47 protein-coding genes (2 of these 47 running past the window's edge) are annotated in these 57,671 nt (G+C 43.4%); 30 read left to right on the forward strand and 17 right to left on the reverse strand.

What is annotated here, in order from left to right:
* The 6 genes from sucC to U1P77_RS12095 form a co-directional block, all read left to right on the forward strand.
* Positions 1-432: the final stretch of an ADP-forming succinate--CoA ligase subunit beta gene (gene sucC / locus U1P77_RS12070; protein ID WP_321155217.1), read on the forward strand. It extends 735 nt beyond the left edge of the window; 432 of the gene's 1,167 nt are visible here — the last part of the coding sequence; the start codon falls outside the window, past its left edge; it ends in the stop codon at positions 430-432.
* 136 nt (positions 433-568) lie between these two features.
* Entirely contained in the window at positions 569-1,444 is an 876-nt protein-coding gene (sucD, locus tag U1P77_RS12075; RefSeq protein ID WP_201554227.1) for a succinate--CoA ligase subunit alpha, read from the forward strand.
* A gap of 110 nt (positions 1,445-1,554) precedes the next feature.
* Positions 1,555-2,583 (forward strand): UDP-glucose 4-epimerase GalE, encoded by a 1,029-nt coding sequence (gene galE / locus U1P77_RS12080; RefSeq protein WP_321155218.1) that lies wholly within the window; start codon positions 1,555-1,557, stop codon positions 2,581-2,583.
* 108 nt (positions 2,584-2,691) lie between these two features.
* Entirely contained in the window at positions 2,692-3,573 is an 882-nt protein-coding gene (locus tag U1P77_RS12085) for a UTP--glucose-1-phosphate uridylyltransferase (RefSeq protein WP_321155219.1), read from the forward strand.
* Positions 3,566-5,248 (forward strand): glucose-6-phosphate isomerase, encoded by a 1,683-nt coding sequence (gene pgi / locus U1P77_RS12090; RefSeq protein ID WP_321155220.1) that lies wholly within the window; start codon positions 3,566-3,568, stop codon positions 5,246-5,248. Before U1P77_RS12085 ends, pgi begins: the two co-directional genes overlap by 8 nt.
* Before the next feature lie 39 nt (positions 5,249-5,287).
* Positions 5,288-6,643, forward strand: coding sequence for a UDP-glucose/GDP-mannose dehydrogenase family protein (locus U1P77_RS12095; protein WP_321155221.1), 1,356 nt, complete (start codon positions 5,288-5,290; stop codon positions 6,641-6,643).
* Between the two features lie 182 nt (positions 6,644-6,825).
* Here the strand turns inward: U1P77_RS12095 and U1P77_RS12100 are convergent, their stop codons facing one another.
* Positions 6,826-8,337 carry a phosphohexomutase domain-containing protein gene (locus U1P77_RS12100; protein ID WP_321155222.1) on the reverse strand — a complete coding sequence of 504 codons (1,512 nt, stop codon included), beginning with the start codon at positions 8,335-8,337 and terminating at the stop codon, positions 6,826-6,828.
* Between the two features lie 246 nt (positions 8,338-8,583).
* On the opposite strand from U1P77_RS12100, the gene mazG reads away from it, so the two are divergent.
* From mazG to yjgA, 8 genes are all read left to right on the forward strand, one after another.
* Positions 8,584-9,474 carry a nucleoside triphosphate pyrophosphohydrolase gene (gene mazG, locus U1P77_RS12105; RefSeq protein WP_321155223.1) on the forward strand — a complete coding sequence of 297 codons (891 nt, stop codon included), beginning with the start codon at positions 8,584-8,586 and terminating at the stop codon, positions 9,472-9,474.
* Between the two features lie 112 nt (positions 9,475-9,586).
* Positions 9,587-9,886: a ComEA family DNA-binding protein gene (locus U1P77_RS12110; protein ID WP_414479093.1), complete on the forward strand. Its 300-nt coding sequence runs from the start codon at positions 9,587-9,589 to the stop codon at positions 9,884-9,886.
* A 514-nt stretch (positions 9,887-10,400) separates the two neighbouring features.
* Positions 10,401-12,737 (forward strand): polynucleotide adenylyltransferase PcnB, encoded by a 2,337-nt coding sequence (gene pcnB / locus U1P77_RS12115; RefSeq protein WP_321155225.1) that lies wholly within the window; start codon positions 10,401-10,403, stop codon positions 12,735-12,737.
* A gap of 103 nt (positions 12,738-12,840) precedes the next feature.
* Positions 12,841-13,404, forward strand: coding sequence for a 2-amino-4-hydroxy-6-hydroxymethyldihydropteridine diphosphokinase (gene folK, locus U1P77_RS12120; protein WP_321156694.1), 564 nt, complete (start codon positions 12,841-12,843; stop codon positions 13,402-13,404).
* 142 nt (positions 13,405-13,546) lie between these two features.
* Positions 13,547-14,347, forward strand: coding sequence for a 3-methyl-2-oxobutanoate hydroxymethyltransferase (gene panB / locus U1P77_RS12125; protein ID WP_321155226.1), 801 nt, complete (start codon positions 13,547-13,549; stop codon positions 14,345-14,347).
* Between the two features lie 89 nt (positions 14,348-14,436).
* Complete coding sequence (panC, locus tag U1P77_RS12130; RefSeq protein ID WP_321155227.1) at positions 14,437-15,315, forward strand: pantoate--beta-alanine ligase; 879 nt, start codon at positions 14,437-14,439, stop codon at positions 15,313-15,315.
* Between the two features lie 96 nt (positions 15,316-15,411).
* A complete protein-coding gene (gene rapZ, locus U1P77_RS12135) occupies positions 15,412-16,347 on the forward strand; it encodes an RNase adapter RapZ (RefSeq protein WP_414479094.1) in 936 nt (311 codons plus the stop codon).
* 49 nt (positions 16,348-16,396) lie between these two features.
* Complete coding sequence (gene yjgA / locus U1P77_RS12140) at positions 16,397-16,906, forward strand: ribosome biogenesis factor YjgA (protein WP_321155229.1); 510 nt, start codon at positions 16,397-16,399, stop codon at positions 16,904-16,906.
* 107 nt (positions 16,907-17,013) lie between these two features.
* Here the strand turns inward: yjgA and U1P77_RS12145 are convergent, their stop codons facing one another.
* Complete coding sequence (locus tag U1P77_RS12145; RefSeq protein ID WP_321155230.1) at positions 17,014-17,634, reverse strand: thiol:disulfide interchange protein DsbA/DsbL; 621 nt, start codon at positions 17,632-17,634, stop codon at positions 17,014-17,016.
* Between the two features lie 409 nt (positions 17,635-18,043).
* On the opposite strand from U1P77_RS12145, the gene ubiG reads away from it, so the two are divergent.
* From ubiG to U1P77_RS12165, 4 genes are all read left to right on the forward strand, one after another.
* Positions 18,044-18,871 (forward strand): bifunctional 2-polyprenyl-6-hydroxyphenol methylase/3-demethylubiquinol 3-O-methyltransferase UbiG, encoded by an 828-nt coding sequence (gene ubiG, locus U1P77_RS12150; protein WP_414479015.1) that lies wholly within the window; start codon positions 18,044-18,046, stop codon positions 18,869-18,871.
* 69 nt (positions 18,872-18,940) lie between these two features.
* Positions 18,941-19,651, forward strand: coding sequence for an HAD family hydrolase (locus U1P77_RS12155; RefSeq protein WP_321155231.1), 711 nt, complete (start codon positions 18,941-18,943; stop codon positions 19,649-19,651).
* A 43-nt stretch (positions 19,652-19,694) separates the two neighbouring features.
* Positions 19,695-20,546 carry a YciK family oxidoreductase gene (locus tag U1P77_RS12160; protein ID WP_321155232.1) on the forward strand — a complete coding sequence of 284 codons (852 nt, stop codon included), beginning with the start codon at positions 19,695-19,697 and terminating at the stop codon, positions 20,544-20,546.
* A 152-nt stretch (positions 20,547-20,698) separates the two neighbouring features.
* A complete protein-coding gene (locus U1P77_RS12165; protein ID WP_201554259.1) occupies positions 20,699-20,965 on the forward strand; it encodes a DksA/TraR family C4-type zinc finger protein in 267 nt (88 codons plus the stop codon).
* 82 nt (positions 20,966-21,047) lie between these two features.
* On the opposite strand, the gene U1P77_RS12170 is transcribed toward U1P77_RS12165, so the two are convergent.
* Both U1P77_RS12170 and ompR read right to left on the reverse strand, forming a co-directional pair.
* Positions 21,048-22,316, reverse strand: coding sequence for a CobW family GTP-binding protein (locus U1P77_RS12170; protein ID WP_321155233.1), 1,269 nt, complete (start codon positions 22,314-22,316; stop codon positions 21,048-21,050).
* Between the two features lie 69 nt (positions 22,317-22,385).
* Positions 22,386-23,150, reverse strand: a complete 765-nt coding sequence (ompR, locus tag U1P77_RS12175; protein ID WP_321155234.1) for an osmolarity response regulator transcription factor OmpR — start codon at positions 23,148-23,150, stop codon at positions 22,386-22,388.
* 492 nt (positions 23,151-23,642) lie between these two features.
* Here ompR and U1P77_RS12180 point away from each other — a divergent pair, with 492 nt between their 5' ends.
* The gene (locus U1P77_RS12180; RefSeq protein ID WP_321155235.1) at positions 23,643-26,171 is read left to right on the forward strand and encodes a helix-hairpin-helix domain-containing protein; all 2,529 of its coding nucleotides are present in this window, start codon (positions 23,643-23,645) and stop codon (positions 26,169-26,171) included.
* Between the two features lie 299 nt (positions 26,172-26,470).
* On the opposite strand, the gene U1P77_RS12185 is transcribed toward U1P77_RS12180, so the two are convergent.
* The 3 genes from U1P77_RS12185 to U1P77_RS12195 all read right to left on the reverse strand — a co-directional run bounded on the left by U1P77_RS12185 (position 26,471) and on the right by U1P77_RS12195 (position 29,954).
* Positions 26,471-26,833 carry a hypothetical protein gene (locus U1P77_RS12185; RefSeq protein WP_321155236.1) on the reverse strand — a complete coding sequence of 121 codons (363 nt, stop codon included), beginning with the start codon at positions 26,831-26,833 and terminating at the stop codon, positions 26,471-26,473.
* A gap of 468 nt (positions 26,834-27,301) precedes the next feature.
* Positions 27,302-28,156 (reverse strand): hypothetical protein, encoded by an 855-nt coding sequence (locus U1P77_RS12190; protein ID WP_321155237.1) that lies wholly within the window; start codon positions 28,154-28,156, stop codon positions 27,302-27,304.
* A 460-nt stretch (positions 28,157-28,616) separates the two neighbouring features.
* On the reverse strand, positions 28,617-29,954 hold the full coding sequence (locus tag U1P77_RS12195) for a saccharopine dehydrogenase family protein (RefSeq protein WP_321155238.1): 1,338 nt from the start codon (positions 29,952-29,954) through the stop codon (positions 28,617-28,619).
* Between the two features lie 452 nt (positions 29,955-30,406).
* On the opposite strand from U1P77_RS12195, the gene U1P77_RS12200 reads away from it, so the two are divergent.
* Complete coding sequence (locus tag U1P77_RS12200) at positions 30,407-30,562, forward strand: DUF1328 domain-containing protein (protein ID WP_201554273.1); 156 nt, start codon at positions 30,407-30,409, stop codon at positions 30,560-30,562.
* A 98-nt stretch (positions 30,563-30,660) separates the two neighbouring features.
* Here the strand turns inward: U1P77_RS12200 and U1P77_RS12205 are convergent, their stop codons facing one another.
* The 4 genes from U1P77_RS12205 to U1P77_RS12220 all read right to left on the reverse strand — a co-directional run bounded on the left by U1P77_RS12205 (position 30,661) and on the right by U1P77_RS12220 (position 34,993).
* A complete protein-coding gene (locus tag U1P77_RS12205) occupies positions 30,661-30,954 on the reverse strand; it encodes a 4a-hydroxytetrahydrobiopterin dehydratase (protein WP_321155239.1) in 294 nt (97 codons plus the stop codon).
* A 512-nt stretch (positions 30,955-31,466) separates the two neighbouring features.
* Positions 31,467-31,760: a GNAT family N-acetyltransferase gene (locus U1P77_RS12210; RefSeq protein ID WP_321155240.1), complete on the reverse strand. Its 294-nt coding sequence runs from the start codon at positions 31,758-31,760 to the stop codon at positions 31,467-31,469.
* Positions 31,761-32,099: 339 nt separating this feature from the next.
* The gene (locus U1P77_RS12215; protein ID WP_321155241.1) at positions 32,100-33,545 is read right to left on the reverse strand and encodes a fatty acid desaturase family protein; all 1,446 of its coding nucleotides are present in this window, start codon (positions 33,543-33,545) and stop codon (positions 32,100-32,102) included.
* Positions 33,546-33,709: 164 nt separating this feature from the next.
* Positions 33,710-34,993: a flavin reductase family protein gene (locus U1P77_RS12220; RefSeq protein ID WP_321155242.1), complete on the reverse strand. Its 1,284-nt coding sequence runs from the start codon at positions 34,991-34,993 to the stop codon at positions 33,710-33,712.
* Positions 34,994-35,423: 430 nt separating this feature from the next.
* Here U1P77_RS12220 and ettA point away from each other — a divergent pair, with 430 nt between their 5' ends.
* Entirely contained in the window at positions 35,424-37,085 is a 1,662-nt protein-coding gene (gene ettA, locus U1P77_RS12225) for an energy-dependent translational throttle protein EttA (RefSeq protein ID WP_321155243.1), read from the forward strand.
* 136 nt (positions 37,086-37,221) lie between these two features.
* On the opposite strand, the gene plsB is transcribed toward ettA, so the two are convergent.
* Positions 37,222-40,041 (reverse strand): glycerol-3-phosphate 1-O-acyltransferase PlsB, encoded by a 2,820-nt coding sequence (plsB, locus tag U1P77_RS12230; protein WP_321155244.1) that lies wholly within the window; start codon positions 40,039-40,041, stop codon positions 37,222-37,224.
* 241 nt (positions 40,042-40,282) lie between these two features.
* Between plsB and ybaK the strand changes: the two genes are divergently transcribed.
* Both ybaK and U1P77_RS12240 read left to right on the forward strand, forming a co-directional pair.
* Positions 40,283-40,753: a Cys-tRNA(Pro) deacylase gene (ybaK, locus tag U1P77_RS12235; RefSeq protein ID WP_321155245.1), complete on the forward strand. Its 471-nt coding sequence runs from the start codon at positions 40,283-40,285 to the stop codon at positions 40,751-40,753.
* A 225-nt stretch (positions 40,754-40,978) separates the two neighbouring features.
* Complete coding sequence (locus U1P77_RS12240; RefSeq protein ID WP_321155246.1) at positions 40,979-41,353, forward strand: 5-carboxymethyl-2-hydroxymuconate Delta-isomerase; 375 nt, start codon at positions 40,979-40,981, stop codon at positions 41,351-41,353.
* Positions 41,354-41,517: 164 nt separating this feature from the next.
* Here U1P77_RS12240 and U1P77_RS12245 read toward each other — a convergent pair whose 3' ends face one another.
* Positions 41,518-43,338 (reverse strand): acyl-CoA dehydrogenase C-terminal domain-containing protein, encoded by a 1,821-nt coding sequence (locus tag U1P77_RS12245; RefSeq protein ID WP_321155247.1) that lies wholly within the window; start codon positions 43,336-43,338, stop codon positions 41,518-41,520.
* A gap of 425 nt (positions 43,339-43,763) precedes the next feature.
* Between U1P77_RS12245 and U1P77_RS12250 the strand changes: the two genes are divergently transcribed.
* Positions 43,764-44,891: an FUSC family protein gene (locus U1P77_RS12250; protein WP_321155248.1), complete on the forward strand. Its 1,128-nt coding sequence runs from the start codon at positions 43,764-43,766 to the stop codon at positions 44,889-44,891.
* A 70-nt stretch (positions 44,892-44,961) separates the two neighbouring features.
* On the opposite strand, the gene aroE is transcribed toward U1P77_RS12250, so the two are convergent.
* Positions 44,962-45,828 carry a shikimate dehydrogenase gene (aroE, locus tag U1P77_RS12255; protein ID WP_321156696.1) on the reverse strand — a complete coding sequence of 289 codons (867 nt, stop codon included), beginning with the start codon at positions 45,826-45,828 and terminating at the stop codon, positions 44,962-44,964.
* 412 nt (positions 45,829-46,240) lie between these two features.
* On the opposite strand from aroE, the gene U1P77_RS12260 reads away from it, so the two are divergent.
* Together U1P77_RS12260 and U1P77_RS12265 are read left to right on the forward strand one after the other, a co-directional pair.
* Complete coding sequence (locus U1P77_RS12260; RefSeq protein WP_321155249.1) at positions 46,241-46,912, forward strand: hypothetical protein; 672 nt, start codon at positions 46,241-46,243, stop codon at positions 46,910-46,912.
* A 3-nt stretch (positions 46,913-46,915) separates the two neighbouring features.
* Positions 46,916-47,944 carry an aminotransferase class IV gene (locus U1P77_RS12265; RefSeq protein WP_321155250.1) on the forward strand — a complete coding sequence of 343 codons (1,029 nt, stop codon included), beginning with the start codon at positions 46,916-46,918 and terminating at the stop codon, positions 47,942-47,944.
* A gap of 4 nt (positions 47,945-47,948) precedes the next feature.
* On the opposite strand, the gene U1P77_RS12270 is transcribed toward U1P77_RS12265, so the two are convergent.
* Together U1P77_RS12270 and U1P77_RS12275 are read right to left on the reverse strand one after the other, a co-directional pair.
* Complete coding sequence (locus U1P77_RS12270) at positions 47,949-48,143, reverse strand: DpnD/PcfM family protein (protein ID WP_321155251.1); 195 nt, start codon at positions 48,141-48,143, stop codon at positions 47,949-47,951.
* 527 nt (positions 48,144-48,670) lie between these two features.
* A complete protein-coding gene (locus U1P77_RS12275) occupies positions 48,671-49,435 on the reverse strand; it encodes a DpnI domain-containing protein (protein WP_321155252.1) in 765 nt (254 codons plus the stop codon).
* Positions 49,436-49,599: 164 nt separating this feature from the next.
* On the opposite strand from U1P77_RS12275, the gene mltG reads away from it, so the two are divergent.
* Together mltG and tmk are read left to right on the forward strand one after the other, a co-directional pair.
* Entirely contained in the window at positions 49,600-50,928 is a 1,329-nt protein-coding gene (mltG, locus tag U1P77_RS12280; protein WP_321155253.1) for an endolytic transglycosylase MltG, read from the forward strand.
* A 94-nt stretch (positions 50,929-51,022) separates the two neighbouring features.
* On the forward strand, positions 51,023-51,736 hold the full coding sequence (gene tmk / locus U1P77_RS12285) for a dTMP kinase (RefSeq protein ID WP_321155254.1): 714 nt from the start codon (positions 51,023-51,025) through the stop codon (positions 51,734-51,736).
* Between the two features lie 109 nt (positions 51,737-51,845).
* Here the strand turns inward: tmk and U1P77_RS12290 are convergent, their stop codons facing one another.
* Positions 51,846-54,134, reverse strand: a complete 2,289-nt coding sequence (locus U1P77_RS12290; protein WP_321155255.1) for a cation:proton antiporter — start codon at positions 54,132-54,134, stop codon at positions 51,846-51,848.
* 826 nt (positions 54,135-54,960) lie between these two features.
* Between U1P77_RS12290 and U1P77_RS12295 the strand changes: the two genes are divergently transcribed.
* Entirely contained in the window at positions 54,961-56,337 is a 1,377-nt protein-coding gene (locus U1P77_RS12295; RefSeq protein WP_414479095.1) for a Do family serine endopeptidase, read from the forward strand.
* A gap of 515 nt (positions 56,338-56,852) precedes the next feature.
* On the forward strand, positions 56,853-57,671 hold the 5' portion of the coding sequence (gene dapA, locus U1P77_RS12300; protein WP_321155257.1) for a 4-hydroxy-tetrahydrodipicolinate synthase. 87 nt of this gene lie beyond the right edge of the window; the window shows 819 of its 906 coding nt (coding positions 1-819); it begins with the start codon at positions 56,853-56,855; its stop codon lies beyond the right edge, outside the window.

Genomic DNA, 57,671 nt, shown 5'->3' on the forward strand with positions numbered 1-57,671 from the left:
GCTGCCGAGTTTGACCTAAACTATGTTGCCCTAGAAGGTAATATCGGTTGTATGGTTAACGGTGCCGGTCTTGCAATGGCAACGATGGACATCATCAAATTGTATGGCGGCAAGCCTGCTAACTTCTTGGACGTTGGCGGCGGGGCAACTAAAGATCGCGTTGTTGAAGCATTCAAGATTATCCTTGAAGACAGCAGCGTTGAAGGTGTTTTAATCAACATCTTCGGTGGTATCGTACGTTGTGACATGATTGCAGAAGCTATTATCGCTGCTATCAAAGAAGTTAACGTAAAAGTACCCGTTGTTGTGCGCCTAGAAGGTAACAACGCTGAAAAAGGCATTCAGATTCTACAAGATTCTGGTCTGAATCTTATTTCAGCTCAAGGCCTATCAGACGCTGCTCACAAAATTGTCGATGCTGTTAAAGCCTAATTGCTTAAGCAAACAAGCATCTTAGTCAACGCGTAATAGCGGTAGCTTAGTTGTTCAAATTTACTGGTTTATTTAATAATAAGTAGTTCAACAACTAAGCGGCTATTACAAGACAACCGAATACAAGGAAAAAATAATGAGTGTATTAATTGATAAAAACACCAAAGTATTGGTCCAGGGTTTTACTGGTAAAAATGGTACGTTCCACTCTGAACAAGCCATCGAATACGGTACTAAAGTGGTTGGCGGCGTCACCCCCGGTAAAGGCGGTCAAACGCATTTAGGTCTACCTGTATTCAACACTATGTCTGAAGCTATGGAAGCGACTCAAGCTGACGCTTCTGTTATCTACGTACCAGCTCCATTTGTACTAGATTCTATCGTTGAAGCAATCGATGCGGGTGTGAAGCTGATCGTCGTGATCACTGAAGGCGTACCGACTATTGATATGCTAAAAGCCAAACGCTATCTTGAAGAAGCGGGCGATGTGCGTCTTGTTGGTCCTAACTGCCCAGGCGTTATCACTCCAGGCGAATGCAAAATTGGTATCATGCCAGGCCACATCCATCTACCAGGTAAAGTGGGCATCATCTCACGCTCTGGTACTTTGACTTATGAAGCCGTAGCTCAAACTACTAAGCTTGGCTTTGGTCAATCAACCTGTATCGGTATCGGCGGTGATCCTATCCCTGGTATGAACCAGATTGATGCGTTGAAATTGTTCCAAGACGATCCACAAACTGAAGCTATCATCCTGATCGGTGAGATTGGTGGTACTGCTGAAGAAGAAGCAGCTGCTTACATCAAAGATCATGTCACTAAGCCAGTAGTTGGTTATATCGCTGGTGTTACTGCTCCTGAAGGCAAGCGTATGGGTCATGCCGGCGCCATTATCTCAGGCGGTCAAGGGACAGCTGAAGAGAAATTCAAAGCCTTTGAAGATGCAGGAATCGCATATACGCGTGACCCTTCTAAACTTGGTGACAAGCTTAAAGAAGTTACTGGTTGGTAATATAAACGCAAGTCTATTGCGTAACTACTAGAACTGCCTTGATATACCATAAAGACACCCCTACAATGGGGTGTCTTTTTTTTGTTTTGAAAATTGCCTTGGATGATGATATGAAAAATAAAATATTAGTAACAGGCGGTGCAGGGTATATCGGTACGCATACTTGTATCGCTTTGCATCAAGCAGGTTACGATATCGTCATCTATGACAATTTATCTAATAGTAGTCGTGAATCTGTTAACCGGGTTTCTAATATTATCGATGCCCCTATTGACTTTATTGAAGGGGATATTCGTGATGCTAAGCTACTTCGAGAAGTGTTTGAGGCTCATCAGTTCTTTGGGGTGATTCATTTTGCCGGACTCAAAGCCGTTGGTGAATCTGTTGCTAAGCCTTTAGTATATTATAATAATAACGTCAGCGGCACTATTAATTTACTTGAAGTCATGGCGGAATATAAGGTTAAAAACCTTGTTTTCTCTTCATCTGCTACTGTATATGGCGATCCTGAAGTTCTGCCTATCGATGAGAATTCTCCGCGCTCTTGTACCAATCCTTATGGCCAAAGTAAGCTGACGGTTGAGCATATTTTAGAAGACTTAGCAGTGTCGGATAATGACTGGAATCTAATTACGCTTAGATACTTTAATCCAGTTGGCGCGCATCCATCAGGACAAATCGGCGAAGACCCGAATGATATTCCCAATAACTTGATGCCTTATGTTTCACAAGTGGCCGTGGGGAAGCTTGCCAAACTTAATATTTTTGGTAATGACTATCCTACTGTCGATGGCACAGGAGTACGCGACTTTATTCACGTTACGGATTTGGCAGCAGGTCATGTCGCAGCGCTTGATTATCTACAGCAGCAAACATCTAGTATAGGTTTTTTACCTATTAATTTAGGCACTGGCAAAGGCAGCTCAGTATTAGAGTTAGTTACTGCTTTTACCAAAGTATCTGGACAAGATATTCCCTATCAGTTTGCTGCGCGCCGTGCGGGTGATATCGCCAGTTGTTATGCCAGTGCTGATAAGGCGCAATCATTATTAGGCTGGCAAGCAAAGCTGTCTATTGCTGATATGTGTGAAGATACTTGGCGTTGGCAAAGTATAAATCCGAATGGGTACAAAGTATAGAAAGTTGTTGAAGATATAAAAATTCTCGTAAAATCTATTGCGTCATATTAGTTTAATAATGGTTCACTATTCAGAATTATTTCATCCTTTTAATGTAGCCTTATAATTATGAAAAAAATCACTCATGCTGTTATTCCTGTCGCAGGCTTTGGCACGCGCATGTTGCCGTTATCGAAGTCAGTGCCGAAAGAGTTATTACCACTAGGCAATCGTCCCGCTATTCATTATGTGGTCGGAGAGGCCATCGCTGCCGGTATTAAGCACATCGTACTAGTCGGTCATGCGCAAAAAAGCGCGATTGAAAACTACTTCGATATCAATGCTGAGCTTGATAATCAGCTGCGTAATAAGGGTAAAGACGCGCTGGCTGATAGCTTAAACTGGCTACCAGAGGACGTGACCGTCTCTATGATACGTCAAGGCAAAGCGCTGGGTCTTGGACATGCGGTACTAGCAGCGCGACCCATTATCGGTGATCATGATTTTGCGGTATTACTTCCTGACGTGGTACTTGATCCGTTTGCTAATGATATGCACAAAGACAATTTAGCTTTCATGTTGATGGCCTTCGCTAATAACGACCATTCGCAGATATTGGTGGATAAAGTGGCTGATAGCGAAGTGCATAAATACGGTATTGCTAAGCTTAGTGACCATTCTAATAATGTGAGTGATATTAATAAAACTGGGGTTAATGCTAACTTCAAAGTAGCCGGTTTTGTAGAAAAGCCCAGTTTAGTAGACGCGCCTTCTCGATTGGCGGTAGTAGGTCGCTATGTATTCAGCAATAAAATATTTGATTATTTAGCGAATACTACGGCCTCTGTTGGTGGTGAAATTCAACTGACCGATGCTATTGATGCGCTAATTAGTCAGCATGGGGTTGATGTGACGACTATGGTTGGCGACAGTTATGATGCCGGTGACATGCGCTCTTATATGCAGGCGTTTATATATTTTGCCCAGCAGCAATTAGCTACCGATGAATAAAGTACCGCAGGGTAAAGCGCAAAGCAGCGCACGAGATTCTGAGTATTGGCTGCAACTAAAGCAGTTGGCTGAGCAAAAGTGGTCGTTGTCGACTTTGTTTGTGCAAGATAAAACGCGTACCCAGCGTTTTAGTGCCCAAGCCGGTGCGATTTATATGGACTATAGCAAGCAGTGTATTGATGAGACTGTGCTGACCAGTCTATTGAATTTGGCGGATAGTGGCGATTTATCCATGCGTATTGAGGCGTTATTGCAAGGCGCAATGGTCAATACTAGTGAAGAGCGCGCGGCCTTGCATACGGCACTACGTTTGCCGGCAGCTGCAACATTACAAGTCGGCACACAAGATGTAGTTGCCGATGTACATCATAGCCTGGCGCAAGTAGAGCGGTTATCACAGCGCATTCGTAGTGGCAGTTGGCGTGGGTTTTCGGGTAAAGCGATTACTGATGTAGTCAATATTGGCGTTGGCGGTTCTGATTTAGGGCCACTCATGGCGACTACCGCGCTTGATGAATGGGCAGATACAGCTATCGTGGTACATTTTGTCTCTAATATGGATGGCAGCCAGCTTGATAATTTACTTAAGCGTTTAAATGCTGAGACCACGCTGTTTATTATCTCATCTAAATCTTTTGGAACCGTCGATACCCTCTCTAATGCCAAGACCGCGCTGTCCTGGTTGCTTACTACTGCTACCTTGCGCGCGGGTACTCAAGACAGTGTATTACGTCGCCACTTTATCGGTATCTCAGCAAATAGCAAAAAAATGAGCGAATGGGGTATTCATCCCGAGCATCAGTTGCAGCTTTGGGATTGGGTTGGGGGACGTTTTTCCTTATGGTCAGCGATTGGGCTGGCTATTGCCATTCGGATTGGTATGGCGCAGTTTCGTGAGCTGCTGGCAGGCGCACACAGCATGGATGTGCATTTTGCCAATGCCGATTTTGCAGATAATTTACCGGTACTGCTAGGGTTGCTGGCGGTTTGGAACAGTACCTTTTTACATATTCACGCCCATACGGTGTTGCCTTATGATGGGCGCTTGGGCTATTTACCCAGCTATTTGACTCAACTAGAGATGGAAAGTAATGGCAAGTCTGTTACTCATGATGGCGAGCGTGTTGACTATGACACGTGCCCGATTTTATGGGGTGAAGTTGGCTCTAACGCCCAGCATGCCTTTTATCAGCTGCTGCACCAAGGCACTCAACACGTGTCTTGCGACTTTATCGCTTGCGTGCGCCATTATAGTGATGAGGCACAGAATGCCTCGCTACAACAGCAACATGAGCTGTCACTGGCGAATTGTTTGGCACAAAGTCGGGTGCTGGCTTTTGGTAATGCGGCTATTGCTGATACGGCTGCTGATATTGTTAATACAGCGGCCGCTTGTGATGCGGATAAATATAAGAACTATCGCGGCAATCAACCGTCAACCACGCTACTTATCGATGAGCTGACCCCGCATAGTTTGGGGGCGCTGATTGCACTGTATGAACACAAAGTTTACGTGATGGCCAGTGTTTGGGATATCAATCCGTTTGACCAATGGGGGGTTGAGATGGGTAAGCAGATGGCTGAGACGGTTTATCATGCCTTACAACAGGACGGCGTTAACCCCTTCGATACGTCCACCAATCAGTTGCTTACACACATCAGACGCTTGTCTTAGAGATTATATTCTTAATACAAAATAGCAAAAGGTAGTTCCATGTCTTCTCAGCCCATTACGCTCGATGAAAACCCAAAAGTATGCGTCATTATTGGTCATGATATCGAAGCCATTACTAGCGCAGTGGTGCTAGCCAGTTTAGGCCAAAATGTGCACCTGTATGCCGATATAACGCTACTCGAACAACAACTACAGCAGTATGGATTTGAGCATCATTTGCAGGCGCTGTGGCAGTTGTATGTAGAGCAGCAGAAGATTATCAGTCGGCCTCTACTAGACAGCGCGGATAAACTGATTGACACTTATGATCCCCTACAAACCTCTGAAAGCTTACAGCTCGCTGGAAGTCCGCAAGTCGCGCTGTATTGGCTGTTTCTAGACAGTATCAAGTCGATATGGGTAGAGAATGAGTGGATAACGGCATTCAACCATAGCTATCAGCAGACGTGCCCTATCATTATAAGCGGCATTGAACAACTGGGTCATATCTCAGCTTTGGCGCAGCGATTACAGCGCGCGTGGGTCTATTATGTGCCGTTTGTGTTTTTACAAGACGGGGAAGCTTATAGCTCAATGCTGAAACCATCGTTATGGTTGCTCGGTGAAAAAACCGCGGATAGCAGCCAGCACTTGAGTGCTTTGCAACCATTAATCCAGCATGCCCGCGCCTATCACCATGCTGATATTGCCACGATAGAATTCGCCCGCAGCAGTATTATGGCGATGCTGGCGACCCGAGTTAGCTTTATAAATGAGATGTCACGCCTTGCCGACAGTCATCAGGTAGATATTCAAAAAATCAGCCAAATCATGGGCTTAGATCAGCGAGTCGGTAGCAGTTATTTACAGGCAGGGTGGGGCTTCGGGGGCAACACGCTACCTGCTGAACTTGAGAAGCTTGAGCAGTCTGGGCAGGAAAATAGAGTAGATATGCCGCTGTTACAAGCTGTCATGCACATTAATAAAGATCAAAAAGAGCTGATATTTCGTAAGTTTTGGCAGTATTTTGATGGCTTTATTGACAATAAGACGGTAATGATTTGGGGTGGCAGTTATAAAGCGGGGTCCGGACGTACTGAAGGCTCAGCTATCCATCCGCTATTAGAGCTATTATGGTCTTATAATATACGCACGCTGGTTTATAGCAATAAGGCAAAAGCAGAGCTGGCTCATCGCTATGATGAGCAGCCATTGTTACAGCTGATCGATAGTCCTTATCAGCAATTAGGCGACGCACAGGCAATCTTTATTATGAGTTGGTCGCCTCAGAACAAGCTCGATATCACCCAAATTAATAACTATGCTATGCCAATATTTGATGCGCAAGCAGCACTAAGTCGTGATCAACTTGATTTATTAATTGGTGATTATGTGGGTATTGGCCGTACCAAATAAATGACGTGCTAGCTATATAGTCAGAATTAAATAAAACGGATACACACATGGTTTCGTATAACTGGCAGAAATTTTTCTAGCTTGCTGTACGACTGCGTCACTCCAGAGGCTGTGAAAATTTCTCCCAGCCATACTGTGTTCCTTTTAAAATGGCTCAACTATACTTTTAATCTCTAAAACAGCTATGCAGGTACGGCGCCTTGTTGAGCAAGCCACTGCTGTACTTCCTGTACCTTCATTGCCAGTAAGAGCTCATCACCACGACTTTCAATATTAAGCCGGATTAGTGGCTCGGTATTAGAGGCACGTAAATTAAAACGCCAGTCACCAAAATCGAGACTCAGTCCATCCAGTGTTGATTTAGTAAAATTCTGGTCGCTGAATTTTTCTTCAATATTTTTAATAATCGACGGCGCATCGTGGTCAGTTAGATGAAAGTTAAGCTCACCTGAACTTGGATAATCGCTGATATAACCGGTGACCAATTCAGAGAGTGTTTTACCGGTAATTGATAACAGCTCAAGGGTCAATAGCCACGGAATCATGCCGCTATCACAATAGAAAAAGTCGCGAAAATAATGATGGGCTGACATCTCACCGCCATATACAGCGCCCGACTCGCGCATAACCTGTTTAATAAACGAATGCCCTGATTTACTGATTACTGCCTTGCCATTATGAGCATCGACCACGGCTTCAGTGTTATATATCACCCGGGGGTCATAGACGATGGATTCGCCTGGATACTTATTTAAAAACGCTTGGGCGAGCATGCCGACCACATAGCTGCCATCAATAAAATCACCATTTTCATCGAATAAAAAACAACGATCAAAGTCGCCGTCAAACGCAATACCTAGGTCGGCTTTATGTTCCGTCACCGCTTGCTGAGTAGCCGTTCTATTGGCCAAAATCATCGGATTAGGAATACCATTCGGGAAGCTACCGTCAGGATTATGATGCAGCTTAATCACCTCAATTGGCGCGCCTGCTTGGGCCAGTTTATCGACCAATAAATCAACCACTGGCCCAGCACTACCATTGCCTGAATTAATAACTAGTTTTAACGGTTTTAATTTATCGGTATCAACAAAGCTCATCACATGGTCAACATAAGCGCTTTTATCCGTTAATAGCTGTAATTTACCTTGTTTGCTGTTTTCGCCTTTATTCTCGTTTACCGTAAATTGACCAGATTCTGCCAACTGTTGAATTTCTGCCAAACCATCATCCGCGCTGATAGGTTTTGAATGCTCTTTGACTAGTTTTAGACCGTTATAATTGATAGGATTATGACTGGCCGTCACTTCAATCCCGCCTAGCGCTTGATAATGACTGGTGGCAAAATATACCTCTTCGGTACCGGTCATTCCCAAATCAATCACATCGACACCAGCAGCCATAATACCGGCAATGGCGGCTTGCTTGAGCTTTTCACTAGAGTCGCGAATGTCACTACCAATGACAACAGCTGTTTTTAGATTTTTTATGTCGCCCTTAGCGTCAGCGGAGTTATAACACTGAGATAAAATCTGCGCAAAGGCGCGACCGATACGATAAGCGATATCTTCATCAAGGCTAACCCCAAGCTCGCCGCGAATATCATAAGCTTTAAAAGAGTTAATGCTAATGGCTGTAAAATCGTTGTGAGCAGGAGTATAACTAGAAGTAGCTGCGTTATCGGTGGTAGACATAATGATGAAATTCCTTTCGCTTGAGTATTCATATGATGATGAAGTAAACAGCACAATTATAAGCTAATAAACATTCAATGATACACTAACTAATAAATGAGTAGAGTGTAAGTATTATGATAATTAAACTCCACTCTCAACTATCATAGTTTTTGGCGTAGGTTATAGCTTTAGCCCCTCAATAAATATCTAACAGAATAAATATCGACCAAACCGAGTCTCAACCTAAATATAAGAGTAGCGATTATGACCGCGCAAAATAACAATGACCTAACAACCATTCCCAAAAAACAACATAACGTATCAGCACCCAAACCTGCGCAAGGTGCGCCTATAGCTACTGGTCAACTAGATGATTTATTGACATTGATGGCACGTTTACGTGCAGACTGCCCGTGGGATCAAAAGCAAAGCAATCATAGCTTAATTCCTTATGCTATCGAAGAGGCTTATGAGCTGGGTGAGGCTGTACAGAGCGATGATGATGATGATATCAAAGGTGAGCTTGGTGATGTGTTATTACAAGTCATTTTTCATTGTCAGCTTTATGCTGAGCAAGGACGTTTCGATATTGAAGATGTCATGACTACCTTGCAGCAAAAGCTAATTCGCCGCCATCCGCATGTGTTCGAGGCCGAAAGTCTCAAAGATGAGGCGGCTGTGAAAGCGCGTTGGGATGAGATTAAAGCTGAAGAGCAAGCGGAACGCTCCGCACGAGGTAAGCCTCGTCGTCGATTAGACGTTACCAAAGCGGGTAGTGCACTGATGCAAGCGCAAGACGTACAAAAGCAAGCGTCGAAATTAGGCTTTGATTGGGAAGGGATAAGCGGGGCGCTGGATAAACTCGATGAAGAAGTGAGTGAGCTTAAAGCTGAACTGATAGACAAGTCAAAAGATGAGATCGAAACCAATATAAGAGAAATCGAAAAAGAGCTGGGCGACTGTATGTTTGCCTTAGTTAATGTCGCACGTAAATTAAACCTTGATGCTGAGGCCGCAACTTTGACTTGTGTGCATAAATTTAAGTCTCGTTTTGCTTATATTGAGGCGCAATTAGAATCCGCTGGCAAGCGTTTAGAAGACAGTAATTTAACCGAAATGGATAAGTTGTGGGAAGCGGCAAAACAGCATGAATGAACCTATTAATAACTCTGACGTTTTTACTGCACAGCAAAATAAGTTTTCGAGCCTTAATTGGCTGGCGAGCATAAGTCTATGCTTAGCTGTTATCTTTGGTTTTGGCAACAGTATGGCTCAAGCTGCCCCCTGTTTTGATAACGCTCAAAGTGCTTATAATTACTTATTGGCGCAAGAGACTGCGCAGACCCAAGCGCGCGATCAGGCGCTGGTAAATATCAATCACGCCAGCGAAGGTGAATTGGCTTCGTTATATGGTATTGGTAGCAGTAAGGCGCAAGCGATTATTTTATATCGTGAGATGTTTGGCGATTTTAAAACCGTAGATGAGTTAGAAAAAGTGAAAGGTATTGGGCCAAAAACGTTAGAGAAAAATAGGGCGCGTTTGCGAGTGCAGAATGAGTATATTTAGAGTATAAAAGTACTAGAGCTAAGATTTACTAAAACTATAATCAGTCTGCTTTCAAAAAGATGTCGTTTATAAATAGATACCATTTTTAAACAAATACCGTTTGGCGGGTATAGTCAGTTCAAGCTAAAAGAGAGTTGTTCATACCAATGTGCTACTGGTATAAATTTTTCTTGCTTGCTGTTCGCAAGCGTATTTCGATGCTGCAAAAAATTCATACCAGCAGCCTAGTAACATTGTATCGTTTTTAAATTGGATCGACTGTAACTAACGCTCATGATTAATAAAAAGCCATCTGTTTTATCGGTTACTACTATAGACTTTTTTTGAATTAACAATATTCGTTGAATTAGCGATATTTATCTCCATAAATAACATTAATATTGACAAAATAGCATGTAAGTACATGTCATAACACACCCAGCCCGCGCAAAATTTGTTAAACTAGCGGGTACATCCGCCTGATAAACGCTGTGTTAATCAGGGGTGGTTAAGAATACCGGCGAGGAGTAGATGCATGGCCGAGCGTGCCGCCAAGCAGTTAGAACTGAATAAATCTGAATTACCCAATTCCATTACTGAAGTTATTGCCACCTTATCCCGAGCTGGGTTTGATGCCTATATCGTTGGTGGTGGCGTGCGCGATACTTTATTAGGTCTGAAGCCTAAAGATTTTGATGCCGTTACTGACGCCAAGCCGCATGAGATCAAAGACGTGTTTGGTAAGCGCTGCCGCATTATCGGTCGCCGCTTTCAGTTGGCACACGTGTACTCAGGACGCGAATTAATCGAAGTAGCGACTTTTCGTGGTCCGCCAAATAGTGATGCTAATACCACCCAAGATGGTATGATTATTCGTGATAATGTTTGGGGCGACATCAAGCAAGACTTCTCCCGTCGTGATTTTTCGATTAATGCGCTCTATTATCAGCCGCTAAAAGGTGTGGTGCACGATTTTTGTGACGCGCTTGACGATATTGATAATAAAATAATTCGTCTACTAGGTCATGCACCGGTCCGTATTGAAGAAGATCCGGTACGGTTACTGCGTGCGCTGCGTTTTAAAGCTAAATTGGGTTTTGAGTTTGATAAAGAGCTGTCTCAGCAGTTTCACAAGGATAATTGGGCTCGGTTAGAACAAATTTCGCCGCATCGTCTTTATGATGAGACCCAAAAGATGTTTTCCGGTGGCTATTTAGTGCCCTTGTTGCCGCTATTGTTTGAATCGGGTGCTATTGATAGTTTAATCATTTATCCTCCTTCTCAGCCTAGCGCTTTAGTCAAGCAAGTGGCTATTAATACCGATAAACGTATTGGTGCGGGAAAAAGTATCAATCCCGCATTTTTCTATGCTGCTTTATTGTGGGAAAATTATCTCCACCAATTAGACAAGGCTAAAAAACGTAACTTGCCATTCGCAGAAGGACAGATGCAAGCCGCCTGTAAAGTTATTGACCGCCAACGTATTAAGACCGCGATTCCCAAATTTGCGGAACAATTCATCCGTGATATTTGGATTTTGCAGCCCAAACTTGCCGCTCCGCGTAGCAAGCAAATTGAGCAACTTGTCGAGCATCCACGTTTTCGCGCGGGTTTCGACTTTTTATTATTGCGTGAGCAATGTGGCGATGCTGAGCATCCGTTATCTGAGTCTACCAATGGTATGGGAGATTGGTGGCAGACTTATCAGACTCTATCTGAAAAGCAGAAGCAGCAAGCTATCAATGACTTCGATGAGAATGTTCGCCGCGGTGCCTATAAGCGTGGTCGTGGTCGCAATCGCCAAAAGGAAAAGATGACTGATAATAACGCGCCAGTGAATCAAACAGAAAATAACGCTCAAGCGAATAAAAATGACCCACAAATCAATAATAGTGGTAGTAATGAGTCGATGATGGTTAATGATCCATCGAACATTCCATCGCGCCGCCGCCGTGCTGCGAGTAAACAAACCGCTCCGGACACCGCAGCAGTAGTGCAGTCATCTTCTCGTGCGAAAACACAACGGGGTCAAACGCAAAACGCGCAGCAGGTAAAACAGGACAGTAGTGAGCTTGCCCAGTTACAACAACTGTCACTTGCTAGTAGCGCGCCTAAGGCAAATCAACGCAACTTACCTAAAGCTGCGCCACTGTTTGTGATAGAGCACGAAAACGTTGTGCCTCCATTACAAAAGCAGCTGTCAGAGGACCAAGCGAAACCGTCTAAAGATGCTAAAGCTGTGCAATCTGAAAAGAGCAAAGCAGCTGTCGACAAGGTACCTGCTAAGAAGAAAGCATCGACACAGCGTGACAAAACAGACGCGGGTGTTGATAGCTCAAATACAGACCAGCAGGCTAATACTAAAAGTACTAAAGCAAAGCAATCTTCTGCTACTAAGGCAAACACCACTCGCACGGCAGCTACGATAGCAAGGTCGCCAGAATTGGTGAGTAGCAATAACGAGCCCTTACCGCATAAGCGTCGCCGTCGTCAGCTACATTCAGAACCGAAAGTAACTGCTGATGTTAATACAAATGCTAGTACTAGCAAGCAGTCGAAAAAACCGACTACTGCGACTAAAGCTAACAGCAGCCCTGACCCTAGCAACCTTGACACTAATAGCAAGTCAAAACCTGTTAAAGAAGTTGCCAGTAGACGGTCAGCAAAAACGACTAAAGAGGCCAAAGCTGATAAGACTGATGAAGTGACTGAGACTAAAAAAGCTCAGGCTAAAAAATCTCAAGCTAAAAAAGTTCAGGTCGACGAGAAAAAGGTCGCTAAAACTACCAAAGGTACAACCAATCAAGGCCCCGTTCCTGCAAAGCGTCGTCGTCGTCAGCCCAGTCCTGATACAGTTACTGATCAAGCATAACGTTGACCGTAAATCGTAGAGTAGATTAATAACCATGAGCCAACCTTCAAATAGCAGTGAACTTTACAGTCGCTCTGACATTCGTTCTGACAGTGACTCGAAAATGACTGGCAGCGAGTGGGTTATGTGCTACTTAGGTTTGGGTAGTAACCTGGTTAATGAGCTGGGTTCGCCGGTTGAGCATTTACAGCAAGCGATTGAGGGTTTACGTGAGCACGAGGGTATAAAAGACATTCGTGTTTCCTCATTTTATGCTTCTGCGCCAATGGGACCACAAGATCAGCCAGACTTTGTCAATGCTGTGGTTGGTTTTGAAACTAAGCTGATACCGTTTGAGCTACTGACATTGTGTCACCAGTTAGAGCAGCATGCTAAACGTGCACGACTTCGCCATTGGGGCGAGCGTAGCCTTGATGTGGATATTTTGCTTTATGGCCAGCAGAAGATTGCTGAACCGCAATTAACGATACCACATGCCGGACTGACTGAGCGCAATTTTGTATTGCTACCGCTACGTGAGTTAGCGTCCGAGATATTCATTGCAGGCAAGCCAATAAGTGCTTATCCATCAAGTGAAGATTGGACAGGGTTAAAGCTTCTTGTAGACAATAGGCCAGCTGAATGTCCTAACCATTCGTGCGTAAATACCTTCGCGCGCGAAGACTAGGGCTGATTGATATATTTTGTGCGGTATGACTGGTAACTAATGCAACAAGTAATGCCAGTTGTATCAATTATACCAGTTATCTACAAAACCGTATTTTATTACCTTTTTTAAATCATCTTATAATCGAGTTATTGAGGGTCATATGACGACTTTATCTACCTTAAATAAATTCAAAGAAGACGGTACCAAGTTTACTTGTCTGACTTGCTATGATTCCATGTTTGCGCGGATGATGGATAAGGCGCAGATTGATACTATTTTAATTGGTGATAGTTTGGGCATGGTGGTACAAGGTCATAATTCAACCTTGCCGGTGACGGTTGCCGACATGGTTTATCACACGGCTAATATTGCCCGTAGCAACGAGCACGCTTTAATTTTAGCTGACCTGCCATTTATGAGCTATGTGGCCCTGCCCGAGGCGATAGCTAATAGTCGTCAGCTGATGCAAGCCGGTGCCCAGGTGATCAAAATCGAAGGCGGCAGTGAGCTATGTGAATTGGTTACGACTTTGGCACAAGCAGGTACCCCAACCTGTATCCATCTTGGCTTAACCCCGCAGTCTGTCAACGTTTTTGGTGGTTATAAAATCCAAGGACGAGGTGATGAGGCGGCTAAAAAGCTACTTGATGATGCCAAGGCGGTAGTAAAAGCAGGTGCGGCGCTGCTAGTATTAGAGTGTGTTCCTGCTGAACTGGCGCAAGCAGTAACACAAGCGGTTACTGTGCCAGTCATTGGTATTGGTGCCGGCGCTGATACTGATGGTCAAGTACTGGTCATGCATGACATGTTGGGCATGGTTCATGGCCGCGTACCACGTTTTGTCCATGACTTTTTGACCGATGAGCGCAACATTGAGCACAGTATTGAAGGGGCGTTTGCTCTATATAAACAGTCAGTACGCGAAGGTAGTTTTCCTAGCACGCAGCACGAGTTTAGCTAGCTTTATTTTATAAATTATTATTAGTTATTCATTATTAGTTATAGTCGCTTAAAATAACGGCTTAGATAGAAAAAGAAGAAGGCTCAATAATGCCCATTATCCATCATCATATCGCAGAGTTACGAGCAGCTTTGAAGCCTTACCGTAGTCAGCAACGTATTGCTTTAGTACCAACAATGGGTAATCTTCACGACGGGCATTTAGAGTTGGTAAAACTTGCCAAAAAGCATGCTGATATTGTGATCGTCAGTATCTTTGTTAATCCTACCCAGTTTGGGATCGGCGAAGATTTTGACAGCTACCCGCGCACCCTCAACGATGATGTTACCAAGCTGGCTACGGTCAATGCCGACTATGTGTTTGCCCCTAGTGTTGATGAGATGTATCCGGTCTTACCCTTGCCTACCTCCATACATGCTGGCGCTATCACTACTCAGCTATGTGGAAAATCGCGCCCTAGTCACTTCGATGGTGTGGGTATTGTGGTATCTAAGTTATTTAATATTGTCCAACCTGATGTGGCAATATTTGGGCAAAAAGACTATCAGCAATTAGCGATTATTAAGCAGTTGGTGCGTGACCTGAGTTACCCGATTGATATTATTGCAGCGTCCATTGTCCGAGCGTCTGATGGATTAGCGCTATCGTCGCGCAACCAGTATTTGAGCGATGGAGAGCGACAAGCGGCACCAATATTGCATCAAGAATTACAGTATTTAGCACAGCAGCTCATTGATAGTAAGGATGTTGAACAAGATCTTGAGACGCTGATAGCAGAGTCTAGTAAGCGTATTACTGCCGTAGGCTTCGATATCGATTATCTTGAAGTAAAAACGGCTAAGCTAGAATCGATAGTAAATAATAGAGCCGAAAAATCGCAAGCTCAAGCCCAAAAATTGATCATTGTCGTCGCCGCATGGCTGGGTCGAGCACGCTTATTAGACAACCAACTGGTTACTGTTCATTAATAGCCATTTCTTGATAAAGCTAAATTAGCCATTTGAAATTGAGAGTAAGTTGACGTTAAAAGTAAACTGAGGTGATGGGTCATGGAAGCAGCAGGTATGGATCAAGAGCATACGCTAGTGCCACAAGTAATGGATAATAGCCTCAGTATTTTAGTGGTATCAGGTCGCTCAGGATCCGGTAAGACTTCAGTGTTGAATATCTTAGAAGATTTGGGATATTACTCTATTGACAACCTACCGTTATCGTTGGTCCCCGAAACCGCTCAAAAGCTCATAAGTGAAAGTAGCATTAGTCGTATTGCGCTTGGCGTCGATATTCGTACCCCGCGTGCCGATTTATCTAACTTTGCAGCGACCCATGATGCGCTAAAACAGACCTATGGTAAGCAGGCGGTTAAAGTGCTGTATGTGACCGCGCAAGAAGGCACCTTAATCGCGCGATTTAATGCCACCAGACGTGTGCACCCATTAATGGCCCAAGACCCTGAGGGTGTCGAGAATACCGCTTATAACTTACCTGCTGCTCTCAAAAAAGAAGTGCAACTGTTGGAGCCAATATCTAGACGGGCTGATATTGTAATAGATACTAGTATGCTCAATATCCATCAATTAAAAGAACGTCTTCGTGATTATACTGGGGTAGATAATCAGATTGTTATCAACCTATTATCTTTTGGTTTCAAATATGGCAATCCTATTGATGCCGACTTCGTATTTGATGTGAGAGTTCTACCTAACCCGCATTGGAATCCTGCCCTACGTAGCGCGACTGGTCTGGATGCTGAGGTCAGTGAGTTTTTTGCGGATTATCCAGAAGTAGCAGAGATGACGGGAGATATCGACGCGTTTTTAACACGTTGGTTACCAGAATTCTTACATAACAATCGCCATACCGTGACGGTCGCTATTGGTTGTACTGGCGGCAAACATCGCTCGGTATTCATTACTGAACAACTACAGCGTAAGCTTGCGGGCAGTCTGCCACAAGGCTTGAGCGTCGCTGCTAAGCATCGTGAAAGGCGCCGCTGGTAAGTGCTGAGAGCGATGTCTATTTTATTATTTATTATTTTGGAAAGCTTTTATGATTGATTGGTCAGAACACGACATGCGCGTCTCGCGCACCGAACTAAAAAAAGCCCACGAACGCCTGCAAACGCTGTCGATACCGCTGGCAAACTTATCTAAAAAGCAGCTAAAAAAACTCCCGGCCAGTGACTATTTTATGGCAGAGTTGATGGCCTTGGCAGATATTACCAGTGCCAATGCGCGTATCCGCCAAACCAAACGGGTAGGTAAGCTAATCAGTGAAGAAAACCGTCACGAACTGGTCAAAGCTTTGTTTGATGCTTTTTTCCCTAAGGAACAAGTTTCTAAGATTGAAAGTTGGTCTGGACGTTTAAATATCAATGATGAAGGGACGCTTAAGCAGTTTGTTAAGCAGTACAAAGCATCGGAACGCAATAGCCTCTATCAGTTACTATTATGGATTGAATACGCCAAGCATATGCAAGATGACGAGTTAATGAAAGAGTCTCAAGAAGATTTAACCAGCTATATTCGTGAAGTGGCTATTTTGACCGAGTTAAAGTAACGGTTGAAGTATGGCCATTAAATAGATAAAGCAATAAACACAAAAAAGCCAATCGCTAATGATTGGCTTTTTTAATAAATTTTTAACAGACTACTAACTATAGAGCTTTATTTTTTCTCAGCGCGGGCTTTGTCGACCAAATAATCCACTACCTTAACAACCTTAGCACCTTCGCCAGTTACCACGTATTTACCTTGCACGACAACGGCAGGTACACCTGATAGCTGATAGCGTTTAGCACCTGCTTGTGAGCGTCCAATCTTCGTACCAACGGCAAACGAGTTGTAAAGACTGTTAAATTTCTTTTGGTCAACCCCTTTTGAGGCATACCATTTGCCTAATGAGGCTTGGTCAAACAACTTTTTACCATCTTTATGAATCGCATCAAACAACGCATCATGGGTCTTATTTTCATAACCTAATAGCTGTGCGGAATAGAACCCACGGGCACTGGCTTCCCAGACAGAATTGAGCGCGGCTGGCGTTTTAAAAAAGGCCACGTCTTTGTCTTTGGTTTTTGCCCATTTTTCCATATACGGGTTGAGGTTATTACAATGTGGACAGCCATACCAAAAGAACTCACGGACAATAACAGCATCACCGCTGATTTTTTCTGGGTTATCCAGCACGCGATAGTCTTTTCCGGCGACATAATCAGCAGCTTGTGCGCCCATATTGGCTATCCCAATGGCGAACGCCAGACCAGTCAATGCGATGGCACGTTTCATAGTTTTTCCTTGAGGTATGAAGACTTAAAGGTTTTTTAAGAAGTTGCTTATGTTTTAGAGGTAATAAGCGATAAAGCGCAATCTGCCTATAATAACGTAAAATGGTAGTGCTTGTGAACCGTATTCTTAACTAACGGTTGTAAAGCTGTGAGACATTATTTAGGGTGTCTTACTTGTCCTTATGAGAGCCATTCTTTAACCATAATTTTTAATGATAAAACGACTGATAATCAAGTGATAAGAATAACAGCTAAGTATCACACAAGGCTGTTCACAATCGCTCACGATGTGCTCACGACAAAGCAGCCGCTGTCATGCTAATATTAAGCGTATAATCGTACACAGTATACGATGATAATTATAATGACAGACATAATGATAACTATAATGACACTAAAGGGAAAACGCTATGAGCTCAGCTGCATCTTCTTCACAACCTACCGACACGCAAACTAACAGCAGTATGGATAATGCAATGACGACCACAACCAATGTTGATCCTAGCGAAGTCGATAAGTTTAACAAACTGGCTAGCGAATGGTGGGATAAGACCGGCGCGTTTGCGACCTTACACGAGATTAACCCACTACGCCTCAATTGGATAGAAGAAAATGTTAAACGCGGTTATAAAAGCAATGACGCTGATAAAACAGCAGAAATGGGTCTGTCTGGCAAAAAGATACTCGATGTCGGTTGCGGTGGCGGTATATTAGCGGAGTCAATGGCCCGTCGCGGCGCTGATGTGACTGGCATTGACCTCGGTACTGAGAACCTAAAAGCAGCAAGCGTCCATGCGAGCCAAAGTGGCTTAGATAACACCTTGCGCTACCAACACAGTCCCATTGAGGCGCTAGCAGCGACCCATGCCGGCCAGTTCGATGTGGTGACTTGTATGGAGATGCTTGAGCATGTGCCTGATCCTAACGCTATTGTCCAAGCTTGTTTTGAGCTGCTCGCGCCAGGTGGTGTTTGCGTGCTGTCTACCATTAACCGCAACCCTAAGTCGTATTTATTTGCGATTGTTGGGGCAGAATATGTACTGCGCTTACTAGATCGTGGTACCCATGATTATGCTAAATTTATAACCCCAGCTGAGCTGGACAAAATGGCGGTAAGCGCAGGATTTACGCGGCAAGATATTATTGGCCTACATTATAATCCCTTAACCAAACGCTATTGGCTGGCACAAAATGTGGATGTTAATTACATGATGGCAGTACAAAAACCACTATCGTAAACCCACTACAAATCTATTAAGGCTCAGACTCGCTTAATAGAATTCGTAATAACAATAAGAGTACATACCATGGCCCAATTCGTAAAAGCTGTTTTATTTGACCTTGATGGCACTTTAATCGATACCGCTGCCGACTTTGTACGGATTATTGGTAAAATGAGTAGCGAAAACAATTGGCAAACGCCTTCTGAGGCAGATATCCGTGAGCAGGTGTCTTCTGGTGCATCAGCGATGGTACAGCTTATGTTGCGTCACAATGGAGAGCTAACGCACAGCGAGGATGAGTTGCTAAATTTTCGCCAGCAGTTTTTGGATGACTATGAGGCTGATATTTGTGTGGACAGTTGTGTATTTGCTGAGCTTGAAGAAGTGCTTACCACACTTGAGCAAAAGGGCGTGCCATGGGGTATTGTTACCAATAAGCCGCGTTATCTAGCGGAGCAACTGTTAAAAATTATGCAGCTAGATGAGCGTTGTGCGGTATTAGTTTGTCCTGAAGATGTATCCCGTACCAAGCCAGATCCAGAGCCGATGTATATGGCATTAGAAAAGCTTGGTATACCGCGTGGGGCCGCCAGTTGCGTACTTTACATAGGCGATCATGTACGTGATATTGATGCAGGTAATGCTGCTGGAATGCCAACCATTTTGGCCGCTTATGGTTATATTCCTGCTGAAGATCAGAAAAGCTTGAAGAAATGGGGTGCAAAGTATATTACCGAGACTCCTAATCAACTAAATCAGCTGTTACTATCCTCAGGTAAATTCGAATATTTATAAGTAAACCTACCCAATTATCAAACCCTAAGTAGTGAGTAATGCCATGAGTGACAGTATTAATCAAACCGATAACCAAAATGCCGGTCAGGAAGCCAATCAACAACAAGCGAATCAATATGCTGGGCAACTTCTAACCCATGACGATATTCGTAATTTTGTGCCAGCGGAGAATTGCTTAGAGGGTAAGACTATCTTGGTCACGGGGGCAGGCGATGGTATCGGACGTGTTGCTGCGTTAAATTATGCTCGTTATGGCGCAACCGTGCTGCTATTGGGGCGTACCAGCAGCAAGCTCGAATACGTTTATGATGAAATCGAAAGCTTTGGTGGCAAGCAGCCAGCGATGATGCCAATGAACCTTGAGAGTGTCACTTATGCCGAAATGCAGCAGTTAGAGGGCATGATTAATAAAGAAATAGGTCAACTTGATGGTATTTTGCATAATGCGGGAATATTAGGTGAGCTGACGCCGCTTGAGATGTATGATGTGGATATGTTCGCCAAGGTTATGAAGGTTAACTTTACCGCTACCTTTATGCTCACTCAAGCATTATTACCGCTGCTTAAAGACGCTGCCCATGGCTCTATTGTCTTTACTTCCAGCACAGTCGGCACTCATCCACGCGCGTTTTGGGGTGCTTATGCACTCTCGAAGCAGGCAACTGAAGGTATGAGCGATATCTTTACCCAAGAGACGCAAAATACCACCAACTTACGTTTTAACTGTATTAACCCCGGTGGTACACGCACTAACATGCGCGCCCATGCTTTTCCGGGTGAAAACCCAATGAGCCTTAAAACACCAGAAGATATCATGGCAGGCTATGTCTGCTTGATGAGTGATGCCAGTATTAATGTGCGCGGGCAAGTGGTGGCATTACAACCAAAAGACTAGCGGAAATATTCCAGTATAGGTAGTCTATGTCTAATGCTTTTTTTGTGCAGGTTTATATATTGAAATTAGTATTATTTATCCCCATCTATCTGTTCTTAAAGACTTTTATAGTATTAATAATAAGCCGTTGATAAATTGAAAAGGATATAGTTATGGCAGGTGGATGGTCAAGAGACGGGGCAGAACACGAGCAGATGGATGCAACAGTCAATGATGCTGTAGATCGAGTACGGAGCTCGCTATTGACAGGCGATAGTGCAGAGTTTTGTGATGAATGTGGCAATGCGATACCAGAAGCGCGGCGGGTAGCAGTGCCGGGAGTTCAGCATTGCATTGGTTGTCAGACTGAGCTTGAGCAAGAGGCAAAGGCGGCTGAGTTGTTTAATCGCCGTGGTAGTAAAGACAGTCAATTGCGTTAGTAGGTAGTTATGGATTAATAAAAAAAGGCTAGCGTTGATATTCAACACTAGCCTTTTTTTTGTGCTAATTATTCTATTAAATTTATGTCTGGTTATTTGATGGGATAACCAGTGCCATCAATTCACGGTCACATCGCTCCCATTCTATTGATGATTGGTGTTCGTTGTTAAGCTCTACTTTGGTTCTTTTTACCGTGGTAACGGCTTCGTTTTTGTTATCGAATTTGTTATCTGATTTGTTATCTGAGCCAGCAAGTAAAATAATTTCTAATCGGCTATCAATTTGTGCGCTGGTTTCATTGATAGTTAAGCTATCGGGCGTAAAGTTCAGTTGTAGCCAGCCATCAGAAGTATTCACGATACCTTTGATACGTTGCCAATTCGGCAGTTGTAATAACCACTGCTGCAGATCATTAGCGTTAAATACCCAATGCGGAGGCAACCGCCATCCCGCCAATAGCATACCTTGCTGTTCATCATGATAGCGATAGGGCAGTTCGCTAGTTGAAGAGCTGGTCTCGATATCATTATTAGTATTTATAGAGGCACTCGACATCAAGCTATTAGCTGGCGTTAAGCTAACGCGCGACTCTGTCATGTTTGCTATGCGCTGCTTAGAGATGGCATTACTGGGCTTGGTAAGCTGGGCGGTTAGCTCTGATAAGTAAGTGTTCGACAGTTGTATGAAGTCTGAGCTATCAGCCGTTATTTTAGAATCAGATGTTGTTTGAAAATCAGGAGCTGTTTGAGAATCTGCCATTGCCCATATAATTTTCGCTTGTTTATTTAGCGCCGCAATCCATTGTTGCAAATCCTGCCGGTAAGTGGCGCTCAGTTGCTCATATCGATTGATGACTAAGACGTCAGCATCGCGTACATGCGCTTGAAAGCCATCGTGGCTACGATACTTCTCTTGTTGCCATTGCACGCCGCTAAGCACGGTGATAACTGCTTGCATGCTCAAAGCCGTCTGCCAGTGCGGCTCACTGAGTTGACGTAGCAGCTCGCGCGGATGTGCCAGTCCTGTGGGTTCAATGATGAGCCGCTGTGGACGATGTTCGCTTAATAAACGGCTAATGGCGATTTGTAAGGGCAGTTGACTGGTACAACAAATACAGCCCCCGCTGACTTCGCGAATGGCGATGTTGTTGTGCGTGTCTCCTGCTGTCTGCGAACTTGCCAGCAGCGCGCCGTCAATACCGATACGACCGAATTCATTAATCAGTAATGCCCAGCGCTCATTAGTCGGCTTATTAGAGAGTAATTGATTAATAACTGTAGTTTTACCAGAGCCCAAAAACCCTGTCACAAGTGTGCAGGGTATGTTTTGGATTATTGAGGACGTGTTCATAAAAATATTTTCATAGGGACGACGTTTTCATAGGGACATAGTCACAACTTGAGAAACACTTAGCTAAAACTATTCGGTCTTCGCAGCAGCAGTTTCTGGTTCGGCTTCGTCAGGAACAAACACATAGCCAACGCCCCATACAGTCTGGATATAACGCGCTTGCGAAGGATTGTCTTCAATCAAGCGACGCAGACGTGAGACTTGCACATCGATAGAGCGTTCCATCGCGCCCCATTCACGACCACGAGCAAGGTTCATTAATTTGTCGCGGGTTAATGGCTCGCGTGGATGCTGAACTAAGGCTTTTAGTACTGAAAACTCACCCGTGGTCAAAGTCACTACATTGCCATCACGTTTTAGCGTACGGGTAGACAAATCAAGCGTCCAAGGTCCAAACTCAACCACTTCCAGCTGATAGCTTGGTGCACCCGGTAGCTCACGATTCTGTCGACGCAATACTGCTTTGATACGCGCTAACAGCTCTTTTGGGTTAAAGGGCTTGGGCAGATAATCATCCGCACCGGCTTCAAGTCCAGCAATACGATCGGCGTCACCACCTTTAGCGGTCAGCATGATAATCGGAATATCACTATTGTCTTCACGTAGACGCTTACAAATACTAATGCCGTCTTCACCCGGTAGCATCAAGTCTAATACTACTAAGGAGAACAATTCGCGCTGCATTAGTTTGTCCATCTGACTGCTATCATGAGCGGTACGGACTACGAAGCCATCATCTTCTAGGAAGCGTTGTAACAAAGAGCGCAGGCGTGCGTCATCGTCGACTACTAAAATGCGCTGATTCAAGGTATCGGGGCTTTTATTCTCAGTCATACAGTAATCCTTTAATGAACATTATTATTGTCAGAGGGTGTGGCGGTTTATAGCTATTTATAAATGATAAGTCCGTGAGTATCAGTAAGTAAAGACCAGGTTGCTTTTGTTTGAATATTTTAAATTTATTTAAAAGAAAATATACCCATAAATATTAAAATCGCCCGTGTATTAATTTTTATTACCCGTTTTTTGACGCCAGTAATTTTTAATCGCTAATTATTTTAAACATCGGTCACAACTTCCGTATAACGGGCGAATATCTATTAATATTCGTAACCTTACTACTTTAGTGTATAAGATTGTGTCCCTAATTGCATCACCCGTAGGCATGAATGCTGTATGCGTTTGTTTAACAAGGGCGCAGAACTGACGATATAGGGCGATTTGCGCCATAAAAACCGTATTAAACAACGAAAATATAAAAAGGATTTTTATTCATGCAGCTTTTGCTATAATGCAAGGCTACATTTCTCAACGATTGATACGTATATGAGTAGCACTGATACCTTAACGTCATCTCAGCCCTCGATAAATGCACAGGGACTAGATGCAACCACACACGCGAATATTCACGACAAGCTTGCTCGCGCGCTTGGCATTAAGACTGCTCAAGTCAATGCGTTTGTGAAACTTTACGATGAAGGCGCGACGGTTCCGTTTATTGCGCGTTACCGGAAAGAAAAGACCCAAGACCTTAACGATATCCAGTTGCGTGCCTTAGAGAAGTCGCTTAACTACGAACGTGATATGGCTACGCGTCGGCTCAAAATTATTGAACTGCTCAGTACGCAGGGCAATCTAAATGACGAGCTACAAGCACGTATCGATAATGCGACCTCCAAGCTTGAGCTTGAAGATATCTACTTGCCATATCGTCCGCGTCGCCGTTCACCGGCAGCCAAAGCACGCGCCGCTGGCTTAGATGCTGCCGCTCAAGTGGTCTTGACCCAAGAAATTACCCCGACAGATGCGTTGGTGGATTATCAAGTCCAGTCTAATATAACTGATGATAGCGGTAATGAAATTGAGGTCGACTTTAGCGATATTGACAAGCAACTGGCTGGCGTGCAAGCCATTATCGTCGATGAATGGACTCAGGCATTGGATCTACTCGATAACTTGCGAGCGGGATTTGCTAAGACTGCCAATATTATCTCAACGGTTGCCAGTGACGAGAAGCGCGAAGTGGGCGAGAAGTTTAAAGACTACTTTGAGCATAGCGAAGGCCTTGCGCGTTTACCAAACCATCGTTTGCTTGCCATGCTACGCGGTCGCCAAGAAAATGTCTTGGGGCTAAAAATTGAAGGCGAAGATACGCCATTCATTGATAAAGTTATTAACCATTTCGATGTCACGATCAAAGCACCTGATGCCCGTCGTGAGTTTTTAGTAGAAGCTGCTAGCAGCCTGTGGAAAGATAAGTGGCGTCCGCATATTGAGCATCGCTTATTGACTGAAAAACGTCTAACCGCAGAAGCCGATGCCATCGATGTGTTTGCTAATAATTTACAGCATTTATTGATGTCAGCGCCTGCTGGCCGTAAAGTTATCTTGGGCGTAGATCCTGGTATCCGTCATGGCGTAAAAATGGCCATAGTCGATGCGCAAGGTCATGTCATGCTTGATAGCGCTGAAAAGCCAGTAGTAGCCACGGTTTATCCATTTGCGCCTGATAATAAAATGGAAGAAGCTAAAACGGTTATTGATAAATTGCTCAGCACTTATAACGTCGATTTAGTGGCTATCGGTAATGGTACCGCCAGCCGCGAAACGGATGCGATGGTTAAAGAGATTTTGGCAGCTAATGAAGACCTAACTGCCAAAGCCGTTATCGTTAACGAATCAGGCGCATCAGTCTATTCAGCTAGTGAACTTGCTAGTGATGAGCTAGCGAATTTGGATGTCTCCGTACGTGGGGCGGTCTCTATTGCTCGCCGTCTACAAGATCCCTTATCAGAGCTGGTTAAAGTCGATCCAAAAGCCATCGGCGTTGGTCAATATCAGCATGACGTCAACCAAACTCAATTGGCTGATAGCCTTGATAAAGTCACTCAAGACAGCGTAAACGCGGTTGGCGTTGATGTGAATACTGCCAGTCCTGCAATCTTGGCACACATTGCCGGTCTGAATCGCAATGTCGCTCAGCAAATCGTTACCTATCGTAAAGAGCATGGGGCATTTGCTAGCCGTGAAGCACTTAAAGACGTGCCGCGCTTAGGGGTTAAAACCTTTGAGCAAGCCGCTGGTTTCTTACGTGTCCACGATGGCAGTAATCCACTTGATGCCACTGGCGTCCATCCAGAAAGCTATGCCTTGGTTGCTAGCTTACTAGCGCAATCTGGCAAAGGTTTAACTGAAGTACTGGGTAACGATGGCGTGCTTAATAGCATCGATACTACTACTCTAGCTATCAATGATGACAATATCAGTATCAAAGCCATCATAGAAGAGTTGGCCAAACCAGCGCGTGATCCACGTCCCGAGTTTAAAACGGCTAATTTCCGTGATGATGTGAATAGCATCAAAGACCTCTCCGAGGGCATGATGTTAGAGGGTGTGGTCACCAATGTGACGGCCTTTGGTTGTTTCGTCGATGTGGGCGTTCATCAAGATGGCTTGGTACATATCTCACAAATGGCCAATGACTTTGTCGCTGACCCCATGAACCGTGTGAAGCCAGGTGATATCATCTCCGTACGGGTGATTGCTATTGATGAGAAGCGCGGTCGTATTGGCTTTAGTATGAAACCAGAAGCCGCAAAACCAGCACGCACGCCAGCTAAAACTGCTGCAGAAAATAGCAGCAACGATGACAAATCTAACCGTCCGCGTAATAGTCGTCCCGATGCTGATAAACGCCCGCCACGTCCTAAGCGTCAAGATAGAGCCGATAAAGGCAGTTCAAGCGCTACGGATAATCGTAGTAAAGCACCGAAGCCAAAAGCAGAAGCTCCGATTAAAATGGGTACTCTTGGCGCGCTATTAAAAGAAGCGGGTGTCAGTAAAGCTAAGAAATAACTAATTAAGAAATAGTCAGCTAAGAAGTAATTGGGTGTATCAATTTCTGAAATGCTCAGTTGCAATAAACAATAACAAAAAAGGCAGCCATTGGGCTGCCTTTTTTTAGTTTAAAATATCTATTTAAAAGCTATTTTGCGAGGAAAGGTTTCGCATGGTTGCTAACTTATAGTAGTAAACAGTAATAACTTTTTATTTTTTCTTATAGCGTTAAAAGCGGGCTTTAATATGCTCGTCAGCAGATGTTAAATTATTACCATTAGCGCCACCGATAATTGCTGGGAACCGAGTTTGCTAAGTTATCTAATCAGTGGTTGCGGTTGCATAGAATCTTGTGGATCTTGCATGTTGTGTTGTGAATCTTGCATGTTTTGTTGTGAGTCTTGTACAGCTTCTACCTTAGTAGCCAATTCTTCTTTTTTATTACTAATGCGTGCAAGTGATATAGTTTTAGTTTCACTAATCTCAAACGCACTGGGTTGGGTTGATGGTAATTCACCCTCAGTACTTTCGACTTCAGTCTCAAGCGTATTGTTAGCAGTCGTAGTAGTTATATCCACTGGTGTAATATCATTAGTATCAGCAGGTGCTGCCATTGCTAAACTCGGAATAGTAAGCGCGGCGCCAATGAGTAGCGATAAAGGTAAAGTACATTTTTGCATTAATTGATTCCTTGATTTACAGATTTAAAGTGCCAGTTTAAAATACTCTTAAACTTAACGAATAATTTAACGTTATTGCTTTTAGCACGAATTTATTTATAATTTTGAATATATATATGTAGTATATTTAACGAATAACGTATAGACAAAATAAAATCATGATAACCATCATAGCGATTATCATAATCGATTCGAACAAAGAGTGTTAATAAGCCAATCTAAGTCAGTTATAACTTCTGAACGCAAGAATACCAACTAACACCTTGATAGTTCAGTAGTACATAGATTAACAATCTAACAGCTTAATGTTTTTACGTAGCATTATGCAATGTCCTCACTCTTAGCCTTCCTTCTTATAACTTGAAGTTTTAGCTTCAAGAATTCACGCATGAACCACTGCATTTTTATGCTACTTCTACCTTGAGTATTTATTATCAATACCTAACAGCAGGAGTTAATAGCACTGTCTTATTTCTCAGTTTCTTCCATCATATTTTCGTCCATGTCTGAATCAATAAATTGTTCTTGGACGTCGTTGTTAGGCACACGAATCACTGGGAAGGTTTGATCTATTTCTGTATTATCAAGAACGTCTTCATCCGCTTCTTGACCAACGATGACCGTACGATCGGCGCTAGATTCTACGGCTACAGCCGTACCAGCGGTGGTGTCAAAGCGTTTAACTTGGTCTTCAGGGGCAATAATAACCTCTTTGACGCGATATTTAGCAGGACGGATAACGCGATTGGTTTCCATCACGATAGGCTCAACACTACGATCTTCAACGATAGCTACTTGGGCATCTGGGGCTGGGACTTCTGAAGTTTGAACTTCGCTGATAATCGGAGTTGGGAATTTATCACCGAAATGGTTATCGCACTGCTGCATACTTAGACGTACAGGGTTGCCATCGCTATCCATATAAACGTTAACTGGCATGTCAGCGGCAATAGGCACGTACTTGCCAACGAGCGCACCTGATACTCCATAACGACCATTTGATTGACCCACGCCTAAATCGCAAGCACCAGCTGCATAATCAGCCGTGCTTAGATTATTGCTGTTCACCACATTCTGCGGAATCATGACCTCGGACAAGCGCATTTTTTTGACAGTGGCTTCACCAGCGCGGCGCATTGGCTTCTGGTAAGTATAAGGAGTGTAGAATTTAGCTGAGCCATCTTTGACCGCCATGACGCATTCGTCATAGCTATCGTAGCCCACGTTGCCCTGTTTATCTGTAGTCATGCCAGCATTCGCATTACTAGCAAACATAGCAATTCCAGAAGTTAATACTGCGGCTGTTAATACATTCAATTTCATCGTATTTTCCTTTTAATTAGGGAGGGAGTTTTTACTTTGAGTGATTCTTTTCTAAATTAAACCGCCATTATTTCTTTGGTGTTATTTATTCTTAATTGATTTGTTATTTAACTTTATTTCATTTCTCATGAGATTTTTTGTATCTTATGTAAATATTGCTATAAAGTAACCAGTGTTGTGATAAATAGCACCCTAATCTATCTGTAATCTTACTTTAGTGGTCTTAATATCGCTGTGACATTAGGCTGGGAATGTGTAGCTTAATGTATTGAAAAACCGAAAATCGGTAACGTTGTTCACCAAAGAAATACGTTATTAGTATTTATTAACATTGTATCTAGCTGGCCTTCTAAATTTAAATAATAAAAAACCGCATTCTAGTATTAGAATGCGGTTTTTTATTACTCACTGTTAATATTATTGCTAGTAATTATGTTAGTACTTAGCAATAACAGCGGTATTAATTTTTGTCATCAATTACTTCGAAGCTAATACCAGCATGGTCTTCTAATCGTTTTAATAGCTGGTCGCCCATAGCCACTGCTGGTGTCCAAAATCCACCTCCGACATCTTCTTTACTAATATCTTGCGCAAGACACAACGCTGACTGTGCCAACATACGCGAGGTACTGCCATAGCCGGGGTCTTTATCGCCTGTGACCTTAGTACTAATAGTGTCCTTTTTAGAAGTTTCACCGAAGAAGCGAATATCAAAAAACCCATCTTCTTGTTCAGATTTAGAAGGACCAGAGCCTGACTTGGGTAGGACGTGTTTTGAGAGAAACTCACGGCTAGGCTTAAAAATCATTGCCGTGGCAAAACCCAACAGTCCCACGCTCATGCCGTAGCTCATTAGCTGACCTTTAATGCCATCTTTCATCCACATCGCCTCATCATACTTAAAGTCGCGACTGTATTCATAATCAAGCAACTGATTACTGCGATGGACAATGCGGGTATTAATACTTGCCATCACAAAAGGTGCCAGCCATCGGTCGTGCTCGGTATCGTATTCAGGCTTGCTAACGTTATCTTGGCGTACGTTAGGCGCGTCGTTATCATCATTAAGTAGATAAGGGTTAGCCACTTGACTGCGGCGCTCTTTATCTTTGCCTACTTCCTCAAAGATAGTCGCCATTGAAGCAATTGTACCGCCGGACAATCCGCCTTTAGCTGCTTTTACGCGCATATGGATGACATCACAGGACCTATCAAACTGGGCTTTAGCTTGCTGCTGGGTAAAGTAAACGCCCAAGTCTGAGGGAATAGAGTCAAAGCCGCAAGAGTTGACGATACGCGCGCCGCTTTGCTTGGCTGTCTCTTGATATTTGTCCAGCATGTCTTTAATAAAGATGGCCTCACCAGTGAGATCAACATAGTCAGTGCCATTGGTAGCACAGGCTTTAATCAATGGTTCGCCGTATTGAAGGTACGGGCCTACGGTTGATATGATGACTTGGGTCTGTTTGGTCATCTCATTAAGACTGGCGTCATCGTTGCTGTTAGCAATGATAATATCGACTTTTCCATTATCTGGCTTACTGCTCAGCTCAGACTGTAGCTTTTTAAGCTTGTCCTCATCGCGTCCTGCTATCGCCCATGTGACAGCTGATTCCTCAGACGAGCCCTCTTTCGCCGTTGATTCAGATAAGAATTGCGATAAATAATGAGCGGTAATTTGTCCAACAAAGCTAGTAGCGCCATATAAAACGATCGCATAAGGACGCTCTTCACTGCTGGCTTGTTTGGTGTCCTCTGATTTATTAATATTTGTTGATGTACCTGTATTAGTGTCCATAATAAATTTCCTTGATGGTTGTTTTTATGAATGGGTGGTGCTTGTTAACAAGTGGGCTCTAAGTACTATTGCTGAAAAATTTAGTCTTGTGACTTCGTTTTTTATTTCAATTTTTTGATTGGGCCAAGGATGTTGTCAAAACCTAAAGAACTTAGCATAACAGATTAATATTTATAGCAGGTTTATTGATAATAGCGATTGGTATTGAGTAAAGATAAATTGTTTATAGCTATAACTCTTCAAGAACTATTTACAGGCTTTAGATAACGATAACTTGCTACAAACAAGGTAGTAACGCTACAAAGGTTACATAACATAGCGCATTTATTACCAAAGTGAACGTTATTCACGTTTAAATATTGCTAATCTATGGTTTTAGGCAATAAGCACTTAAGTAGTAAACATTAGTGTCAATAATATAATGCTTTAACGTTTATTTGAGGAGAATAATTATGTTTCGCTGGGCTATTATTTTTGCAGTCATCGCACTGTTAGCAAGTTTATTAGGGTTTGGCGGAGTCGCTGGGCTGTCGTCTAGTTTGGCATACATCTTCCTAGCCGTTGCCGTGATCCTATTTATTGTGGCTCTTGTCAGCCGCAAGATGTAATAGAAGCAACACCATGTTGATAGTCATTCAGTAATATAAAAAACGTCCTCAATTGAGGACGTTTTTTGTGTCTATAAGGTTAGTAAGCTAATAAATAACTACAAACGTTTGGGCTGGATAATGTATTCCATGCGCTTTGCTAAACGAATGTCATGGCTGGTAATGCCTCCAGTATCTTCGGTGGTCAGGCGCACGTTTACCACGTTATAAGTATTGCTCCATTCAGGATGATGCTCAAGCGCTTCGGCATAAAACGCCGCTTGATTCATAAAGCTAATAGCTTCAATAAAGTCGCTAAAATGGTATGTTTTAACGATGGCATTACCATCGCGTTGCCAGCCAGAGAGATCTTCTAGCTGCAAATCAACTTGTTTGTCAGATAAACTACTCATGGGATTATCCTTTATTATTATGTTAAGTTTATTTGTTGAAAGGTATGATGTGAAATTCGCTGATAAAGACCCCTAGCTGATGAAGACCCCTAGTGGGCACTTTACACCAAGAATAAAAGCATTTCTAGGAGATAACTATTGAAAAAAAGTAATGAAAAAAGCTCTTTTAGTTTATAACCAACACGAGATAAAACCCCCGCCTAGGCCTGATATCTTGTCATATATTCGATTATAAATATATGACAAGATATCAGGCGGCTAGAAGGGTAGTGATGCTTAAATAACTATAGTTAATATAAAGTAAAACAGATAGGCTGATATTGACATCCGGTTAGTACAAATTTGCTCGTTTGCTATGCGGTTGTGCCACTCCAGAGGCTGCAAAAATTTCTCCCAGCATCCTATCTCCGCTTTAAAAAGAACCGACTGTAAGAACTATCAAAAATAGGTCAGTGAACGAATATAGACTGTGACCAATACTCTCTCTATAAAAGACTATTTATAACGCTCGATTATATTAAATCTTGATAGTCGGGATGCTTATTAATATACGAGGATACAAAAGAGCATTGTGGAACAATTTTTTTGTTATGCTCGCGTGCATAATCTAGAGCATGCTTTACCAATGCTGAACCAACACCGCGTCCGCCTAATACTTGCGGCACGATTGTATGATCATAAACTAAAGTATCGCCGCGCTCCTGATAGCTAATATAGCCGGTTTTATCATCAATAGACGTTTCAAAGCGCTTGGCATCTTGGTTATGAGTAATATCTAAATTTTTCTCAGAATCTTGTTTGTTCATTAGGACCCTCCATTAGTGGCTATTATTATTAATGTTATGATTGTTTTTGGTTTGTATTAAGTGATACGAGGCTTAAGTAAATACGTCAACTAAACCACGACTTAAACGATAAATCATTTGCTCTATTATTAGCAGTTTTTATCTAAGTTTCCAGTCACTTACGGTAAGAGTAGATAGACCGTATGTTAATAACCTTAATGAACATTTAATAAGCAATTAATAGCTATTTAATAACTACTAGTCTGCTTTATTTGCATCACGCTTTATCTGAATACACCTTAATCTAAACGAGCTTTTATTTAAGTGAGCTTCTATTTAAAAGGGTTTTATTCAAAGACTTTACCGTGCGTAAAACAAAGCTTGGCGAACTACTTGAGGGAGAAATCTACTGAGACCGCCTCTAGCTTGAGCATCTGGTTTAACTTTTTTAGAATCCAGCATTGAGCTGCTATCGCTGTTGCTAACAGTATTCGACACGGATAGTTTATAAGCGCGCCATTCTTGGGCATTTGGCTTACTAAAGTGGTGAATACGTCCCACCATTTGTTTAAATTGGCTACTGAATCGTCCCGTGTTATAGGTTAAATTATACTTGCGACATAGGGCCTGTACCTGCGGCGCAATGCGAGCATAGTGGCTGGCGGGCATATCAGGGAAAATATGATGCTCAATCTGATGGGATAAGTTGCCCGTTAAAATGTGAAACAACGGACTGCCCTGAATGTTGCTGGAACCAAGAATCTGACGTACATACCAATCGCCTTTACTCTCATTAGCATCAAGATGAGTGTAAATATGCGCTTGCTCCGTAAAATGTCCGCAAAATATCACCGCCCACGTCCACAGATTGCGAACAATATTAGCAGTGACATTACCGCTTAACGTGGTCATGGCACTACCACGACCTAATGTTACCCCTGCTATAGTAGGTAAGAAAATGGCGTCTTTGCCCACTTGTCGTGTAATTTTGGCAAATAACGCGCGGGATTTTTGTTGCATTGTCTTATGCAGATTGGGAGTGTCCGCATATTCATCAACACTGATTTGGATATCATGGAAGGCGACTGCCCATTCAAAGCCTAATGCTAAGATTGCAGTTTTAAATAAGTTATAGCGATCGCTTGGCGTCCAAGGCTGCTCATCAGTAACCCGAATCAAGTGATAACCGACGTCATGGTCGCGGCCGATGATATTGGTAAAAGTATGGTGCAAATAATTGTGCGAATGCTGCCATAGGGGCGCAGGACAAACGATATCCCAATCAAATTTTTGGCTATTAAGATGCGGGTGCTGCATCCAATCATATTGCCCGTGCATGACGTGATGACCAAGCTCCATATTGTTTAATATTTTACTAAAGCTGAGCAGGGACGTCCCCAGTAGCCAAGCACTCATCTGACGACGACGTGATGACAGTCGTCCAGCAGTAGCCAGTAGACCACGTGCGACTAGCTCGCTATATACCACCGTCGCATAAACACGTTGAATATAACGCGCATCCTTGGCCCCTAGTGAGTCCATCACGCTTTGATAGAGCGCGTTTAGCTCATCAGCAAGTGCTTCGGTCTGGACTTTTGGTAATGGCGCACCCGTCAAAGTGGGATATCGAGTAGGCTGGGATTGCGTGTCCATAGGCTGATCATCAGCATCGGTATTGGCGGCCGTCGTATGAGCAGCTTGCACTACTGATAACAAGCGATCTTGAGCTGCCATCTGTCCATCGGTTAACGCAGTCAGAATAGATACAGCAGATTGTGCAGTGGATATAGGCGGTAATAAGCGCATTAATAATCCTTAACCGAATCGGCTCAAATAAATAACAAGCATTAAGTTCGGTTTAATAGTTCGTCTAAGTTTTAGCGAAAAGTATAAGTTAAATCTAGTTTCTTTTTTCATGTTATAAGCTGTTATAAAATTTTATAGGCAGGTGTCTTTTGTGTCAAATATTACTAAATATCCAGCACCACGTCAGTCACAGGCACATTGATGCAAGTTTGGATAGATTCGTAGCCGTCACTGCTTAGCTTACCAGTTTGAATATTTTTGACCACGCCGCTGACCTTATTGCAACGGCACAATTGGCAGATGCCTTGTCGGCAGCCATAATTTAGGCGAATGCCAGCGTCTTCCGCACTCAACAGTAATGTGGTGTCACTGGTGAACCGGCGTTGCCGCCCGCGTAAATAAACAGTCTTTTCTTCTATACTACCTGTAGTGTTCTGCTCTGTTTTATCATTATTAAAACTAGGTAAGGCATAGCCAAAGTTCTCTATAATAATATTGTCGCGCAGAGAGCTTCCCTGTGGCAAGGTTATTTCTGCTGTCGCGCGGTACAATCCTGCTAATAACTCTTGCGAACCACAAGCAAATATTTGTGTATCAGCTAAAGGTAAGCCCAAAGCCAATAAGCTCTCCGTACTCAAATGACGGCTGTCCGCCAAATAAGTGCTGCGGTCTTCAGTATTGATAAGATGATAGGTAAACATTGGATATTTAGCGGCTAAACGCTGCCAATTTCCCTGAAGAGGACTTTTTATTAATGCCGTGCGATTATAGTATAACAAAGTCACCTGATGACCATATTGCAGAGCTTGGGTAATCAGACCTAACATTGGAGTAATACCACTACCACCAGCAATAAATAATAGCGGTGATAGCTTATTAACATTTAATTCTTCTGCAGCAAATAGTTCGTTAATAGTTGACTCGTTAATAGATGACTTTTTAGTAGTAGAAGAGCTAACTTGTTTCTTCAAAACTGTCTGCTCTAAAGTAAAGTCACCAATCGGCACACTACTGTCAAATATAGCGCCAAGAGCGGCGTGCTGTGTCAAGTAATCAGAAACCAATCCTTGTGGCTTGATGGCGATAGTGACAGTATGGCGTTGCGATTTTTTATTTTTACTGGTTTTGTCGCTAGTGACATCATCGTGCCACCATAGCGGTTGCTGTGGCAAGCCGACTAACGAATAACTGCGCTGATGATAAATGCCATCAATGACAACGTTTAAATTGAGATATTGTCCACCTTGCCAGCCGCCTTTCAACCCAAACGCCTGCTTTCTAAAAGCACGATTGGTCTCAAACTGTAGCGCTATCAAATCATCACTAAGCGCGCGGCGTGCTATTAGTCGCAGCTTAGGCACAGTTAATGACCAAAAAGGATGCAGCCGCGACCCCATAAAACCAATAAAAGCATGTTGAACAATTTCAGGCTGATAGCCGCTGGGCATAATCACGTTACCTTTTAGGTGTTACTTACTCTGTAGTACTTAATAATTATTTATAAAATTTTTAAACTGAATGCTGCACTGTACAATAAGAGCAGTCATTTATTAAGATATACTAATATAATAGCGTCTATTGATTGAATTTGCGAAATATTTGATGCTATTTTTTGTGGACTTTATAAAACAGGAATGAATCAGAAGTATAAGTAAGCAAGTTGAATAATAATTTAATGAAAATTTTTGTAGAAAAGGGTCATGGCTTTGGAGTAAAAGACGCAAAACAAGCTGTAAAACAGCCTGTCAGCTTGCAGGGTATGCGCTACAATGCGATAATGACCTATAATTTGTAACCCTGATTTTGAGGTACGGCACGCTTAGCATCATCGCTGAGTCGCATTTGCTGGCCTCTTCTATGCAGTCTATCGGAGTGTTAATGGCTCAATATATTTACACGATGAACAACGTGTCAAAACTTGTTCCGCCTAAACGCGAGATCTTAAAAAATATCAATCTGTCCTTTTTCCCTGGTGCCAAAATCGGGGTATTGGGTATCAATGGTTCAGGTAAATCAACCTTGCTACGCATTATGGCCGGCGTTGATACCGAATTCAGTGGTGAGGCACGTGCCCAAACAGGCACTAAAATTGGTTATTTACCACAAGAGCCGCAGTTAGATGACAGCAAAGACGTGCGCGGTAATGTCGAAGATGGTATGCGTGAAGCCTTAGATGCGCTATCGCGTCTGGATGCTATTTACGGCGAATACGCCGACCCTGATGCAGACTTTGATAAGCTGGCTGAAGAACAAGGTAAGATGGAAGATATCATCCAAACGTGGGATGCACATACCTTAGATACCCAGTTAGAAAAAGCGGCCGACGCCTTACGTCTGCCACCATGGGATGCTGACGTGAGTAGACTATCCGGTGGTGAAAAACGCCGTGTGGCCTTATGCCGTCTGCTATTATCACGCCCTGATATGCTATTACTTGACGAACCGACCAACCATTTGGACGCTGAATCTGTCGCATGGCTAGAGCAGTTCTTGCAAAATTATAGCGGTACTATCGTGGCTATTACCCATGACCGTTATTTCTTGGATAATGTGGCGCAGTGGATTTTGGAGCTTGACCGTGGTCATGGCTATCCGTATGAAGGCAATTATACTGAATGGCTAGAGCAAAAGAATACCCGTCTAGAGCAACAAAATAAGCAAGAAGAATCGTTTGCGAAAGCCCTGAAAAAAGAGCTTGAGTGGATACGTAAAAACAAAAAAGGTCAACAGGCTAAATCTAAATCTCGTGTACAACGTTTTGAAGAGCTAAACTCGCAAGAGTTCCAAAAACGTAACGAGACCTCTGAGATTTATATTCCACCTGGTCCACGTCTAGGTAATAAAGTCATTGAAATTAATGATATTGCCAAATCATTTGGCGACCGTTTGTTGTACGAAAACCTAAGCTTTAACGTGCCAGCGGGTGCTATCGTCGGTATCATCGGTCCAAATGGCGCGGGCAAAACCACGCTATTTAATATGATTACCGAGCGTGACACTCCAGATGCTGGTTCAGTTGATTTGGGTGAGAGTGTCAGTGTCGCTTATGTTGGTCAGGTTCGTGATAACTTAAACGATGACAAAACCGTTTGGGAAGAAATTTCTGATGGCCTTGATATCATTACGGTTGGCGAATATACCACGCCGAGCCGTGCCTATATCGGCCGCTTCAATTTCAAAGGCTCAGACCAACAAAAACGTGTCGGTCAACTGTCCGGTGGTGAGCGTAACCGCTTACAACTGGCGAAGACTTTGAAGCAAGGCGCCAACGTGCTGTTACTTGATGAACCATCGAACGATTTAGACATTGAAACCTTACGTGCGCTGGAAGATGCTATTCAAGTATTCCCCGGCACGGTAATGGTAGTCTCGCATGATCGCTGGTTCCTTGACCGTATTGCGACTCATATCTTAGCATTTGAAGAAGAAGGTCCAGTCTGGTTTGACGGTAACTACTCTGAGTTTGAAACTTATCGCAAAAAACAATTGGGCGCTGATTCCGGTCCTAAACGTATGAAGTATAAGAAAATTACCAACTAAGTTTAAACTACAAATCATTTATAAATATGCGAAAAAAGACCTCTAATTAATTAGAGGTCTTTGTTATTGGGCTGCTATTTTATCAAGTTGGCGTTAATTTTTTATTGAATGGGCATTAAGCTGTTTTCAATTTACATTAACGCTTACGCCCAAATTTACGCTGTTTTTTATTGCTAATTTCAGTAATCGCATGGGCAATTTCTTCTTCATCAAGGCTCGCGACTTGCTGCAGAATTTGCATCATATCAGGGCTCAGCACATATTTGGCATGATGAGCGATATCATCTATACGTTGATCAAAAGTTAATATGCCAGTCTCTTCCTCTTTTCGTAGATAGTCGAGGCGGATAAGCGCGTTAACAAAGCTGAGGAATAACGAGCGATCAAAGAAATCCGGAATGTCATCAGCATAAAGGACGGATAAACGCTGGCCTAGTAGATGGCAGAGATCAACTACCTCGTCTGCGGTTAAGTTACCTGACCCTTGCTGAGCCAGTAGGGCAAGGGTCATAAAGTAACGTTCAAGGCTTTGCTCAACGGGGGTGCCGAGCACCTCTAACTGCTGGTAGCAGTTGCTATTGGCTTCAGGGACGCTGAGCATGCCGTCACTTAATTCGACAATAAGACCATGAGTCAACATATTATCAATCTTTTGATTGAGGGTATCGGTCAAACCATGGGCGGGATAATATAAAAATAATTCGCTTTGTAAGAAGGGATATAGTTGCTCCACAATACCATCTAAGCGACTGCGCTCGATACGACCATTACGGGCTACTAAGGCCGCTAGGAACGACTGTAGAATAAATACATGCAAGATATTATTACGGAAATAGCTGAGTAATGCCGCTTGCTTGTCCGCCACTTGAATAATATCACCTAAGATATGCGGCGTACGTTCAATAAGCTTGAGCTTAATACCATAATCAATGATTTGCTGCGGGCTCATATCAGTGATGATCGTATCATCGGAATAAGGCTGCTTGCGCGCGATACTTTGGTAAAGGGAAATTTGCTCCCGGCAAATTTCCTCATCTAATGCTGATTTTGGTGCTGATAGTAGTACTAAGGACAACAGCGATACTGGGTTAATTACCGCTGCTTTATTAATATGCTGCATAATCTTGACGCCAATATTATCGACCATGGCGCTGGTCTTGTCATCGAGTGGCGTATCTGTGCGATCAGCAGGCAAGCTGTCAGCAGGCACATCGAACTTTTCCATAAAATCGGTAAGATGTAAGGGTGTACCAAAACTTAGATGAACGTTACCAAAGATGCGCTCAATCTTACGCCCAACTTTTAGTAACCCCATTAAGGATTCTGACTCTTTTGGTTTGCCTTTTAACTCACCAACGTAAGTGCCGCCTTCCATGATGCGCTCGTAGCCGATATAAGTCGGAATGAATACTACCGGTTTATTGGTTTGGCGTAGCTGACTGTGAATCGTCATCGCTAACATGCCCATCTTCGGTGGTAGCAGTCTTCCTGTGCGCGAGCGCCCGCCTTCAATAAAGTACTCAATAGGGGTGTTTCGGGTGATGAGGGTGTGCATATATTCGCGTAATACCGCGGTATACAGCGGATTATCGCGAAAGCTGCGACGAATATAAAAGGCGACCGCACCGCGAAGCATGGGACCTAAGATTGGCACATCTAAGTTATCACCAGCGGCAACATAAGGAATACTCAATCCGCGCTTATAGATCACATAAGACAGTAGGAGATAGTCGACATGGCTACGATGACAGGGCACATAAATAATTTCATGATCAGCCGCAAGCTCACGCACACGCTCAAAATGATGCACTTCCACACCGTCATAGAGCCGCGTCCATAACCAAGTCAAAAACCGATCAAAGACCCGTATAATGGGGTGGGAATAATTGTTGACCATCTCATTGGCATACCCTTTAGCAAGACCTCGTGCCTCACGGGCGCTGATATTCGTTACTTTGGCTTCGCTTTCTATCGCATACTTGATGGCAGGTGAATAAATCAGCTTATCTACCAAGTTACGCCGATCTGATAAATCAGGACCGAGCATACTGGCGCGCTGTTTATCAAGGTAAATGTTGAGCTGCTGCTGTAACGTGCGCACCAGCTCGCGATTGGCGTTAGCAGAGGGAACTAAGGCCTTAGTAATTTTCTGTGTGACGCGGTCTTGACTTAAATTACCTTGTAAATCAACTGAAACGGCGCTGCTATCCACACTATCAAGGTTTTCAATATTATCAAGGCTACTATCTTTGCTATTAACACTATGAAGAGCTACTGGCTCATCTGTACTGTCATGCAGGCTTTGATAAATAATCTTGCGCAAATCTTGCGCGGGATGGAATTGTACAAAGGTATCGCGTCCCATCACTCCAATATTAAATAACTGCTTGGTAATGCTTGGATCTTCCCAGTTATCGGCCGCTAGTAGCTTAAATAAGGAGTCCTCTTTGTCAGGGGCGCGTCCCCAAAGGATAGAGACGGGTACCAACCTTATCTGCAAGTCTGGATACTGTAAAGTGGCAGCGACTAAACGCGAGAGACGCGGCGACAGCTGGTCATCTTTAGCCTTTGGATGATGTAAAAATATAATAGCCGCATTCTCACGAATTTGATGGGCAGTATCTTTTACCCCGACCAAAGCAGGCGGTAGCTTATGCTCTTGAGTTTGCAGATCAATCAAAATACTGTTAGAGCGCGAATAATCTTGTAGCACATAAAAGGTTAGCGTTTGGTCATCAGCATCAAACTCTGGCAGCTCGCCTAAAAGTTTGGGCTTGACGGCCATGTCGAGCGTCTGCCCCGATATCTTGCGATAAAGCTGACTAATTGGTGCATTAGAATAGGATTTTGCAACTATTGGATTGGCGTCAGCGGCTGAAGTAGTACCAGTTTCTAAGGTAGTATTATTAACTACTGGCGCCTTAAAAATCCGTTTTTTTAGGAACTTTGGTATCATAATAAAAAGTCAAATTTGTCAAATATAATGGGCGTATGATGCCATAAAAGTACACAAAGCGATATATAGTGTCTGTATTTACCATTAATAATATAAGGCCATAATAAGGTTGTTTGAATCATCATCTAAATAACTAGATACTTAGAGCATCAGCTATTTAAACTAACAGCGTATCTGCGTAAGATGAGTAACGCTATACTTAAGCTTATCTTCCATCACCACTTATTGAAGTTAAACACTTATGACTCCTGCTATCAAACTTGCCAAACAGCGTGGCCTTGATTATCAGCTACACGAATATAGGCATGATAATAGTGCAACCTCTTATGGATTAGAAGCGGCTGAAAAACTAGGTGTTACTGCCGCACAAGTCTTTAAAACGTTAGTGGTAGCAACAGAAGCTGGCGCGTTAGCAGTCGCCATAGTGCCGGTCGATACCACTTTAAATTTTAAAAAAATGGCCAAAGCGCTGAGCTGCAAAAAGGTACAAATGGCGGATCCCAAAAAAGTCGCACGTAGTACAGGTTATGTACTCGGCGGCGTCAGTCCATTAGGGCAAAAGAAGCAATTACCTTCGGTGATAGACAGCTCTGCTCAAGATCAGCCAACTATATATGTCAGCGCGGGTCGCCGTGGTTTGGAGATTGAGCTACCACCACTGCAATTGGCTGAAATTATTGATGCCCGTTTTGAGGCGATAACTGATAGCTAATAGCGATTATAAAGTCTTAAACGTATTAAGCTTTCTAGATTCCACTAATCTATTGTTTAACATCTATAGTGCGTACTAAATAAAATAGATACGGAATATAAAATCGCATAGTTGGCAAAATTATCTCGCTTGCTGTGCAGCTTTGCCACTCCAAAGGCTTCGAAAATTTCTCCAGCTAGGCTATATCTGTTTTAAACTGGACCAACTATAAACAGGATGACTCACATGCCGCATTTAACTATTCAAGCCACTCCCAATGTCATCATTCCTCATGCTGAATCTTTACTGAAAGCGCTCAATAAAGCGCTTTGGGATAGTGGACACTTTGGTAAGCCCACTGATATTAAGGCTCGCATGCTCCCGATAACGACCTTTTTAGTAGGAGTAGAAGATGATGAGCAAGAGCATGGTTTTATTTACGCGCATTTTAAATTAATGGCAGGTCGTGATATTAATGTGCGCAATCAGCTGGCAGAGTTATTGGTTGCTACCATAGAGGATAAGCTAGGCGCAGCACAATCAGGTCGTACGGCGCTACAAATATGCGTCGAAGTAGAAGAGATTAGCGCTGTTTATCAAAAGAAAATGCTTGGTCGTTGAGAGTGAGGTTTTAAGCTTTGGGCTTCTGTTTTACGAATGACGAAAGTTTTTTGTTGAAAAGTTATCGATGTCAGGAATTAATTCTGTTTCGAATGAACAATAGAAAAAGCGCCCAGTATATAGGCGCTTTTTTTAATTATTGCTGATTACCGCTTAATTGAATTCTAGTCTAAGAAAGCAAAGCTTTCGATTGGCATCGCAGTCATGCTCTCGCTTGGGGCGACCATAGCTTCGGCGTGACCTGAGGTACGTGGCAGAAGTTTGTCAAAATAGAACTCTGCGGTTTGAATTTTGGCTTCGTAAAATTCTGGTGCTTCTGTACCGCCATTTTCTAGCTTGTCATAGGCCACTGCCGCCATGCGCGCCCAGTGATAGCCCATCATTACATAGCCTGAGTACATCAAGAAGTCATCTGAAGCTGCTGAGATAATTTCACGGTCTTTACGTGCCATTAGCATCAAGCGAACCGTTAAAGTATTCCATTCGGCACATAGCTTAGTTAACGCCCAAACAAATTTGCGCATGTCTTTATCAAGTGCGTATTCACCACACCATTTCATGATGCTCGAGGTATAGTCGCGGATGATTTTACCTTTTGACTGTAAGATGACTTTACGGCCTAATAAATCTAATGCTTGAATACCGGTCGTACCTTCATACATGGTAGCAATACGGGCATCACGAGCAATTAGTTCCATACCCCATTCTTTGATATAACCGTGGCCACCGTAGATTTGCTGACCGTGCTTGGCCGCTTCAATACCCAGTTCCGTTAAGAAGCCTTTGAGAATTGGGGTATAAAAACCAAGCTTGTCATCCCATTTTTCAAACTCTTCATCATCGTCATTAACGATGCCTTGTGCCATCTTATCCGCATAGCGTGCTGAATGATAAATCATTGAGCGACCCCCTTCGGCAAAGGCTTTTTGAGTCAATAGCATGCGACGTACGTCTGCATGGTTAATGATGGCATCAGCGACTTTTTCAGGATCTTTTGTACCTGATATCGCGCGCATAGAACGGCGATCTTTAGCATACGGTAGGGCGTTTTGAAATGACAATTCAGTATGCGCCAAGCCTTCAATACCGGTACCGATACGCGCGGTATTCATAAAAGTGAACATGGCTTTGAGACCTTTGTTCGGCTCACCAATGAGGTAACCGACCGCCTCATCAAAGTTCAATACACAAGTCGCTGATGAGTTAATGCCCATCTTGTGTTCAATAGAGCCACAAGTAACGCCATTACGTTCACCAATTTCGCCTTCAGCATTTGGCAAGAATTTTGGTACGATAAATAATGAAATACCGCGCGTGCCTTCTGGAGCACCCGGTAGGCGTGCTAGGACAATATGAACGATGTTTTCGGTTAAATCATGCTCACCGCTGGAGATAAAGATTTTGGTGCCGCCAAGTTTATAGCTGCCGTCTTCTTGTGGAATCGCTTTTGACTTGACCTGACCCAAATCCGTACCACATTGCGGCTCAGTCAAACACATGGTACCTGCCCAAGAGCCCTCTACTAGTTTATGCAGGTACGTCTCTTTTTGCTCATCCGTACCGTATTGCATTATAGTATTGATGCAGCCTGTTGATAGACCAGGGTACATTGCCCATGGCCAGTTGGCCGTACCGATCATCTCAGCTTTGATAAGGTTTAATGAGGTCGGTAAGTTCATGCCGCCGTATTCTTCAGGGTAGGAAATCCCTTGCCAACCGCCTTCTACAAACTGGTTATAAGCTTCTTTAAAGCCTTTAGGAGTGGTCACTACGCCATTATCAAAATGACAGCCTTCTGCATCTGCTGGCTGATAAAGTGGGGCAAGGACGTTTTCGGCAAAGTCAGCCATTCCTTGCAAAATCATATCAACCGTTTCAGGATCGGCATTGTGGCCATTGTCTAAATCTTTATAATGAGTTTGAAAGTCAAATACATCATTAATCAAAAACTTAATATCACGTAAGGGGGCTTTGTAAGTTAACATAGTCAGTCTCTTTGTCTCGTTCGTTGACGTTGATTTACTAATGGGCTTTTATTCAGAGTATCTATTCAAAATGTCTATTCAAAGTATCAGGTATTAAGCGTCAGTTTTATTAAGTATGGCTTACTAATTATTTTTTATTTTAAGAATTTCTTAACGAATCAGCTTGCCGCAGGAATATCCTCAGTATAAGTCTTCTATAGCGACAAATATATAATATATAACTAATATTCATAGTTAAATTAAAAAATCATAAAAATAATTTATTAATAAAAGTTGATATGTCACAAACAATCAACCGTAAGTCATCAATTAAATGCTGGTGATAAGACGTTTATCAGAATGTCTCAAAAAGCCAAGCTATACTTACTAAACTAACGATAAACGAAATAGAGTCAAGTTAATTTATTTAATGAGGACCGCATTTTATGGCTGTATCAAGGCATATGGTACCGCTCACCCTTTGGATCAAAAATGTGCTTATTAGCATCAAGAGCTTAATCCGTGGTGAGCTGGCGCATCTGCTAACGGTCAATCGAAGCCAGCGGCCGTGGCACATGCCAATCATTGCGGCTATTGCCATCAGCTTTCCCGTATTTGTAGGGGCGTATTTCGGTGCATTACCTTCAGGGATTAAAGCCTCCTTAGGGGCCTTGGTGATCTTAAACTTGCCATTAGTAGGCAAGCTGCCTTATCGCTTGGTGACGGTGATGGCATGGGGCTTTGCGATGTCGCTATGCTTCGCACTGGGACTTATAGCGCAGCAAGTACCTATTATTAGACTGCCCGTATTTACGCTGATAGCCTTCGGTATTGTTATTTTTGGACGTTATTATCGTCAGCCACCGCCAGCAGGGTTGTTTGTGATGATGGCGAGTGCTATCGCGCTCTTTATTCCTCTGCCACTGGTGCAAGTGTTACCGGCGACGGGACTGGTGATGCTCGGTAGTGGCTTTGCCCTAACCATGGCGCTGCTGTATTCGCTATTTTTATTAGCGACGCGTGAGGTTATACCTGCGCCAACCCATACCTATCAGCCGGATACCATCATTGAAAGCATTATGGTTGCGGGTTTTATCAGTTTGACCCTACTAATAGCGGTCATGCTGGAGATGTCTAATCCGTATTGGGCCGCGGTCAGCTGCTTCATTATTATTCAGGGCATTCATTTGCGTACCATGTGGATTAAGCAGTTTCACCGCTTGCTAGGGACGTTAATAGGGGTAGGGCTGGCGAGCTGGATGTTATCTTGGGGGCTAGAAATATGGGGTGTGGCGGTTGCGATACTGATTATGATGCTCTGTATTGAGACCCTAGTCGATCGGCATTATGGGCTAGCAGTGATATTTATTACCCCGCTGACGATATTTATCGCTGAATATGGTAGTGGTTTACCGTTCTCGCCCCAAGCTTATCAAAACGTTATTCACGCGCGCCTGCTTGATACCGCGCTTGGCTGTCTGGTCGGTCTTAGTGGTGGAATGGTCATGCAGTTAACAAATTTTCGCGTACCGCTTCGCCGTATGGAAACTTGGCTGCTGACGCACTTTAGTTAGAATAAAAAAAAGTGGTTGGTAGGTTATAATGTTGTGGGCTTACGGTATCGCTGCACCCACGCTACCTTTATTATGCTGATTGGTTTTTTAATGTCGCAGCCGCCTGCGCCACATCAATCACCTGTCCTGTCCAGCGCTCAAAGCTCAAAGCCGCTTGTCCAATAAGCATGCCATAACCGTCGGACGTCTGCGCACCGCGCGCGGCAAAATGCTGTAAAAAGGGTAACGCACGCCCATACATCATATCGTAAGCAGAATGGCAAGCTAGCTCATCGGCTAATGGCAAGGTATCCCCTGACAGACCTATGGATGTTGCATTAACAATCAAATCAAAGTGTCCGGTCAAATCGGCAGTGGTGCAAGTATTAATAGGATGCTGATTAATAGTAGGACTGGCGTTGCTCAGTTCCGAGACCAAATCTGTCGCCTTGCTCATCGTGCGATTAGCAAGGGTCAGCTGTCCAATACCCGCTTGTATGAGCGGCAATATCACCCCGCGCGCTGCACCGCCTGCGCCAATGATGGCGACCCGTGCGCCGTTAAGCGGCCAGCCTAATCTCGTAATATGATTGATCAATCCTTGGCCATCGGTATTGTCACCGTATAGCGCCTCGGCTATTGGTAAACCAGCTTCTAACAAGTCTTTATTTAATAAGAGAGTATTGACTGCCCCTGCAACTTTGGCATGTTCAGATAAGCCGCCACGCGTCAGGCTGCAATCATAAGCCATTTGCTTAAACGGTACGGTCACATTAGCGCCAATACCGCCGCCATGAAAAAACGCCTCGACCACTGCGGTAAAGCTGGCCGTATCATCAGGGCAGTACTGGCGCTGATAGCCAATATCAATCCCGATTTGCGCGGCGAATACTTGATGAATCTGAGGAGATTTACTGTGGGCAATGGGATTGCCAATAACGATAAAATGCTGAGTCATCTGAGTCATAGCCTGTTATTAAATAGCGGTCTGATATGCTAAATAGTGGTCTGAATAGTGGTCTGATAGGTTAGCTGGTTAAGCGGCTGCTTCGCGACGGATTGCTTTACTATTATTTATTACCAATCACTTTTGGCAAGTAAAGCAATAAACCGTCCTTAATCATAGGGGATAAAAATATCTTTAACAAATTTGTTCTATCTGGGATTGTTAACCGTAACGTAAAGGGTAGTCAAGTGTTAGGCAGTTGGGTACACTGTAAGGCATAAAAGTTCGTCATCAATACGCTCTAATGACAGCAACTTTATAAGAAAAATTGTTTATAGCAAATGATTCTTTATTATCGGCGGCATATCTGCCGGCTCGTTAATCCTATTTTGAGACCAACCTAAAAAGTGTGAGTAAACTGCCCATGTGGAAGAACCCCCTACAGACCTTTGCGATTGGCATGACAATGGCAGCTGGTGTGTCATTGAGCGCGTGCGACAATCCTAATCAAAACACCGTTGAAGAGGCCGCCTCTGGTATTGGTACCGAGCAAGTGCCTGAACAAGAGCCGGTACAAGCAAGTCCCACTCCAGATGGAGACTTAGATGGAGCCACTTCTGATCAAGGTACATCGGTGAGCTACGATATATCAGCGTGGGGCTCTGAGGAAGTAGAGTCGCTCAAAATTGACGACCTTGATGCTATCAAAGCCACCTTCGGTAAAGTGATAAATACGGATGAAAATAGCCTAGACTATGCCAGTAATCCAGCGTCCAAATATCGCTTTATGAAAGCTGATGCACCCTATTTAGATCTCATCGACTCCGAGAAATATCTTGAGCTTGGTTGGTATTATGCCAATCCTACCGACTCTGATGAGGAAAAAGAGCTGAGTAAAGCACATGCCAAAAAGTCCTATAAACTGGCGCGGCAACTGATGGGCGATGAGGGTGGCAAGTTGCTCTCTGATATGCTCAATGGCCAAATCATCAAAAATAAAACCATTGGCGGACAAAAAATAGAACTGGCAAAATGTGAGTTTTATAGTTGTATGCTGGTACTTAATAAATCAAGTGAACAAACAGAGGCCAGTTAAATCATGATGTCTGGTTCTACGACTGATGCTGTTTCTGGCTCTATTTCTGTGCCTAATAGCTGGGTATGTCTACATTCACCAGACAATACTATGGAACTTGCGAATTGTGCAAATAATGTTGCGGTGACGCTAGACAATCGTGGGCTGACATACGCTGACGGATTTTTTACCACTATGGGCGTTATCGATGGTCTGATATTATGGCAAGACTATCATCATCAGCGCCTTATAACCCACGGCCACGCTTTGCAACTCGATATAGATGACCAAGCGCTGATTACTATGTTGCAAATGTACGCTCAGCAACTCCAGCAAGGTATGCTTAAGCTAATCATCACCCGCGCACCACAAGATATTCGTGGCTATGGCTTTACGCCAAGTGAGTCCGGTAGCGCGTGCGAGGTTTGGCTCAAATCTTCTGCTTTGCTGATTGCTACTGCTGAACATCTGCGCTTACCTGATGGGCGTATGGTCCTTATGCAGTCCGCTGCGCCTGCCACCTGTTTGTCTGCCCAACTTGCCTGCCTGCCGCCCCCTTTGGCAGGTCTAAAAAGCCTAAACCGTCTCGATAATGTGCTTGCTAGCGGTGAGCTGCAACGTATCAAGGCAGCACAGTCGGATACTGGTGCAAAGGGGGGCGAAGGCTTAGGTGAAGGATTGCTACGCGATATGACCGGAAGCTGGGTTGAAGGCACGATGAGCAATGTGTTCTATCAATTGGCAGACGCTCAATGGACCACTAAACCGCAACCATTACCAATTCCTAAAAACTGCGATGATACCAACGCAAACTATTTACTAAACGGGCAATGGTTTACGCCGCCTATGACTCAATCGGGGGTCGCTGGAGTACAGCGCCAAGTGCTGATAGATGCCTTGTCTAAGACGAAACATCCAGTGAAGATGCGAGTTTTAAATGATGAGGATCTGCCCAATTTAACCCAGATGTTCTTCTGTAATGCGCTGCGCGGGGTAATGCCAGTCAGCGAACTTAGATTGCCGGCGGGTAATAGCGTTTGTTTCTCAGTATGACGTTCTATTCCCATTCAAAAATATTGTACTTAGTATCCATATAATCTTCTGAATCTAAAACAACTTCTTCACTTCTATAAAGTTGTTGAGCTTTTAGAAGTGCCGATTGCTCGTCTTCAGCGACAATCTCAATGACCTGGCTAAGAGTTTCAACAATTTCTATGTGAAAGGTCTTTTCTACTTTTACGTTTTTGCTCATAATATTCCTTCTCAAAATTATCAAACAACTTTAGTCATTTATATTATGTCTATTATGTCACTCGGATTATCAAAACGACTTAAGAGAAGTGATCGTCTTTTGTTACGTAGGCTTGTGCAATGATGCCAATCGATCAATGATCCTTTTTTAAAAAGGAGAAAGATTTATGCGTCCCATTTATGCACAAAGTAGAGTTCCACTACAGATTCGTCGATTTATGATATTTAATAAAATTTGTGGTAAGGCGCAAAAGTATCCTGTACCAAACCTGTTCGTACGTCCATTGAGTTGTTATGGCATTGGAATAATTATATAAAAAATAGACGTTATACTTATTTGGGTCATGATGTTCAATATTTTTTTCCAATGAATGATGAGTTAGAGATGGATTATCCTCCTCATAGATACCATAAGCGTCTCGTTGCTACAATGCACTTACCACTTTGGGGTAACCAAGAAAAGCTAACCACTCCTACTTATGTTGATAAAAAAAGAGGTCTGAGACCTAAAGGTTACTCTGAAAACGCTTAGTTTAATTTTCGATAATTACCACGCCCTAGGAACTCAATCATTCCTTTATCTCGTAATATTTGTAGCTGTTGGCGAATTTTGGCATGCACATTGTTATTGTTTATATATATAGATTGTAGAACATCGCTAAAACTATAAACTTGCGCAAGCGTAAAACGCTCAGGTAGTTTGTCCACACACTTCATAACATCAAGTGTCCAACCACGAGATTCTATAGATTGCTCTCGTAAAAATAATGTCTGCTGAAATTGCTGCGTGACATTATTACGCGGTATCACCTGTTGGTTTTTGACTAAAAAGACCTTGCCTGATTTTGGTACTTGGCGTAAGTCAATATTACAGCCGACCCAGCCCGCACGTTTTGCTGTCAAAGATAAAGGCTTACGCTTAACAATCATGTCCGGCTTAAAAAAATGCTTGGGGATAATCAAAAAATTATTGATAGTAAATGTTTTAGAATAGGTTAAAAAGAAGAAACTAGGATTATTATTACTATTAATACGCTCAATCATGGTGTCATAAGCGCCATCGTTAATCACATTGCTTAATTTTGCCTTTTTACTTTTAAGCTCATATTGCTCATGGCAATTCGTACAATAAAAGTCTGCAACCGGTTGATTATTAGCAAATTCAGATAACGGCTGAACGCTACAGTTAGGACAATAACCATTGTCTTTTACCCAAGCCTCACTAAGCACACGAATAATTTGTGAAGGTGAGCGATAGTTGACAGCTAATTTAGTATCAAAGGTTAAATCCATAATGTCGAGCCACTTTATAATAGTAAAAAGATGAATTAATTATTAGGCCAAATAGTAAGCCAAATCAGATATTAACGAGCAAATCATTAATGGCTAAGCAAATGCCATTGAAAAGCGCACGGTTCAATGCTAAATTCTAACAAACTTCTGCCTCGCGAGTTGCCATGAGCAAGCCGACACCCGAAAAACCTTCTGATCACCCTAATGATACTCCATCAAATAAACAAGATGGCGGGGTTAATGAGCCTGCGGATACGCTGCCAAACTCAGAGCCAGTAGCAGTTGATGAGGTGCGCGCGTCACAGGAGCAGACAGATGCGACCGCAGATAAGATAGAAGCTGAAAAATCGCCGGCGACCGATATCTCGTTGATCAGCGCAGACAAGACTTCGCGAAACTATGAAAAAGACAATCAATCGTTTTTTATGCAGCGCGGCTATCAGATATTGTTGGTGCTTGGATTGATTGCTGCATTTTTATTAGTAATGGTCTATCAAACGCTGTTTGGACGTATTAGCCAGCCGCAGCAAAAGGTGACGATTGAACAGGGCGATACTTATTATGGACTTTTACCACAGTGGCAACAGCAGATTCCATTGTTCTCAGCCAGTATTGCTAAGCTGTATATTAAGTCGCAAGTCAATGCCCCATTGCACGCCGGTATTTATCAATTACCTGAGAACCCAACGATTGCTGAAGCGCTACAAGTGCTAGAGCAAGGCGCAAAAGTGGCAATGGTTAAGATACAAATCATCGAAGGTAAAACCTCAAAAGACTTATATCAGACCCTACGGGATACTAACGGCATCAAAGAAGAAGTGCTCGGCAATGATGCGGATAATGCCAGTATTGCCCAAGCGCTGGAACTTAGTGGTGTGCTTCCAGACTCTGTAATTAACAGTGATGATCCTATCGTCAACCATAACCTTGAAGGTTGGTTTGCCCCTGATACCTATTATTATGGTGAGGGCGCAACGGATAAACAGGTGCTTACTGATTTATACAAGCGGCAGCAGCAAGCGCTTACTAAGGCTTGGGAAAATCGCGCGCCAAATCTGCCTTACAAGAGCCCTTATGAAGCGCTGATTATGGCTTCTATTATTGAAAAAGAAACCAGCGTTCCTGAGGAACGCGCCTTGGTCTCTGCGGTTTTTAATAATCGCTTGAATCAAGGCATGCGCATGCAAACCGATCCGACCATTATTTATGGCATGGGTAGCCGCTATGAGGGCAATATTCGCCGCAAAGATATCGATGAAAAAACAGCTTATAATACTTATCAGATCGATAAATTGCCGCCCACGCCAATCTCATTGCCCTCAGCGGCTTCTATTGAAGCGACCCTACATCCGGCCGATAGCGAAGCGCTATATTTTGTAGCGACCGGTAATGGTGGTCATAAATTTACCAATAGCTTGTCAGATCACAATCAAGCGGTAAAAGAATACCTAGGCGTAATGCGTGAAAAAAAATCACAAACGCCGCCGCAGTAAAGGTGGTAAAAGCGAGCATTGATTAGACAGGGATACAAAAGTAATGACAGTTATGCCGCACTCACAAAAGACATATGAAATATAAGGCAACATCATGTCAGCCGCTTTAAGCGTTACTCCTACTCAAACTGACACAGACTTTACGTCTACGGATAAAGCGCCCGTTGAGCTTGCACAGCAAGGGCGCTTTATCAGCTTTGAGGGCACAGAAGGCGTTGGAAAAACGACTGCTATTGAGCATTTGTGCGCGCGCCTGCAAGCGAATGGTGTCGACTATTTGCGCACGCGCGAGCCGGGTGGCAGTCCTTTTGCTGAACGTTTGCGCGATATATTATTAGACCCTGCTACTGATATTACTGACGATACGGAGCTGCTGCTATTGTTTGCTGCGCGTTGCGATCATGTGCAACAGGTTATCCTGCCAGCCTTACAGCGCGGGTCGTGGGTAATCTGTGACCGCTTTACTGACTCGACCCTTGCTTATCAAGGCTTTGGGCGGGCACATGGAGATAAGGCAGTTTTGACCAAGATTGAAGCCCTGATTGCACAGTTTGTCCCGCATTTACCTGAGCTGACTCTATGGTTAGATTTGCCTGTATTAGAAGGCATGGCGCGCGCTGGCAAACGTAGCGAGGCAGATCGTTTTGAGCAACAGGCGACGGCGTTTTTTACGCGGGTACATGAGGGCTTTAGCGCGCTTGCTACTGAGCATCCTGAGCGCATTCAGCGTATTGATGCATCAGGGAGCGCTGATGAGGTAAGCGCGCGAGTGTGGCAGGTGATGGAAACACAATTCAAGTTTGGCTAGCATAATACGATTTGAGATTATTAATTCTCAATAACAAAAACCCCAGCTTGCCGTTATTACTAGCAGCTGGGGGGTTTTTATTTACTAACGGTATCTAAGACTAACATTTTTACTTTTTATCCGAATCCTTATCAAGATCAACACTAGCATCAATGCTGTCGTGATCTGAGTCGGGCAGACGGTTGGGGTCAAGTGAGCCTCTCTTGGTCTTAGGCGCGCTGCCATTACCATTATTACTGGTGTTGACAGCGGTCTTGTCTTTTGACGTTGAGGGTGAATTATCGGACTTCACACCTTTAGCCTTTACGCTAGCCGACTGTTCTTTCGAAGTGGCTTCTTTAGCTTTGATTTCTTTAGTATTGCCTTCTGATGGCGTTGTTGGCAATGCTGTCGCAGCGGCGCTGGCAGACTCATCTTGCACAGTATCTTCCTCCTTTTCCTCCTTTTCCTCCTTCTCCTCCTTCTTTTCCTCTGACGACTCTTGTGTTGCCGCATCTACCACGTCATTAACCAATTCTTTTTCTTTGCGCTTTTCAGGTGCTTTGGATTTGGATTCAAAGTCAGCGTCGGCAACCGCGCGCGCTTGTTCTTGTTTGGCGGTGACATCTACTGCTTTTGGCTGGATTTCATCGTCAACCACTAACGCTATAAGTTTGCGATCACGTGGGACATTACCATCAAACTTGTTAGTGATAACGTGGAGCTTGCCTTCTTTATCAAGAGTATAAAGCGGTACAAACTGCTTATTGTCGGCTTTATATTGGACATAAGTGTAGCTGTCAGTGATATTAGTGATTTTAATACGAGCCTTTTTCGATAGCATGCTGGCAAGTTTGGTATAGGTCACCTCTTTACCAAACAGCCATTGGGAATGGAAGTTTGATTGCTTATCATCGCGCTCGCTTTTGACTTTTTCATCACTGAATTTGAGGCGATAGAGCTTTCTTTCACCGAACTCATGATGATAATGAATCTCAGATAAGGTATTCATTTCTTTATCCATACTCATAGCAAATAAGTGACCGATACCGATTAAGTCGAGATGGTGATCAGCATGGTCAGAGATGGGGTTGCCAAAGTAGGTGCGCAGGCCACTCATACGCGCGCGAGCAATATTGGTATAGTTGTTGTGTGCCACAATGACATCAAAGCCTTGGTCTTTTAAAGAGGTGGCGATCAATAGCGCTACTGGGTTGGAGCCGACTACTAAAATACCATTGGTCTCAGGTTCACGAACGCCCAACCAGTTGCCGACCATTTTTGCGCCTAAGCCTTGGATCATCACAGTACCAATAATAACGATAAACACCAGCGGTACTAGTAGCTCAACGCCTTGGATATCATATTCTTGTAAGCGAATGGCGAATAGTGATGAGATAGCTGCGGCCACAATACCACGCGGGCCAATCCAGCTAATCATGAGCTTTTCATTGGTTTTTAGGTTGGAGCCAATAGAGGAAGCCCAGATTGATAAAGGGCGGGCGATAAACATCACTATAGCTAGTAACACGATACCAGCAAAGCCCACGCTCAGCAGACTCTCCAGCTCAACACGAGCGGCGAGAATGATAAATAGCACTGAGATCAATAACAGCGTTAGCGACTCGTTAAACTCTAAAATATTATCCCGTGGGAATTTTGGCCAGTTGGCCAGTGCCACGCCAAGTACCGTGACCGTTAATAGACCAGATTCGTGCTCTAGATGGTTGGATATCGAAAACAGTAGGAGGACAAAGGCGAGGGTAAAGACGTTGCGCAAAAATTCAGGCACCATATGTTTGCGCATTAAGAATGCTAGCACCCACGCTCCAACCAAACCTAACACGGTCGCTAGTACTACAATCTTGGCAAATAGCAAAATGCTACTGGCTTCGCCACCAGAAATGATATATTCATAGATCAATACCACCGCAATCGCGCCGATAGGATCGATGATAATGCCTTCCCACTTTAAAATGTTGGAAATAGTTTTGTTAGGGCGGACACTACGCAGTAGCGGCATAATCACAGTTGGACCAGTCACGCAGACCAGTGCGCCGAACAGTAAGGCGATTAAGGGGTCGACATCGAATAGCAGGTAAGTTGACAGCGCCACGATGGCGATAGTAATGAGCACACCGACAGACACCAGCATTTGTACCACAGTACCGTGCTGCTTAATCTCATCGAACTCTAGGGTGAGTGAGCCCTCAAATAAAATAACCGCGACGCCCAAAGAGATAAATGGGAACATCAGATCGCCTAAGACTAAATCAGGATCAAAGATGCCTAGAACGGGGCCAACAATAATGCCAATCAGTAACAAAAACAAAATGGACGGTTGCTTTACATACCAAGCCAACCATTGGGCGGCAATGCCAATCCCAACCACACCGGATAATAATAGGGCGGTATCCATAAATTAATCCTTTTATAATCTTGTCATACTTTATAACTATTAAGAGTTACTATAAGGTTCGCTGTAGTGAAATTATTGCAAACCGTAATAACCGCTTTAGCTAGCATGAGTCATGTCATGTATTAATACTATGTAGTAGCAGCAGGGACAAAAGCGCCTTGATATAAACAGAAATAATCTGGGGCAGCAATAGAGGGTAAATAGGAAGTGATGATAATTAACTTAATAAACTTGGCGTTAGCAACAAAGCTTATTTGTTAACTTTTGTTCAATTTTAAAGTTATTTGGCTTGTTATAATAGCATGATTTTATTTTACTTATATCAAACGAGTCAGGCGCGATATGAGCCAGTCTTCTGTTTATTGGTCCGCTATGCAAATAGCCAAGTCCTAAGTTATCCTGCATAATAACTGCTAGCATAAAAGACATAAGAGAATAGCCTTATAAGAGAACTAGATAGAATAGCTATTAGATTTATAATACAACAGCCACGCCCATCACGCACATTAAAAATACCGCTTTAAATTTCGGTGTTATTTATTATTAAGCGGATAACCTTTATACATATAGTCGTAAAAAGGCCGATTGAACTACTCAAGCATTTTATGCGGATGCAAATACATGACAAGTTTACGAACAATCCTCAGAATTAATCTATAAACTGGCAAAGAATTGCTATCCATAACCGTTATAAAATGGACGCCAACCAACAATAAAAGATAGAAAGACCACTCAGATGGGGGACAATATGCTTAGACCGAAAACCACTAATAATAAGCAGAACTGGCTACAGCGCAGTACGCTAGCGCTAGCTATTAGCACGACAATGATTATTGGCATCAGTGGTGCTGTGAGTGTTGTCGTAGCGCCAAGCGCTCAGGCAGCAGTCACTACCGCAGATTTTTCTGGTTTGGTACAGCAAGTTACTCCAGGAGTGGCGCGGGTCAACGTCACTAAGACTGTTAGCGAAGCGGAGCTGGCTAAAGCGCAGACCGCTGAGCTGTTACGACAGTTCTTTGGTGACCGCTTACGCATCCCTGATCAAGCAGTGATCCCAGCGATTGAACATGCTTATGGCACCGCTTTTTTTGTCACGAACGATGGCTACATGCTGACCAATCATCATGTGGTAGAAGGGGCGGATAAGATTACCGTGACCCTCAATGACCGAACGGAACTTGATGCGACTTTGGTTGGCAGTGATGAGCGCTCGGATGTGGCGGTCTTAAAAGTCGCGGGCAAGCAGTTCCCAGCCTTACCTATTGGCGATTCTAATATCATCAAGGTCGGTGAGCCGGTACTGGCTATTGGCTCCCCATTTGGCTTTGATTATTCTGCTTCCGCTGGTATTGTTAGTGCCAAGTCACGCAACTTTTCGCGTGAGACCAGCGTGCCATTTATTCAAACGGATGTGGCCTTAAACCCTGGGAATTCAGGTGGGCCATTATTCAATCAGAGTGGTGAAGTCATCGGTATTAACTCACGCATTTTTAGTGGTACTGGCGGTTATATGGGACTGTCTTTCTCTATTCCGATCGATGCGGCAATGGATATTTATGAGCAGCTAAAAACCAACGGCGAAGTAACGCGCGCCTATTTGGGTATATATCCGCAGGATATTGATCGCAATTTGGCCGAAGCTTATAAGTTAGCCCGTCCCCAAGGGGCACTATTGACCCGCGTATCACCAGACTCACCGGCACAAAAAGCAGGTTTGCAATCGGGTGATATTATTTTGCAATATAACGATATCGAGATTATGCGTGCGTCAGATTTACTGAACCTGATTAATCGAGCACGACCTAATGATTCATTTCTCGCTGACATTCAGCGTGATGGGAAGCAAATGACAATCAGCGGTAAGCTTAGTCACGCTCCTAATGACGTGCAGGCACAAGGTCATGACCAGCAAGAGGATGAAGTAAACTTAGGACTGCGGTTACGTAATTTAACCCTAGATGAGCAAGCAGAGCTGGCCGTTGATAACAAGACTGGTATATTGGTCACCACTGTTGAGCCCACTGGCTTAGCGGCGCGTTCAGGAATATTAGCAGGTGACATTATCACCAACCTGCACCAAAAACCTATAACAAAAGTAACCGACTTTTCCAGCGCGATATCATCATTACCCAAAAAAGGAGTGGTTACCATTGCAGTGATGCGTCAAGGTATCCCCGGTATTATTGGTTTGCGTATTGAATAAACAACGGTTTTGATAGTGAGGTTGGTACACGAGTCTTGCTTTTTCGGTTGTGTCGTCCGACTATCGATGTGTTGACGATTCGTTAAAATAGTCCAAAATATTTTATCAATATTGAGAAATTGCGCTAAACTAATTATTAAATTATAAGACAGTGACACATCAATAAAAGCCTTGCGTGTATTGGTGAATCGATAAATGAATCGCGAATTTCTGCTCAATTGATAGATGGCCGTCAAACCAAAATATGCTACACTAGCGGGCGTTTGTATCACTATATTTATATAGTGACTGTATATTTGATAGACGCAAACAATATACGAAAATAACGCTAATGTTCAATTGAGCGCATAATAATTTATAACGTTGACGCCATCGTATGGTGTACGAACGAACAGTATTAATGTCGAGCAAGGCATTGTTATTAATTAAAGTATTATTACTAACATTGACCCTCGCAAACGATCTATCATGTGACAGCTTTGATAAAAGCTAGGATAATACGGTAAGGCACGGTTATGAGCACAGCATACGACGATATTAAAACCCAACTACAAGGCTCAATGGTAGCCTTAGTAACGCCCATGCACCCTGACGGTAAGGTCGATTATAAACGTCTAGCAGACCTCATTGATTGGCAGATTGAGCAAGGCACACATTGCCTCGTCGCTGTCGGTACGACTGGTGAATCTGCAACCTTATCCATGCAAGAGCATAGCGAGGTTATACGCTATTTCGTCCAGCATGTTAAAGGCCGCGTGCCAGTGATTGCAGGAACAGGTGCCAATAATACTACTGAAGCCATTAAGCTTACCCAAGATGCCAAAGACGCTGGTGCAGACTGCGCGTTACTGGTAGCTCCTTACTATAATAAGCCGCCACAAGAAGGCCTATATCAGCATTACAAGACCATTGCCGAAGCAGTCGATATACCGCAAATGCTCTATAATGTACCGGGGCGCACAGTAGTCGATATTGCCCAAGAAACCGTTGAACGCTTAGCTGATATTGATAATATTGTGGCTATTAAAGATGCTACTGGTTCTGTTATTCGCGGTGAGCAATTGATTAAAGCCGTCGGCTCACGCCTAGTGGTGCTATCAGGCGATGATGGTACTGCACTTGAGCTAATGAAAATGGGCAGTAAAGGCAATATTTCGGTAACTGCGAATGTTGCCCCAAAAGCGATGAGCGAAACCTTTGCAGCAGCGCTACGTGGTGATTTTGCCGCCGCTAATGCTGCCCATGATGCCATCAAACACTTGCATCGCGACCTATTTATTGAGTCCAGCCCTATTCCCGCTAAGTATGCTCTAAATAAAATGGGCATGATAGAT

It is taken from the genome of Psychrobacter sp. LV10R520-6, from assembly GCF_900182925.1.
Taxonomy (GTDB): Bacteria; Pseudomonadota; Gammaproteobacteria; order Pseudomonadales; family Moraxellaceae; genus Psychrobacter.

What these genes read in the sequence shown, in the direction of transcription:
- sucD (WP_201554227.1), top strand. Translation starts at nt 569, where the DNA reads ATGAGTGTATTAATTGATAAAAACACCAAAGTATTGGTCCAGGGTTTT.
- U1P77_RS12295 (WP_414479095.1), top strand. Translation starts at nt 54,961, where the DNA reads ATGATTATTGGCATCAGTGGTGCTGTGAGTGTTGTCGTAGCGCCAAGC.
- U1P77_RS12250 (WP_321155248.1), top strand. Translation starts at nt 43,764, where the DNA reads ATGGCTGTATCAAGGCATATGGTACCGCTCACCCTTTGGATCAAAAAT.
- U1P77_RS12245 (WP_321155247.1), bottom strand. Translation starts at nt 43,338, where the DNA reads ATGTTAACTTACAAAGCCCCCTTACGTGATATTAAGTTTTTGATTAAT.
- U1P77_RS12085 (WP_321155219.1), top strand. Translation starts at nt 2,692, where the DNA reads ATGAAAAAAATCACTCATGCTGTTATTCCTGTCGCAGGCTTTGGCACG.
- U1P77_RS12170 (WP_321155233.1), bottom strand. Translation starts at nt 22,316, where the DNA reads ATGAACACGTCCTCAATAATCCAAAACATACCCTGCACACTTGTGACA.
- U1P77_RS12095 (WP_321155221.1), top strand. Translation starts at nt 5,288, where the DNA reads ATGTCTTCTCAGCCCATTACGCTCGATGAAAACCCAAAAGTATGCGTC.
- U1P77_RS12215 (WP_321155241.1), bottom strand. Translation starts at nt 33,545, where the DNA reads ATGCGCTTATTACCGCCTATATCCACTGCACAATCTGCTGTATCTATT.
- U1P77_RS12110 (WP_414479093.1), top strand. Translation starts at nt 9,587, where the DNA reads ATGGCTCAAGCTGCCCCCTGTTTTGATAACGCTCAAAGTGCTTATAAT.
- galE (WP_321155218.1), top strand. Translation starts at nt 1,555, where the DNA reads ATGAAAAATAAAATATTAGTAACAGGCGGTGCAGGGTATATCGGTACG.
- tmk (WP_321155254.1), top strand. Translation starts at nt 51,023, where the DNA reads ATGTCAGCCGCTTTAAGCGTTACTCCTACTCAAACTGACACAGACTTT.
- U1P77_RS12155 (WP_321155231.1), top strand. Translation starts at nt 18,941, where the DNA reads ATGGCCCAATTCGTAAAAGCTGTTTTATTTGACCTTGATGGCACTTTA.
- yjgA (WP_321155229.1), top strand. Translation starts at nt 16,397, where the DNA reads ATGATTGATTGGTCAGAACACGACATGCGCGTCTCGCGCACCGAACTA.
- U1P77_RS12145 (WP_321155230.1), bottom strand. Translation starts at nt 17,634, where the DNA reads ATGAAACGTGCCATCGCATTGACTGGTCTGGCGTTCGCCATTGGGATA.
- ybaK (WP_321155245.1), top strand. Translation starts at nt 40,283, where the DNA reads ATGACTCCTGCTATCAAACTTGCCAAACAGCGTGGCCTTGATTATCAG.
- mltG (WP_321155253.1), top strand. Translation starts at nt 49,600, where the DNA reads ATGAGCAAGCCGACACCCGAAAAACCTTCTGATCACCCTAATGATACT.
- rapZ (WP_414479094.1), top strand. Translation starts at nt 15,412, where the DNA reads ATGGATCAAGAGCATACGCTAGTGCCACAAGTAATGGATAATAGCCTC.
- folK (WP_321156694.1), top strand. Translation starts at nt 12,841, where the DNA reads ATGACTGGCAGCGAGTGGGTTATGTGCTACTTAGGTTTGGGTAGTAAC.
- U1P77_RS12240 (WP_321155246.1), top strand. Translation starts at nt 40,979, where the DNA reads ATGCCGCATTTAACTATTCAAGCCACTCCCAATGTCATCATTCCTCAT.
- ompR (WP_321155234.1), bottom strand. Translation starts at nt 23,150, where the DNA reads ATGACTGAGAATAAAAGCCCCGATACCTTGAATCAGCGCATTTTAGTA.
- plsB (WP_321155244.1), bottom strand. Translation starts at nt 40,041, where the DNA reads ATGATACCAAAGTTCCTAAAAAAACGGATTTTTAAGGCGCCAGTAGTT.
- U1P77_RS12190 (WP_321155237.1), bottom strand. Translation starts at nt 28,156, where the DNA reads ATGAAATTGAATGTATTAACAGCCGCAGTATTAACTTCTGGAATTGCT.
- U1P77_RS12205 (WP_321155239.1), bottom strand. Translation starts at nt 30,954, where the DNA reads ATGAGTAGTTTATCTGACAAACAAGTTGATTTGCAGCTAGAAGATCTC.
- U1P77_RS12180 (WP_321155235.1), top strand. Translation starts at nt 23,643, where the DNA reads ATGAGTAGCACTGATACCTTAACGTCATCTCAGCCCTCGATAAATGCA.
- pgi (WP_321155220.1), top strand. Translation starts at nt 3,566, where the DNA reads ATGAATAAAGTACCGCAGGGTAAAGCGCAAAGCAGCGCACGAGATTCT.
- panB (WP_321155226.1), top strand. Translation starts at nt 13,547, where the DNA reads ATGACGACTTTATCTACCTTAAATAAATTCAAAGAAGACGGTACCAAG.
- U1P77_RS12275 (WP_321155252.1), bottom strand. Translation starts at nt 49,435, where the DNA reads ATGGATTTAACCTTTGATACTAAATTAGCTGTCAACTATCGCTCACCT.
- U1P77_RS12270 (WP_321155251.1), bottom strand. Translation starts at nt 48,143, where the DNA reads ATGAGCAAAAACGTAAAAGTAGAAAAGACCTTTCACATAGAAATTGTT.
- panC (WP_321155227.1), top strand. Translation starts at nt 14,437, where the DNA reads ATGCCCATTATCCATCATCATATCGCAGAGTTACGAGCAGCTTTGAAG.
- U1P77_RS12160 (WP_321155232.1), top strand. Translation starts at nt 19,695, where the DNA reads ATGAGTGACAGTATTAATCAAACCGATAACCAAAATGCCGGTCAGGAA.
- U1P77_RS12100 (WP_321155222.1), bottom strand. Translation starts at nt 8,337, where the DNA reads ATGTCTACCACCGATAACGCAGCTACTTCTAGTTATACTCCTGCTCAC.
- U1P77_RS12260 (WP_321155249.1), top strand. Translation starts at nt 46,241, where the DNA reads ATGTGGAAGAACCCCCTACAGACCTTTGCGATTGGCATGACAATGGCA.
- pcnB (WP_321155225.1), top strand. Translation starts at nt 10,401, where the DNA reads ATGGCCGAGCGTGCCGCCAAGCAGTTAGAACTGAATAAATCTGAATTA.
- U1P77_RS12290 (WP_321155255.1), bottom strand. Translation starts at nt 54,134, where the DNA reads ATGGATACCGCCCTATTATTATCCGGTGTGGTTGGGATTGGCATTGCC.
- U1P77_RS12265 (WP_321155250.1), top strand. Translation starts at nt 46,916, where the DNA reads ATGATGTCTGGTTCTACGACTGATGCTGTTTCTGGCTCTATTTCTGTG.
- U1P77_RS12195 (WP_321155238.1), bottom strand. Translation starts at nt 29,954, where the DNA reads ATGGACACTAATACAGGTACATCAACAAATATTAATAAATCAGAGGAC.
- U1P77_RS12200 (WP_201554273.1), top strand. Translation starts at nt 30,407, where the DNA reads ATGTTTCGCTGGGCTATTATTTTTGCAGTCATCGCACTGTTAGCAAGT.
- mazG (WP_321155223.1), top strand. Translation starts at nt 8,584, where the DNA reads ATGACCGCGCAAAATAACAATGACCTAACAACCATTCCCAAAAAACAA.
- U1P77_RS12220 (WP_321155242.1), bottom strand. Translation starts at nt 34,993, where the DNA reads ATGCCCAGCGGCTATCAGCCTGAAATTGTTCAACATGCTTTTATTGGT.
- U1P77_RS12185 (WP_321155236.1), bottom strand. Translation starts at nt 26,833, where the DNA reads ATGCAAAAATGTACTTTACCTTTATCGCTACTCATTGGCGCCGCGCTT.
- aroE (WP_321156696.1), bottom strand. Translation starts at nt 45,828, where the DNA reads ATGACTCAGCATTTTATCGTTATTGGCAATCCCATTGCCCACAGTAAA.
- U1P77_RS12210 (WP_321155240.1), bottom strand. Translation starts at nt 31,760, where the DNA reads ATGAACAAACAAGATTCTGAGAAAAATTTAGATATTACTCATAACCAA.
- ubiG (WP_414479015.1), top strand. Translation starts at nt 18,044, where the DNA reads ATGAGCTCAGCTGCATCTTCTTCACAACCTACCGACACGCAAACTAAC.
- ettA (WP_321155243.1), top strand. Translation starts at nt 35,424, where the DNA reads ATGGCTCAATATATTTACACGATGAACAACGTGTCAAAACTTGTTCCG.
- U1P77_RS12165 (WP_201554259.1), top strand. Translation starts at nt 20,699, where the DNA reads ATGGCAGGTGGATGGTCAAGAGACGGGGCAGAACACGAGCAGATGGAT.